Raw genomic sequence first — 55,124 nt, forward strand, 5'->3', positions numbered from 1 at the left:
CGGGACGGCCGGTGGCTGCGGGACGGTGTGGCGTGGCCCGGCCCGGCTCGGTGCCGGCGGCGGGCCCGTGCGGCGCGGCGTGGTGCTCGGTGCCGGCGGGCCGGCCGGCGGCCGAGGCTCCGGCTGACGTGGCTCGGGCCGGGTCGGCGGACGGACCGCGGCCGGGCCCGGATGGCGCGGACCGGGCGGGCGGGGTCGACGGGGGGAACCAGGTCTGGTTGGTCGGGCGTCCGGCGGGCTGTGGTGAACCGGCGGGGCGGCCCCCTCCGGCACCGGAGGGGGCGGGCGGGGTGGCCGCCGGAGCCGGGCGCCAGGGGCCGGGTTCGACGGTGCGTGCCGGCGGGGGCGTGCCGGGGCGATCGGGCGCCGGTGCGGCGGCCCGGGGCGGCAGGACCGGGTCCGGCCACCTCCCGGCCGGCGCCGGTCGGGCGGGCGTGGACTCTCGGGTGGGCGCGGACCCCGGGCGTCGGTTCGCGGAATCGGGCCGGTCGACCTTGGGCAGGAAGGCGGTCGGGCCGTCGGCCCGGTCGCGTTGGTGGCTCTCGTGCCACTCGTCCGGTGGGCCGCTCACTTGGGTACCGTCGCCGACCGCAGGGTCGTCGAGTCCTCGAACGCGGGCACGGAGACCGTGGAGACGTACTCCTTGTAGCCCAGCTTGTAGTCGTCGACCAAGTCCCTGAACTCCCGGACTCCCTTGGAGTCGGCGAGCGCCTGCTGGAGGGCAGCGGGATCGCCGATTGCCACGATCTTGAACGGTGGGGAATACACCCGGCCGTGCAGCAGCAAGGTGTTACCCACGCAGCGTACCGCGCTGGTGGCGAGCACGCGGACGTTCATGATTGACATGGCCTCCGCCCCACCGGCCCACAGGGCGTTCACCACCGCCTGCACGTCACCCTGGTGGACCACCAGGTCGTCGTTCGTGGCGCCCTCGGGGAGCTGCCCGTCGCCGAGCCGCGCGTCGTCGAGTTCCACCGTCACGCCGGATCCGGCCAGCTCGGTGAAACCGGCGGCGGTGCGGCTCGCCGCCGCCCGGTTCTGCTGTTCTCCGATGGGCGCGTCCGACTTGGCCAGCGCGGTGGTCCGGCCCTCGACGTCGCGGCGCAGCTCGGCGGCCCGCTCCTCGTTCGCGGCCACCTCGGCGAGGCGGTCCTCGATGAGCTGGTTGAGCTGCGGCCGGCGGTCCTCCCGCAGGGCCGTCCCCCCGGCGGTGGTGGCCGTGGTGGTGAAGAGCAGGCCGGCCGCGGCGGCGATCAACGGCACCCCGATCGACCAGCCGGGCCGACGCCGCCGGGGTCGCCGCAGCAGCGCGGCGATCGCCCGTCGGAGCGCCTTCTGCCAGGAGGCCGCGCCGGATGTGTACTCCACGGGGCGTCCCCTCCCGTCGTCTGGTGCCCGCACGCCGGGACGCGGGCGGGTGCGGCGACCTGTCCGGACCGCCACTTTCGGTCACTCCGTGCACCGGCCTGACCCCATTCGTGGCCTGGACGGGTCTTCCGGACTACGCTAGCTGTCGAACATTATTGGCCATGGACCGTCGCCCTCGCGCCCGGTTGTCAGGCCGGACGAGGTCGTCACCCCTCTGGAGAGCGTCGTGCCCAAGTCACAGGTCCGCAAGAAGAAGGTGTACACCCCGCCGACGGATGTCCGTCCGACGGCGACGGCGTCGACGCGCAAGCCTAGCCCGGTGTGGTTGCCGATCTCGGCGGTCGCGCTGATCGTCTTCGGCATCGGCTGGCTGGTGGTCTACTACCTGTCCGAGCAGGAATACCCGGTGGCGTCCTGGCAGTACTGGAACCTCGCGGTCGGCTTCGGCGCCATGGTCGGCTCCCTGATCCTGCTCTCCCGCTGGCGGTGAGCGGGCGGGGCGTCGAGCGGCCCTCGACGCCCCGGCCCGACTGACCGGGCGGAAGGATCCTTCTCACTGCACCGTGCCCCAGCCCGGCGGCAACGGTCGATGCCCCCTAAGGTGTGCGCAGGGCGGCGCGGCCCCGGGTGCGAGAAGACTCACGTTACTGCTGGGTAACCTTGCGCGTAGGCTGCATCGCATGACCGAGCGGAGCGAGGTCATCGACCGGTCCGGTCGAGGGTGCGGGGGCGGCCAGGCGTCGAACCCGTCCTGATCCCGGCCCCGGTCGCCGAGCCGCTCGACGCAGCAGCAGACCGGGAGGGCCGACTCGATGGGTAGCGTCCAGATCGTCACCACGATCGTCGCGGCCGCCATCACCGCCGTGGCGGTGTGGCTCGCCGTACGCGCGGTCATGAAGATGGTGGCGGTGATCCGGCTGGGTCAGCCCGACCCGTCGCGATTCACCGACAAGGGCACGCGGACCACGACCATGCTGGCCGAGACGGCTGGCCACACCCGGATGCTGCGCTGGAGCGTGGTGGGTGCGGCGCACTGGTTCGTGATGGTCGGCTTCGTCGTGCTGTCCCTGCTGGTGCTGGAGGCGTACTTCGAGGTCGTCTCGCCCACCGGTGGGCTGCCCCTGATCGGCGGGTGGGCGATCTACGGCCTGGTCACCGAGTGGATCGGCATCCTCGGCATCGTCGCGATCCTGGTGCTGATCGCGATCCGGATCCGCAACCGGCCGACCCGGCCGGGTGGGAAGTCCCGGTTCACCGGCTCCACGATGTGGCAGGGCTACTTCGTCGAGGGCATCGTGCTCGCCGTGCTGATCATGGGCTTCGTCATCCGGGGCTTCAAGGTCGCCACCGACCACTTCGAGTACCCGACGTGGGCCACCCCGCTGAGCCACGCGGTCGGCGCCGCGCTGCCGAACTGGGAGGCCGGCGTCAGCATCGCCGCCCTCATCAAGATCATGATTTCGATGACCTGGCTCATCGTCATCGCGCTCAACGTGACCATGGGCGTGGCCTGGCACCGGTTCCTGGCCTTCTTCAACATCTTCTTCAAGCGCGACCCCGGCTTGGCTGGTTCCGGTCTGGGCGCGCTCAAGCCGATGACCAGCAACGGCAAGCCGCTGGACTTCGAGGAGGCCGACCCCGAGAAGGACCAGTTCGGTGTCGCCCAGGTCGAGCAGTTCACCTGGAAGGGACTGCTGGACTTCAGCACCTGCACCGAGTGCGGTCGCTGCCAGTCGCAGTGCCCCGCCTGGAACACCGGCAAGCCGCTGTCGCCGAAGCTGCTGATCCTGAGCCTCCGCGACCACGCGTACGCCAAGGCTCCCTATCTGCTGGCCGGCGGCGGTAAGGACCTGACCGGCGAGGAGAAGGCCACCGCGGCCCAGCTCGCCCACCTGGACGTGCTGGCGCTCGCCGAGGCGGAGAAGCCGCTGATCGGTGACGCCGAGTCCGGCGGCGTCATCGACCCGGACGTGCTCTGGTCCTGCACCACCTGCGGCGCCTGCGTCGAGCAGTGCCCGGTGGACATCGAGCACGTCGACCACATCGTCGACATGCGTCGCTACCAGGTGCTTATCGAGTCGAGCTTCCCGTCCGAGGCCGGCGTGATGCTCCGCAACCTGGAGAACAAGGGCAACCCGTGGGGTGCCCCGCAGAACACCCGCGAGGACTGGACCAAGGGCCTCGACTTCGAGGTGCCGCGGGTCGGCGAGGTCGAGGACTTCGAGTACCTGTTCTGGGTCGGCTGCGCCGGCGCCTTCGAGGACCGGGCCAAGAAGACCACCCGGGCGGTCGCCACGCTGCTCAACGAGGCCGGCGTCTCCTTCGCCATCCTCGGCGAGGGGGAGACCTGCTCCGGTGACCCGGCCCGCCGGATCGGCAACGAGTTCGTCTTCCAGATGCTCGCCCAGCAGAACGTCGAGACCCTCAACGAGGCGTTCGACGGCCGGGAGAAGAGCAAGCGCAAGATCGTGGCGACCTGCCCGCACTGCTTCAACACTCTGGGCAACGAGTACGGCCAGCTCGGCGGCGAGTTCGAGGTCGTGCACCACACCCAGCTGCTGGCCCACCTGGTGAGCACCGGCAAGCTCACCCCGGTCCAGCCGGTCGACGGCGGCGTGACCTACCACGACCCCTGCTACCTGGGCCGGCACAACCGGGTGTTCGCCGCCCCACGCGAGGTGCTCGGCGACTCCATCGAGGGTGACCTGGTCGAGATGCCGCGCAACAGCGAGCGCTCCTTCTGCTGCGGCGCCGGCGGCGCCCGGATGTGGATGGAGGAGAAGATCGGCAAGCGGATCAACGTCGACCGCGTCGAGGAGGCGATGTCCACCGGAGCGCGTACGGTCGCCGTCGGCTGCCCGTTCTGCTCGACGATGCTCAACGACGGCGTGAACGGCAAGGGCGCCGGCGAGCAGGTAGAGGTGGTCGACGTGGCCAGCGTGCTGCTTCGCTCGGTCAAGCCGGAGCAGGCAGCCGGCGACCAGGAGACGGCGCCGGTCGCCGGCTGAGGCGTACACCTGGAGACACCGACGGCGGCGGCACCCTCGCGGGGTGCCGCCGCCGTCGTCCTGCTCAGGAGATGGTCGTGATGATCACCGCGGTGGTCGCGGTGGTCGCCGCCAGGAGCGCGACCTGGGTGTCCTCGATCGCCTTCCGGGTGGCCGCGACCGCCCACCCACCGGCGGCCAGCTCCTCGGTCCGCCGCTTGACGACGTCCTTCGGCAGCCCGCGGAACACCTCCCGGTCCAGGCCCACCGCCCGGACCAGGCCGACCAGCGCGACCGTGCGCGGATCCACCGGGCCGTCGCCGGTCACCGCGTCGGTCATCCGGCGCCGGACCTCCGACTCCACCGCCGGCTCCGCGCCGGTGGACGACGGATAGCGGGTACGCGGGAAGACCCACAGCACACGGTCGGACTCCCGGCGCAGCACACCGGCGGTGACCAGCCCGTCCAGCACCTGCTCGGGCAGGTCTCCGGCCAGCCGGGTGATCCAGTCCCTGGGCCGGCGACGCTTCGGCTCGGCGGCGATCCGGGCCAGTGCGGCGTCGAGTTGCGCCTGCCCGACCGGCGTCGGGTCGACCACCGCCAGACGGTCGTCCTCGACGGCGATCCGGCCGGCGAGCGCCAACTCCACCAGCAGCGCCCCCGCCAGACCGTGGTCGAGGGCGGGTCGGCCGAGCCGGTCCGTCCCGGCGTCGTCGTAACTGAGCAGGACGAGGTCGTGGGCGAGGGTGAAGGGAGCCATGGCCCGACGGTAACCGGGCCCGACCACCGCCGACCGGCCGTGATCTGGTGCGATCGGTTCCGGACATTTATGAACGTGCCCGTGCGTGCGAGAATCGCGCCGAGGTGAGGCACCATCGACGGCCTTCTCCTGACCGCCGTGCTCCCCCTGGCCGGCTTCGTGTTGCTGACCGGCGGCAACGCGTTCTTCGTCGCGGCCGAGTTCGCTCTGGTGACCGTGGATCGCGCGGAGATCGACCGGCGGTCCGACGCGGGTGACGGCCGCGCGGCCACCGTCCGTCGGGCCCTGCGCGAACTGTCCTTCCAGCTCTCCGGGGCGCAGCTCGGCATCACCCTCACCGCCCTGCTCACCGGCTACCTCGCCGAGCCGGCGCTGGCCCGGCTCTTCACGCCGCTGCTGCACCCGGTCGCCGGGGACCAGGCGGACCGGTTCACCCCGTTCCTCGCCCTGGCGCTGGCCACCCTGCTGTCGATGCTCTTCGGCGAGCTGGTGCCGAAGAACGCCGCGCTGGCCCGGCCGATGCCCACCGCGCTGGCCACCGCCGGCCCGATGCGGGTCTTCTCCCGCAGCTTCGGCTGGCTGATCCGAGGACTGAACGGCTCGGCGAACCGGCTGGTCCGTGCCCTGGGCGTGGAACCGCAGGAGGAACTGGCCAGCGCGCGGTCACCGGAGGAACTGGGCCTGCTGGCGGCGATCTCGGCGCGGGCCGGCGCGCTGCCGCCGGACACCGCGATGCTGCTGCGCCGGACCATCCGCTTCGGGGAGAAGCGCGCTGCCGAGGCGATGACGCCCCGGGTCGACGTGATCGCGTTGCCGGCCACCGCCAGCGTCACCGACCTGCTCGAACAATCCCGGCGGACCGGCCGGACCCGGTTCCCGGTCTACGAGGAGACGCTCGACCTGGTGACCGGGGTCGCCGGGGTGCCGGACGCCCTGGGCGTGCCGCTGGCTCGGCGGGACACCACCGAGGTCGGCTCGGTGGCCCGTGACCCGGTGTACGTGCCGGAGAGCCTGGACCTGGACGGGGTGCTCGCCGCGCTCCGGGCCGAGGGCGCCGACCTCGCCATCGTCGTCGACGAGTACGGCGGCACCGACGGTGTGGTCACCATCGAGGACCTGGTCGAGGAACTGGTCGGGGAGATCGCCGACGAGTTCGATCCGGCCGCCGCGCCGGACGTCCGGGCCGTCGGGTCGACCGCTTCCGGCCGGGACCGGGCCGTCCTGGTGGACGGGGTGCTGCGCTCCGACGAGCTGGCCGAGCAGACCGGGTTCCGACTGCCCGAGGGGCCGTACGAGACGCTGGCCGGGTTCCTGATGGCGCGTCGGGGGCACATCCCGGTGGTCGGGGAGACGGTCGAGGAGGCCGGCTACGAGTTCACCGTGGTCGAGGTGGAGCGGCACCGCATCGAGCGGGTCCGGGTGCGGCGACCGGCGGAGCCCGAGCACGATGACTGAGTTGCTGGTAACCAGCGTGCTGCTGCTGGGCAACGCCTTCTTCGTGGGCAGCGAGTTCGCGCTCATCGCGAGCCGCCGTACGGTGGTGGAGCCGCTGGCCGCCACCTCGAAGCGGGCCCGGTGGGCGTTGTCGGCGATGAACCAGATCCCGCTGATGATCGCCGGGGCGCAACTGGGCATCACCGTCTGCTCGCTGGGCCTGGGCGCGATCGCCGAGCCGGCGCTGGCCCACCTGATGGAGCCGGTGTTCCACGCGGTACGCCTGCCGGAGCCGGCCGTGCACCCGGTCGCGTTCGTGCTCGCCCTCGGCGTGGTGGTGTTCCTGCACACCGTCGTCGGCGAGATGGTGCCGAAGAACATCACCCTGGCCGGCCCGGAGCTGTCCGCGCTCTGGCTGGGACCGGCGATGCTGGCGTTCTGCCTGGCCACCAAGCCGCTGCTGCTGGCGATGAAGTGGGCGGCCCGGCACGTGCTGCGACTCTGGCGGATCGAGGCCACCGAGGCGGTGAAGACGGTCTTCACCGCCCAGGAACTGGCCGGGCTGGTCGCGCAGGCCCGGACCGAGGGGATGCTCGACGCCGAGGAACACGCCCGGATCACCGGCGCGCTCGCCCTGCACAGCCGTACCGCCGCCGACGCCCTGCAACCCTGGTCCACCGTGACGACCGTCGGGGAGGACGTGTCGCCGGCCTCGCTGGAGGTGCTCGCCACGCGTACCGGCCGGTCCCGGTTCCCGGTGGTGCACCGCTCCACCCGTCGGGTGCTCGGGTTCGTGCACGTCAAGGACGTGCTCGGGTACGCCGGCGGAAGCCGGCGGACGCCGGTGCCGGCGGAGGTCTACCGGCCGCTGGCCGTGGTGCCGCCGGAGCGTACGCTCGCCGACCTGCTGCTGGCGATGCGCCGGGAGCGACGGCACATGGTCCTGGTGAGCGACGGCCGCCGGCCCCTCGGCGTGGTGACACTCGACGACGTATTGACCGCCATCGTCGGATAAGGGAAAGGCGACGCATGGTGTTCGGGTCGTCGCGCAGACGTGAAGTGGCTGTTGGTCGCCTTGCTTCCGATGCCCCGCTTCCCTAATGTGGGGCACCGGCCGCTGTGGATTGTCTGCCTCGCACTCCTTCCCCGACGCGAGGCGCCCGGCGGCGGGTTGCAAAAGGAGCCGACGCCGGTGGCAACCATGCCCCCTCATCGTCACGCCCTGGGCCGGTCGACCCGTCCGGGCGGCCTGCGCCGGACCGTTCAACGCCTGCTCGTCCTGGTCGCCGCCGTCGCGGTGGGTGCCGGCGCGCTGGCCGCGCCCGCGTACGCGGAGCCCTCGGTCGAAGAGATCGAGGCCGCGATGGACAAGCAGTGGGAGAAGTTGGAACCCACCATCGAGCAGTACAACAAGGTGCGGGCGCAGCGGAAGGCCAACGTGGCGAAGGCCGACGCACTGCAGAAGAAGATCACTCCGCTCGCTCTGGAGAGCGAACTGGCGATGAACCGGGTCGGCGACATGGCCTCCCGGTACTACATCACCGGCCCGTCGCAGGAGCTCAGCGCCCTGCTGGTCAACGGCAACCCCAATGAGCTGGGCGAGCAGTTGCTCATGCTGGACCGGCTCGCCTCCGAGGAACGTCGCGAGATCGCGGGCGTGCTGGCGGTCCGCCAGAAGTACGACGACCAGAAGCAGAAGCTCGACCTGCTGATCGCCGCCCAGAACAAGCAGGAGCGGGATCTGGCGGCGACCAAGAAGCAGATCGACGCGGAGATCAAGCGGCTCCAGGCCTCGATGCCGAAGACCACCGTCAAGGTGACCGGCTGCCCGACCATCAACGGCGTGGTCAACGAGGCCGCACGGATCGCGATCAGGACCGCCTGCGCGCAGGTCGGCGACCCGTACGTCTGGGGCGCCACCGGGCCGAACTCGTTCGACTGCTCGGGCCTGACCCAGTACGCGTACAAGGCGGCGGGCATCAACCTGACGCACTACACCGGCGCGCAGTGGAACGAGGGCCGGGCCGTCAGCCGGTCCGAGGCCCGCCCCGGTGACCTGGTCTTCTGGCCGAGTCATGTGGGTCTCTATCTCGGCAACGGCCTGATGGTGCACGCGTCGCGGGCCGGCATTCCGGTGAAGGTGGCGAGCATCGATCGGTTTGGTCAGACGATCAAGGGCTTCCGTCGCCCGGGCTGACCCGACCGTACGGACGACGCGGCCCCGGTCATGACGACCGGGGCCGCGTCGCGTTCCGGGACGGTCAGCGGGTCGGCCAGGTGCGCCAGTGCTGCCAGGAGCGGCTCGGGGTGGGGCCACGCTGTCCCTGGTAGCGCGAGCCGTAGACGGCCGAGCCGTAGGGGTGCTCGGCCGGCGACGACAGCCGGAAGATGCAGAGCTGACCGATCTTCATGCCGGGCCAGAGGGTGATCGGCAGGTTGGCCACGTTGGAGAGCTCCAACGTGACGTGGCCGGAGAAGCCGGGGTCGATGAACCCGGCGGTGGAGTGGGTGAGCAGGCCGAGCCGGCCCAGCGAACTCTTGCCCTCCAGCCGGCCGGCGAGCTGCTCGCCGAGGGAGATCACCTCAAGCGTGGAGGCGAGCACGAACTCACCCGGGTGCAGCACGAACGGCTCACCGTCGGGCACCTCGACCATCGATGTCAGGTCGTCCTGCTGCATCGCCGGGTCGATGTGGGTGTAGAGGTGGTTGTTGAAGACCCGGAACAGCTTGTCCAGGCGTACGTCGATGCTGGACGGTTGCACCAGCGTCGGCTCGAACGGCTCCAGCGCGAGCGCGCCCGCCTTGATCTCGGTGACCAGGTCGCGGTCGGAGAGCAGCATCGGAACACCATAGCGAGCGGCCCCGCCGACCTGCGTGTCGGAGTGCGTGTTCGAACGCTTGTTCGATAGACTGGCGACATGACTTCCTGGTCCGAGTTCGCCACCGACGAGCCCCGCCTCGCCGACGCGATCAGTCATCTTCTCCAGCAGTACGGGCCGGGCTTCGGCTACCTCGCCACGGTCCGCGCCGACGGCGGCCCCCGGGTGCACCCGGTCTCGCCGGTCGTCACCGACGAGGGGCTGTTCTGCTTCGTCATCGACTCCCCCAAGCGCCGCGACCTGGAACGCGACGGCCGTTACGCGCTGCACTCCTTCCCGGCGGAGGAGAGCGACGACGAGGCCTACGTGGCGGGTCGCGCCCGGCCGGTGACCGACGTCGCCCGGGTCGCCCGGCTGGCCCGCGGGTTCCGGGCGGCGCCGCACGTCGACTGGCGGCTCTTCGAGTTCACTGTCGAGGTGGCGATGGTGACCCGGCGGGAGCCGGGTGGCTTCACCGGGCACAGCCGCCCCGCCGTCCAGGTCTGGGTCGACCCGCTCGGCGGCGATCCGACCGCCGTCACCGGGTTACGCCCCCGTGACCGCGCGGCCGCCTGAGGGCGAAAGACCGGTGCCGGCTCCGTGGGACGGAGCCGGCACCGGCCTGCGTACGTGGGACGAGCGAGCGTCAGGTCACGCCGCGCGGTAGGCGTTCCAGGCGCTCAGCATGCGGCTGGCCTGGCCCGGGGTGAACTGGTACATGCAGGAGTCGTACGTGTAGTCCATGAAGTTGGTGATCGGGTCCTTGCCGGTGCTCGTGCAGGTGTCCCGCCCGGTCGGGCACTGGTATGCCGGCGAGGCCTCGGCGGGGGTGTCCGAGACGCTGTCGCCCGAGCCGGAGCAGCCGCCCTGGAAGGTGTGGTAGAGGTTCAGCCAGTGGCCGACCTCGTGGGTGCCGGTGTCGCCCAGGTTGTAGTTGGTGGCGGTGCCACCGGGCAGCGACTCGTTGAGCACGACCACGCCGTCCATCTTGTCCAGCGACCGCTTGGGGAAGGTCGCCCAGCCGAGCAGGTCGTTGCTCAGCTCACCGAAATAGATGTTCAGGGTGTTCTTGCCGCCGGTGCGCAGCGAGGTCTTCATCGACCGCTCCGCCGAGGAGCCCTGCACGATCGGGTACCAGGAGGGGTTCGTGGTCCGCTTGATCGTCTGGAGCTGGAAGGCGAAGGCCGTGGAGGCACCGCCGGTGGCTCCGCTGAACGACTGGTTCAGCACGTTGATCTGCGAGGTGATCATCGAGTCCGGGATGTTGCCGCCGGCCCGGGTGCTGTTCTCCTGGATCACGTGCGCGACGACCGGGATGGTGACGGTGGCCGCGGCCGCGACGCTGGCCCGGAGACCCTTGCGCTTCACCTGCTCCTGGATCAGGTCGGCCATCTCGGCCTCACGCTGGTGCACCTGGGCCAGGGTCAGGTGGTTCGGGTCGTGCTTGGCGACGCCGTCGGGTCGCGCCTTCGCCTTGGCCAGGGCGCCGGCCGGCTCGTAGCACTCCTCGGCGGCGACCGGCGCGGCGAGCGGGACGCTGGCCGGCGACGCGGCGGTCGGCAGGACGCCGACCGTGGCCACACCGAGCAGTAGGGCGAAGGACGTCGATGCGATGCCGGCGTTGCGCCGGGTCAGCAGGTTGGGACGGAGTCCCATGGGCCCACCTCTTTCTGGCGGCGCGACCGGGGGTGTGTCGCACCGAGGCTGAAAACGTGGGGCAGACGTTACAACGCATCGACGCATTTGAGAACGACCATATGTTGCCGGCAGGAAACTTTTCCCGGCCGGCGGTCCGGCCGGCCGAGGCCGCCGTCTCCGACGGACGCGCCGGGGTGCCTGGGTGCGGTGCGGGGGCGGCTCGGGTACAGTGGTGCCCGCCTGCGGGTGTAGTTCAATGGCAGAACATCAGCTTCCCAAGCTGACAGTGCGGGTTCGATTCCCGTCACCCGCTCCAGCGTGAAGGCCCCGACCGGACGACAGTCCGAGTCGGGGCCTTCGATGTTCCGAGGTCAACACTGGCGGCGACGCCGCCTACCCTGTCACCGTGGACGCGGGCAGGGTGTGGCGGCTGTACCACCGGGGCGAGTTGGTCGGCGAGATCGACGAGCAGCGTCACGACTTCCCTTGGACGTACGGCCGGTTCCGCCCGCTGCCCGGGTTCGAGCCGCTTCGCCCACTCTTCATCGACCGGAACGCCGCCCTCGACGCGGACGACGACGAGGCCATGATCCGGATCGACGACGACATCCGGGCCGCCCTCACCATGACCCGCCCGGACGGTCTTCAGGTGGCTGACTTTCTCCTCAGCATCGAGGACGATGAGGCCGGTTTCCGGTGGCATGACGAGCCGTTCGAGGACGGGTAAGTCCAGCTCCGATCACCGGACCCGGGAGGGGATGGAGATGTGGCGGATCCTGGCCGGTGTCGGCATGTGCCTGACCCTGACCCTCGTCGGTGTCGCGCTGGCGACGAACTTTCGTGGCGTGACGGAATGGCACGTGCGAAGGTCGATGTCCGCCGTGAGCGCGGCGCGCGGCGTCACGCCGTGGCGTGGGCCACCGGATGCCCGCGACGGCAGCCGGACCGGCCCTTGACCTTGACCTTCGGGCAGGCCGCAGCCTGGTCCGTGCCGGTCACCCTGGCCGGCACGGGGAGGATGTTCGACGTGGGACTGCTGACCATCGGCGCGTTCGCCAGGGCGGCGGGTCTGACCCCGAAGGCCCTGCGCCTGTACGACGGGACGGGGCTGCTGCCACCGGCGGCGGTCGACCCGGAGTCCGGTTACCGGCTCTACACGCCGGAGCAACTGGAACGCGCCCGGTTGATCGCCGCGCTGCGGCGCATCGGGATGCCGCTGGCGGAGATCGGCCGGGTGTGCGGGCTGGACCCCGACGCGGCAGCGGTCGCGGTCGGGGCGTACTGGCGCCGGGTCACCGCCGACACCGAGGCACGCGGTCGCCACGCCACCCTCCTCGTGGAAATCCTCTCCGGAAGGGGTACCACGATGTCCGAGAAGAACCACACCCTGAGTTTCCGCGTCGCCGCCCGCTGCGAGACCGGCGCCGTCCGGGACAGCAACGAGGACGCGGTGTACGCGGGCGAGCGGCTGCTCGCCGTCGCGGACGGCATGCGGGGCCCCGGGGGCGCCGCCGCCAGTGCCGCCGCGATCGACGTACTCAAGTCGCTGGAGACCGCCGACGTGCCGGCGGCGGAGCTGCTGAGCCTGCTGGCCGACGCGGTCGCCGAGGCGGACCGGACGGTACGGGCGTCGGCGGTGGACGACCACCAGCCGGTCACCACCCTGACGGCGCTGCTCCGGTCCGGCTCCCAACTGGTGCTGGTGCACGTCGGTGACACCCGGGTCTACCTGCTGCGCGACGGTGAGCTGTCCCAACTGACCCGGGACCACACCTACGTGCAGTCCCTCGTCGACCAGGGCCGGCTCGGTCCCGACGAGGCGGCCACCCATCCGCGGCGGGCCCTGCTGGCACGTGCCGTCGGTGCCGGTGGGGCCGACGTGGAGGCGGACCTGGCGGTGCGTACCGCGCTGGCCGGCGACCGCTACCTGCTCTGCTCGGACGGGCTCTCGGCGGTCGTCGACCGGCCCACGCTGCACGAGACCCTCCGCACGGTGACCGGATCCGACCAGGCCGCGCAACGGTTGGTGGACCTGGCGTACGCCGCGGGCGCGCCGGACAACGTCGCCTGCGTCGTCGCCGACGTGGTGGCCGGCTAGGCCCGGCGTACGCTGGCCGCCATGCGAATTGGCATCGTGATCCTGCCCGACCAGCGCTGGTCGGAGTCGCGGCGGCGGTGGCGGCAGGCGGACGAGTGGGGTTTCGACCACGCCTGGACCTACGACCACCTGGGTTGGCGGGATCTGGTCGACGGTCCGTGGTTCGACTCGATGGCCACCCTCACGGCTGCCGCCACGGTGACCGACCGGATCCGGCTGGGCACGTTGGTCGCGTCGCCGAACTTCCGGCACCCGGCCGCGTTCGCGCGGCAGGTGACCGCCCTGGACGACATCTCGCAGGGACGGGTACTGCTCGGCCTGGGTGCGGGCGGCATCGGTTTCGACTCGGCGGTGCTGGGCGGTGAGACGCTGCCCCCGCGTGAGCGGGTCGACCGGTTCGCCGAGTTCACCGAGTTGCTCGACCTGGTGTTGCGCAAGGACGGGACGACCTGGCGGGGTGACTGGTTCACGGCGGTGGACGCCCGTAACAACCCTGGTTGCGTACAGACGCCCCGGGTGCCGTTCGCGGTGGCCGCCAACGGGCCTCGCTCGATGCGGCTGGTGGCCCGGTTCGGCCAGGGCTGGGTCACCACCGGCGTCGACGGCGAAGAACTGGAGAAGTGGTGGGACGGCCTCGCGGCGCTGTGCGGGCGGATGGACGAGACGCTCGACGCGGCCGGACGGGATCGGACCTCGCTGGACCGCTACCTGCTGCTGGACTCCGCGCCGGTCTTCTCGCTGAGCAGCGCGGAGTTCTTCGCCGACCAGGTGCGGCGGGCCGCCGCCCTGGGCTTCACCGACGTGGTGACCCACTGGCCCCGGGACAGCAGCTGGTACGCCGGTGACGAGGCCGTCCTGGTGGACGTCGCCACCAATCTGTTGCCCGAGCTGCGCCGCTGACGGTTCAGGTGCCGAGGATGCCGTCGTCCCCGGCGCCGGCCAGCCGGAAGCGTACGCAGACGATCTCGGTGTCGTCGGTGACCGGCGTGCCCACCCGCGCCCAGTAGCCGGAGTGCCCGGCGCGCCACTCCTCGATCGACCGGTCGCCCTCCCCCTCGGAGCGGGCGAAGTCCCAGGGCACGTCCGCGAAGCGGACCACGTCGACGCCGGTGACCTCGACGACCGTGACCAGCGCGCCGTCGTCGTCGACCACGACCAGCCGTTCGCCGACGCGCTCCAGGTCCTCGTTCTCCTCGGCGTACTCGGTGAGGAGCCCGGCGGTCGCGGTCTTGACGCCGGCAAGGACCAGTGTGTTGAGGTTGTTCCGCAGCTCACCCGGCGTGCCCAGGGCGAGCGTGCGGAGTCCACCGATTCGGGGCCACATCCCGCCGAGGCTACCGTCCGGTTGGTCGGGCGTCGTCTCGATTGTCGCCCCCACCAGGGGCGGGCTCGGGGTTACCGTGAGTCGGACGACGACGAGGAGACGACATGGCGGACCGCCGGGCGGTGCTCATTCCGGGTCGCGGCTACGACACCCGCTATCCGCTCTTCGTCTACGCGGGCGAGGCGTTGCGCCGGGCGGGCTTCGCCCTGCACGGGATCTCCTGGCAGGTGCCCGACGACCTGGAGGTGACGCAGGCCCGGGCGTGGGTGGCCGGGCAGGTCGCGGCGGCCGTGACCGATCGCACCGACCTGCTGGTCGGCAAGTCCCTCGGCAGCTTCGCCACGCCGTTCGCCGCCGAGCACCGACTCCCGGCGATCTGGTTCACGCCGCTGCTGCGGGTGCCCGAGGTGGTCGACGGCCTGCGCCGGGCCACCGCGCCGTACCTGTTGATCGGCGGCACCGCCGACCCGTCCTGGGACGGCGCGGCGGCGCGCCGCCTCACCTCGAACGTGGTGGAGATCCCGGAGGCCGACCACGCGCTCATGGTGCCCGGCCCGCTGGCCCGGTCCGCCGACGCGCTGGGCCGGGTGTGCGGCGCGGTCGAGGAATTCGTTCAGATCAGTTGAGCGGCGTAGCCGGCGGCGGCCAGCACCCGCGGGTCGCCGGTGGCGGCGTGCGCGTCGAGCACCGCGTCGGCCAGCTTCACCACGTGCGCGTCCCCGTGCCGGGCCGCCCGGGCGAACACCTCCGCCGGGTCCGCCTCGGTCACCACGGGTGGAGCGGCGCCACGCGTCGGGGCGTACACCGAGGTCACCGCCGCCGTCGCGGCCCAGGCCGCGGCGACGCTCGGCGCCCACATCTCGCGCGGCAGAGCCGGCAGCGTACGGCGGACCGCGGTCGGCGCGGTCACCGCGTGCACCAGCATCACCGGTTCGGCGTGCCCGTGGCGCAGGTAGTCCAGGCCGGCCCGGTGGGTGAGCGACACGAGGGTCCGCGCGGCGTCGGCCGCCGTCGGCGCCGGCGGCAGCGCGCCGAGCGCGGTCTCCCACTCCGGTACGCCCACCAGCCGGCCCAGCCGCTCCCGGATGCCGCCGGTCCGGTCGGCGATCCGGGGCAGGCCGGCCAGCGCGGCCACGACCCGCTCGTCGCCGTTCGGGTCGTCGTCGGGTTCCTGGTCCTCGGTGGGTGCGCGGGTCTGGTCCGGCCCGGCGGCGTGCAGGTGGTCGGCCCCGGGGACCGGCTGCCACCGGGCGGCCCAGTAGCCGAGGGCCTGACCCAACTCGGTGACCCGGTCCGGGGTCGGTGGCCCCTCGCGCAGCGCGCGGACCGCGTGGCCGACCCGGATCACCCCGTGGGTCGCGCCGGCGGCGATGCCGGGCAGCAGCCGGGGCCACCACGTCCGCAGCACCTCCGGCCACGGGTGCTCGCGCAGCTCCCGGTCGAAGTGGGCCAGCCAGTCGCCGGCCCGCTTCGGGTCGCCCAGCGCCTCCCGCCAGTCGTCGACCGGCCGCAGCCCCCGGGGCAGCTCGTCCAACCGACCCAGGTACGCGTCGAGCCACCGGTGCACGCCCCGGCCGTGGCCGTGCCGGATCAGCGCCTCGACGGCCATCGGGCCGTGGTTGGAGAGCCATCCCTCGTACTCCGGGCCGGTGCCGTGCAGTCGTCGGTACGCCTCGTCCAGGATCTCCGCATCCATGGATCGATGGTCGGCCCTGAAGTGGGCTTCAGGTCAACCGGTCAGGGCGGTGCCGGCGACCAGTCCGTGCAGGCGCAGCTCGGCGGCGGTCTCCGCCGGACAGTCCACCACGACGGCGGCGGTGCCGACCGGTTCGGCGCCGCGTAGCGCGCAGATCCGGTAGAGCGCCCGCACCTGCGCGCCGGTGGCCACCCAGTCGTCCACCACCAGCACCCGGTCGTCCGGGCCGAGGCTCCGCTCCCGGACCGCGAGGTCCACCCGGCGACCACGGAAGTCCGGTGGGCTCTGCGCCCAGGTCAGCGGTCCGGCGGGCAGGCGGCCGTCGCCCGTCTTGTGCGCCGGCACGAAGCCGACGCCGAGGGCGGTCGCGGCGAGCGGGCCGACGAGGAACCCGGTGACCGCCGGGGCGACCACCACGGTCGGCCGGGCCGGACGGAAGCGCTCGACCAGGGCGGGGCCGAGGGCGGCGAGCACCTGGGCGTCCCGCCACCAGCCCGAGACGTCGCTGACCAGGTGGGTCGCGTCGGGGCCGGGGTCGATCCACCGGACCAGCTCGACCAGACGTTCGCTCAGCTCGGCGGCCATGGGTCCATCCTGCGTCAGGTGCCGGGACCGCCCCGATGCCGGGGCCGGCCGGCCCAGCACGGGTCGGATGATCGGCTACACGTATCACCGCAATTGCCGTCATACCACCATGATCACGTTGACTTCGGAAGTGCTTCTCTCGTTACGGTCCGACCCGGTTTGTTCAGTTGACGAAAGGACCGGGCCGGTGGTTGGCAGGCACTCCCGCACCCGCATGATCTCCTCCCCGACCGGCATCGCGGCCACCGCCGCGATCGGGGTCGCGCTCGCCGTCGGTGGCACCGTCGGCGCCGTGCAGCTGACCTCGGCCTCCGGCCAGCAGCGCCCCGCCGCCGTCGACCTGACGCCGGCCACCCCGTCGGCCACCCCGTCGGCCGCGCCCACCTCGGCGTCCCCGTCGCCGACCCTGAGCCCCAGCGCCGCGCCGACCGCCACCGCGAGCCCGAAGGTGACCCGTACCCAGGCGCCGTCGCGGAGCAAGCAGCGCACCGCCGCGGCGAAGCCCTCGCCGTCCGCGGTGAAGAAGACCAGCACCGCCCGCCCGGTGGTGGACACCGGCTCCTGCGGCGCGTCCTTCTACTCCGAGGGGCAGCTGACCGCCAACGGGGAGAACTTCGACCCGTCGGCGATGACCGCCGCGCACAAGACCCTGCCGTTCGACACCAAGGTCCGGGTGGCCAACCCGGCCACCGGCAAGTCGGTGACGGTCCGGATCAACGACCGGGGCCCGTTCATCGAGGGTCGGTGCCTGGACCTGTCCCGGGCCGCGTTCGCCGCGATCGCGCCGCTCGGTGCCGGGCACGTGGAGGTCCGGTACGAGGTGCTCGGCTGAGCCGGTGCCGGGCAGCGATCGGCCCCACCACGGGGACCGCCCGGCCAGAACATGCTCGGACGACGGGTCAGGTTCATTCACCAGTTCACGTCCATCGGGCATGCTGTGCGGTGTACGTACGAAAGCCTTCCAGTCGGGCCGCGGCCCACTGAGTCCCGGATCCCGCGCCGGTCTCGGCGCGGCCGTCGGCCTGCTCGCGCTCGTGTCCGCCGTGGAGGTGGCCGACGGCCGCGCGGCGAACTACATCGCGCTGATGGTGGCCGGGCCGTTCCTCGCCGCCGCGCTGGCGTCCTGGCGGGTGGTGCTGGGCGTGGGCGCCGCCGCCACCGTGCTCGGGGCGGCCTTCGCGCTCGGCGAGCGCACGGTCTCGCTCTCCACCGCCGTCGCGGTCGCCGGCATCGCCCTCGGCACCGCGATGGCTGCCGCGACCGCGGCGGTACGCGAGCGGCAGGCCGAGCAGATCGCCGAACTGTCCAAGTTGGCGGCGGTCGCCCAGCAGGCGGTGCTCCGGCCGCTCGGCCCCCAGGTCGGCATGCTCTCGGTGGCCGCCCGGTACATCTCCTCCACCGCCACCGCGGAGATCGGCGGTGACCTGTACGAGGCGGTCGACACCCCGTACGGCGTCCGCATGATCATTGGTGACGTACGTGGCAAGGGGCTGGACGCGGTCCGGCTGGCGAGCATCGTGCTCGGCTCCTACCGGCACGTGGCGTACGAGCGGGCCGACCTGCGCGCCGTGGTGGCCGACCTGGACCGGGCGGTGGCCCGGAGCGTGGGAGACGAGGACTTCGTCACCGCCGCGCTGGTCGAGGAGCGGGGCGGCACCCTGACCATCGTCAACTGCGGGCACCCGGCGCCGCTGCTGCTGCGCCGGGGTGCGGTGATCCCGCTGGAACCGCCGGCACCGGCCCCGCCGCTGGGGTTCATGCCGGTGGTCCGCCCCCGGGTGGAGCGGCTGGAGCCCGGTGACCGGCTGCTGCTGTTCACCGACGGGTTGGGTGAGGCGCGGCGGGACGGCGAGTTCTTCCCGACCGCGGACCGGGCCTGGCGGCTGCTCGGGCACGGCACCGTCGGCGACGGGCTGGCCTCGCTGGAGGCCGCGCTGGTGGAGTGGGTGCACGGCCGCCTGGACGACGACATCGCGCTGGTCCTGATGGAGTACCGGGGCTCGCGTACCGGTTTGACCGCCGCCGTCCCGAGCTGGGAGGTCGGCGCCGCCGAGAGCTGAACGCCAGGTGTGTAATGGCTGTCACTTCCGCGATCGGCTTGTCGTTGGCTACCCGCGAGTAATACAGTCTGGAGTTACTGATCGGTAACTGCTGTCCGGAAGCGGGGCCAGTGAGCATGACCCACTACAAGAGCAACCTTCGGGACCTCGAATTCAACCTGTTCGAGGTCTTCGGGGCGGACCGGACGTTCGGCCAGGCGCCCTACACGGAGCTGGACGTCGACACCGCCCGCAGCTTCCTCTTCGAGGCCGACCGCCTGGCCCGCGAGGACCTCGCGGCCAGCTACACGGACAGCGACCGCAACCCGCCGGTGTTCGACCCGGCGACGCACACCGCGCCGCTGCCGGAGTCGTTCAAGAAGTCCTACCAGGCGTTCATGGACTCCGAGTTCTGGCGGCTGGACCTCCCGGAGGTGCTGGAGGGCAGCAACGCCCCGCGGGCCCTGTGGTGGTCGATCGCCGAGCTGGTGCTCGGCGCCAACGCACCGATCTGGATGTACTCCTCCGGCCCCTCCTTCGCGCACGTGCTCCACGTCGAGGGCACCGAGGAGCAGAAGAAGTGGGCCAAGCTCTTCGTCGAGAAGCAGTGGGGCTCGACCATGGTGCTCACCGAGCCGGACGCCGGCTCGGACGTGGGTGCCGGCCGCGCCCGCGCCGTGCAGCAGCCGGACGGCTCCTGGCACATCGAGGGTGTGAAGCGTTTCATCACCTCCGGTGAGCACGACCTCAGCGACAACATCGTCCACTATGTGCTGGCCCGCCCGGTCGGCGTCGAGGGCGTCGGTGGTCCCGGCACCAAGGGCCTGTCGCTCTTCGTGGTGCCGAAGTACCACTTCGACGCCGAGACCGGTGAGTTGGGCGAGCGCAACGGCGTCTACGCCACCAACGTCGAACACAAGATGGGCCTGAAGGTCTCCAACACCTGCGAGGTGACCTTCGGCGAGCACGGCGTGCCGGCCAAGGGTTGGCTGCTGGGCGAGAAGCACGACGGCATCCGGCAGATGTTCATGATCATCGAGTACGCCCGGATGATGGTCGGCACCAAGGCCATCGCCACGCTCTCCACCGGTTACCTGAACGCGCTGGAGTACGCCAAGAACCGGGTGCAGGGCGCCGACCTCACCCAGATGGCCGACAAGACCGCGCCGCGGGTCACCATCACCAACCACCCGGACGTCCGCCGGTCGCTGCTGCTGCAGAAGTCGTACGCCGAGGGCCTGCGCGCGCTGGTCTGCTACACCGCCACCTGGCAGGACCGGGTGGCCATCGCCGAGGCGGCCGGCGACGAGAAGGCCACCAAGCTGGCCAAGCGGGTCAACGACCTGCTTCTCCCGCTGGTCAAGGGCGTCGGTTCGGAGCGGGCGTACGAGCTGCTCGGTCACGAGTCGTTGCAGACCTTCGGTGGTTCCGGCTTCCTCCAGGACTACCCGCTGGAGCAGTACGTCCGGGACGCCAAGATCGACACCCTGTACGAGGGCACCACCGCGATCCAGAGCCTCGACCTGATCTTCCGGAAGATCGTCCGGGACAACGGCAAGGCCCTGATGGCGGTCGCCGGGGAGATCCAGGAGCACATCACCTCCGAGGCGGGCAACGGTCAGCTCAAGGAGGAGCGGCAGGCGCTCGGCAAGGCGCTCGCCGAGATCCAGGCCATGCTCGGGGTGCTGACCGGGTGGCTGGGCGAGGCGCAGGGCGGCGACACCCGGTCCCTCTACAAGGTCGGTCTGAGCAGCCGCCGGTTCCTGTTGGCGATCGGTGACCTGATCGTCGGCTGGCTGCTCCAGAAGCAGGCCGACGTGGCGCTGAAGGCGCTCGCCGGCGAGGTGTCCGCCAAGGACAAGGCGTTCTACACCGGCAAGGTGGCCGCCGCCCGGTTCTTCGCCCGCGAGGTGCTGCCGCGCATCGGTGCCGACCGGCGGATCCTCGAGGGTGCCGACCTCGACATCATGGACCTCCCGGAGGACGCCTTCTGAGTCCCCCCGTACCGCCGAGGCGGTGCGGTTCCCGGGTGACCGACCCGGACTGAGTTGGTCACGATGGCCGGCGGGCAGCAGCCCGCCGGCCATCGTGCTGCGGGTCGGCTCGGGTTCGTTGATCCAAGCATTTTCGAGCACTCAGGGGCATAGGAGGCCGTTCGTCCCCGGTGTCCGGGCCACCGTCGGGCCGGGGTGGATGGTCGCCCGCCCGGCGGGGAGGTTCCGGCCGGCGCGGGCGCGCTGCGCACAGCTGCGGGCTGCGGCGGGGATGGGCGAGGGAGACGGGACCGGCCACGATTCGGTGCCACCCGTCGGGTAACCGGAGGTCCTGGCGGGTAACCGTCGGGGGTCACGTCCGAGAACGCCCAGAGCCACCGCACGGGGGAGTGCAGCGCACATGGGCATTGGTAGTGGGATCTTCCTGATCGCGATCGGCGCGATCCTCACCTTCGCCGTCCGGGCGAACGTCTGGTGGGTGGACCTGCGCGCGGTCGGCTGGGTGTTCATCCTGGCCGGGCTGGGCGTACTGCTCACCACGCTCTGGTTCTGGCAGGACCGGCGCAAGCGGGCACGAACCCTCATCGTGGAGGAGAACCGGCTCTCGCACCCGACCGCGATGATGCCGCCGCCGCCCGACCCGCCGCCGCCGACCGCGCCTCCCTCCTGAGTGGGGACGCGCCGCCACCACCGATCACCAGCCGAGCCACCCGCCGGATCCCCGACGGGTGGCTCAGCCGCGTGCCGTGTGCCGGGCCGTGATCGTGGTACCGCCGCGACCCAGGTCCGCCCAGTCGACCCCGGTCCGGTGCACCACCACGTCGCTGGTCCGCAGGCCGTCCGGATCCGCGCGTCCCGGGTCGAGGTACGCCGACAGCAGCGAGATGCCCGGGTTGTGGGCGATCAGCAGGACGGTACGGGCGTCCGGTTCCAACCGGTGCAGCAGGGCGAGGAGGTCCTCCGGCTGCGCCTCGTACGCGTCCGGCTCGTAGCGGACCGCCGGTGCCGGGCCGGCGGAACCGCCCTCCGGAGGCGAGCCGGTCATCCCCATCGCCACTCCGTGCCACGTCTCCCGGGTGCGTCGTGCCGTCGAGCAGAGGACCACGTCGGGCAGCAGTCCGTGTCGGGCGAGCCAGGCTCCCGCGGCTTCCGCGTCCGCGCGTCCCCGGACGGCGAGAGCCCGTTGGGCGTCCGGTCCGTCGTCGGGCGGTTCGGCCTTCGCGTGCCGGAGCAGCACCAACGTGCGCCCCTCGGCGTAGCTGTCCGTCATGCTCCCAGCTTGCCCGATTGGCGATCTCACCGGCGGGGTAAATCGATGGTGCCGCACCCTCATCGATGGCCGCGGCGGACCGAACGCCTGGAACAGCCGAGGAGGCGACGACATGGGCATTGGTGCCAGTATCTTTCTGATCGCGCTGGGGGCGATCTTCGCGTTCGCCGTGGAGGCGGACCTGGGATGGCTCAACCTGGCCGTGGTGGGCTGGGTGCTGATGCTCGCCGGCGTGGCCGGGCTGCTCACCACCCTCTACTTCTGGAACTCCCGTCGCCGTCCCGGTGCCACGGTCCGCGAGGAGCGGGTCGTCGCCGACCCGGTCGTCGCGGACCGGGTCGTACCGGTGCAGGACGACCGGGTGGTCCAGGAGTACCGCGAGGTGCGCCGGCCGGGTCACCGCCCGGTCTGACCGCGACGCACGGCCACCGGGGGCTCCGCAACGGCGCGGGGCCCCCGTTGGCGTGCCGGTGCTCAGGCGAACAGGGCGAAGTAGATCGCGATGTGGTGGCAGACCGCCGCGACCAGCGTGCACGCGTGGAAGAACTCGTGGTGGCCGAACACCGTGGGCCACGGATTGGGACGGCGCAGCGCGTAGAAGATCGCGCCCACGCTGTAGATGAGACCCCCGACGGCCAGCAGCACCAGGGCGGTCACCCCACCCTCGCGCAGGATGTCCGGCAGCATCGCGACCGACACCCAGCCGAGCGCGAGGTAGAGCGGCGCGGAGACCCAGCGCGGGGCGTGCGGCCAGACCAGCTTCACCGCCACCCCGCCCAGCGCGCCGCCCCACACCAGAGACAGCATGATCGCCGCCGCCCGCGGTGGGAGCAGCAGCACGCAGAAGGGCGTGTAGGTGCCGGCGATGAACATGAAGATCATCGAGTGGTCCATCCGGCGCATGATCTGGTAGCCGCGTTCGGTCCAGACCCGCCGATGGTAGAGCGCGCTCGTGCCGAACAGGCCGCAGACGGTCACGCTGTAGATCAGGCAGCTGACCAGCGGGGCCCAGCCGGGCCGGGCGGCGGCGATCGCGCAGAGCACGATGCCGCAGACCAGTGCGACGAAGAACGCGTAGGTGTGCAGCCAGCCGCGCATCCGGGGTTTGCCGATGTCGACCGGCTTCAGGCGAAGCGGTGCCGAGGTGCTCACCCCAACAGGTTACGACACCGTAGGTTACTTTCTGGTAGTGCCACCCGTCACGTGATCTGTCGGCTGGACGAATCCCCGGCCTGGGGATCGATGGTGAAGTATGGCGGAATGCGGATCCGACCCGTCGGTGCCCACGCTCTCCTGCTCGACTGCGCCGCGTCGAGCCCTCCCGACACGCTGGATGTCGCGGCCCGGGTCGAGGGATGGCGGGCCGAACTCTGGCGACGCCGCGAACGGGGCGAACTGATCGCCGTGGAGATCGTCCCGGCGGCGACGACCGTCCTGCTCGACGGCGTACCCGACCCGACGGCCACCGCCGCCCTGCTGGCCGGCTGGACCCCCACGCCCGCCACCACCACGGCCGCCGCACCCACCGTCGAGGTTCCGGTGACGTACGACGGGGAGGATCTGCCCACGGTCGCCGATCACTGGGACGTCGACGTGCCCACCGTCGTCGAGCGCCTCGCCGGCACGTCGTTCCGGGTGGCCTTCTGCGGTTTCGCACCCGGCTTCGCGTACCTGACCGGGTTGCCGGCCGAGTTGGCCGTGCCCCGACTGCCCTCGCCGCGTCCCCGGGTGCCGGCCGGCTCGGTCGCTCTGGCCGGCCCGTACGCGGGCATCTACCCGTCCGCCTCACCGGGCGGCTGGCTGCTCGTCGGACGGACCACGGTCACCCTGTTCGACGTGACCGCCGACCCGCCGGCCCGGCTCGGTCCCGGCACCCGCGTCCGGCTGGCACCGGCGTGACCGGTGAGATCGAGGTGGTCCGCGCCGGGGCGCTGACCATGGTGCAGGACCTCGGCCGGCCCGGCTGGGCGCACCTCGGCGTACCCCGCTCGGGCGCCCTGGACCCGGGGGCGTTGCGGCTGGCCAACCGGCTCGTCGGCAACCCCGAGTCCGCCGCCGGCCTGGAGATCACCCTGACCGGCTGCGTACTGCGGTTCCACCGGGCCAGCGCGGTCGCGCTCACCGGCGCCGACGCCGCGGTACGCGTCGACGAGCGCCCCGGCGACGTCGGCCGGCCGCTGTCCGTGCCGGCCGGGGCGGTGCTGCGCGTCGGCGCGCCCCGGACCGGGCTGCGGACCTGGCTCGCGGTCGGCGGCGGCATCACCGTCGAACCGGTCCTCGGCAGCCGCTCCACCGACACCCTCTCCGGCCTCGGGCCACCCCCGCTGCGCGACGGCGACCGGCTGCCCGTCGGCCCTCCGGCCGGCCCGCCCGCCCCGGTGGACGCGACCGCCACACCTCAGGCGCCGGGCGAGGTGCGGCTGACCGTACGCCTCGGGCCACGCGCCGACTGGTTCACCGAGAGCGCGCGGGACCTGCTGCTGCGCGGCGCGTACACGGTGAGTCCGTTGAGCAACCGGGTCGGCGCGCGACTGACCGGCGCACCGCTGCCCCGCGCGGTGGCCGGGGAACTGCCCAGCGAGGGCATCGTCCTCGGCGCGGTGCAGGTGCCGGCGGACGGCCAGCCGCTGGTGTTCCTGGCCGACCATCCGACCACCGGCGGGTACCCGGTCATCGGGGTGGTGGACGACGTGACCCCGCTCGCGCAGGCACGCCCAGGCACTACGGTGAGGTTCCATGGACCTCAACGCTGACCTCGGCGAGGGATTCGGCATCTGGCGGCTCGACGACGACGTCGCGCTGCTGGGCCTGGTCACCTCCGCGAACGTCGCCTGCGGCTTCCACGCCGGGGACGCGTCCACCATGCGTCGCGTCTGCGTCGGGGCGGCCGAACGCGGGGTGGCCGTCGGCGCCCAGGTCGGCTACCGGGACCTGGCCGGCTTCGGCCGGCGACACATCGCGTACGCCTTCGCGGAGCTGCGCGACGAGGTCACCTACCAGCTCGGCGCGCTGGAGGCGTTCTGCCGGCCGCTGCGCACCCGGGTCCGCTACCTGAAGCCGCACGGCGCGCTCTACCACGCCGCGGCCACCGACGAGTCCCAGGCGGCGGCCCTGGTCGCCGCCCTCACCCAGTACGACGACCAGCTCCCGCTGCTCTGCTCACCCGGCTCGGTGGTCGCCCAGCTCGCCATGGGCGCCGGGCTGCGGGTGGTGCCCGAGGGCTTCGCCGACCGGGGTTACCTGCCCAATGGCCAGCTGGTGCCCCGGAGCGCGCCGAACGCGCTGGTCACCGACCCGGAGGAGGTGGCCGAGCGGGCGGTACGGATGGCCACCGAACGGACCGTGGTGGCCGTCGACGGCACCGTCATCCCCTGCCCGGTGGAGTCGATCTGCCTGCACGGCGACACCCCCGGCGCGGTGCGCTCGGCCGAACTGGTCCGCGCCGCCCTCATCGAACACGGAGTAGCACTCGCCCCGTTCGCGTGAGAGCCGACTCAGGCGTCCAGGCCGCGCAGCACCAGCGGCAGGCGGGTCGCGGCGTCCGCGACGACCCGCACCGGTACGCCCCAGTCCTGCCGGGTCAGGTGACAGGCCGCGTGCTCGACGTCGGCGTCGCAGGTGGCCGCCTGGGCGGTCACCTGGAGCACGCCACCGGCCACCGCACCGTCGAGCACCAGGCGGCGGGACAGTTCGGTGCCGGTGCCCGCTCCCTCGACCAACAGTTCGGGCGGGGACGCGGAGACGACCAGCCGGGTCGACGGCCCGTACGTCTCGTCGAGCTTCTGGCCCGGCGCGGGCGTGAAGATCACGTCGAGGGTGACCTCGCCGGCCGCCACCTCGGTCGGCTTCCGCTCGGTGCGGTGCCGGGGACCGTCCACGGTGCTCGCGCCGGCCGCGGAGAGCGCACCGGGCGCCAGCCGGGTCAGCCGGTGTGCGGCGGACTCCACGACCAGCACCTCACCGGCCGGGGTGAGCACCAGGTCGCTGGGCTCGGCGAGCCCGTCGGCGACGGTGGACACCTGGTTGGTCTCCGGGTCGAAGCGCCGGACCGCGCCGTTGTAGGTGTCGGCGATCAGCACCGAGGAGTCCGGCAGCGCGCACACGCCCAGCGGGTGCTGGAGCAACGCCTGGCCCGCCGGACCGTCGACGTGCCCGAAGTCGAACAGCCCCTGCCCGACGGCCGTGCCCAGCAGGTCGTTCTCCACGAACCGGATCGCGCTGGTCTCGCTGTCGGCCACCCAGAGCCGGCGCCCGTCGGTGGAGACCGACAGGCCGGACGGTTGCGCCATCCACGCCTCAGCGAGCAGGCCGTCGCGCAGCGCCTCCACGGTGGTGCCCGCGTACATGCCGGCGGTGCGCTTGACCGGGTCGAACCACCACAGCTGGTGGATGCCGGCCATCGCGATGATCAGCTTGTCGTCGTACCAGGCCAGGTCCCACGGGGACGAGAGATCCACCGACCGGGCGTCGTGCGAGTGGTCGTCGACCGTCGAGCGCCACTGCCGGCCGGTGCCGGCGACCGTGACCACCTCGCCGGTGGCCAGGCGTACGCCGCGCAGCAGGTGGTTGACCGTGTCCGCGACGACCAGGTCGTAGCCGGCCACCTCGGCGGTGTGCGCGGGCAGCAGGCAGACGCCCTGCGGCTCGGAGAACGTGGCCGCGCCGGCAGGGCCGTCGGCCCGTCCCCGCTCCCCGGTGCCGATCCGGCGGACCAGCGTCTCGCCGTCCGGGGCCAGCTCCGCCAGCGAGTGCCGGGCCGAGTCCGACACCAGCAGATTGCCGTTGTCGAGCACCACCGCCTTGCCGGGGAAGCGCAGCGTCGTCTCCGGCTCGGCGGGCGGCACGTAGGGGCCCTCCCCCCGGTGCAGGGTGCCCTTGGCCTCGTGTGTCGCGACCAGGTCGTCGATCAGCCGGGCCAGCCCGTCGGCGTGTCCCTCGCCGGCCATGGTGGCGACCACGTACCCCTCGGGATCGATCACCGACAGGGTCGGCCAGGCGCGGGCCGCGTACTGCTGCCACATGCCCAGCTCCGGGTCGTCCAGCACGGGGTGGTGCACGCCGTAACGCTCGACGGCGGCGGCCAGGGCGTCCGCGTCCTTCTCGTGCTCGAACTTCGGCGAGTGCACGCCGATCACGACGAGCACGTCTCCGTACTTGTCCTCCAGGGGGCGCAGCTCGTCGATCACATGCAGGCAGTTCACACAGCAGAAGGTCCAGAAGTCGGCAATCACGATCTTGCCGCGCAGGTCGGACAGCTTGAGCTCTCGCCCACCGGTGTTCAGCCAGCCTCGGCCCCGGAGTTCGGGCGCGCGTACGCGGGGTGTGGTTGCCATGCCACCAGCCTGCCATGCCGCATCCGGCCGACCCCCGCGACCCGGATGCCCGGTTGTCGGTGGATGCCTCCGTCGGTCTGCGGCTTGTCGTGGCGAGTTGATCTCCACGACAAGCCGCAGACCGACGAGGTTACGACGCTCAGCCGGCCGCCGGCTTGAGGCACAGCACCCGGTCGGCGCCCTCGCCCTGGAGCACCACGTGCGGCTGGGCCGGGTCGGCGCACTTCTCCTTGGAGTCCGCCTTGGACACCACGGTGAACGCGCCGGCCGCACCGCAGTCCACCGCGGTGGCGCTGGTGCCGGACTGCTTGACGCACGAGCCGACCGCCGGGTCGAACCCGGTTTCCTTCTCGGGGTCGCCGACCATGCCCAGCAGGGTGAGCAGGCCCAACGGAACCGCGAGGATCAGCACCGCGGCCACCAGCACGGCGGCTAGGACCCGGCCGTTGCGCACCTTGGGCGCGGGCGTCTCGGCCACCGGTTCGGCGATCGGCTTGAACGAGTCGAACCGGCCCTGGTCCGGGTCCGACCCGCCCTGGTCCCAGGGCGACTCGGCCGACTGCGGGGGCGGCGGGAACGCCGGCGGGTAGGTGGTGCCGCGCTCCGCCGGTGCGCCCGGACCGAAGCCGCCGCCGACGCTCGCCGCGCCGGTGGCCGGTGCGCCGAAGCGGTCCTCGGGTCGTTCGTTGCCGCTCTGCGGCCGTACCCCGTTGACCGGTCGGTCGCTGGCCGGGGGGTTGGCGAAGGTCGGCATGCCGGGGGGGAACGCCGGGGGTGCGGCCGGTGAGGCGGGCGCGACCGGGGCGGCCGCGAAGGCGGCCGTCGGCGGCGGGCGGTCCCGGTCGTCGAAGCGGTTCTCCGGTGCCTGGTCCGTCCGGTTCTCCGGCCCGTGCCCGAACCGCGCCTCCGCGCCCTGGTCGAACCGGTCGTCGTGGCCCTGGTCGAAGCGACCGCCGGGCCCCTGGTCGAAGCGACCTGAGGATCCCTGGTCGAGACGGTTGTCCGGCGTCTGGTCGAAGTGGCCCTCGTCGAACCGGGTCTCCGGCGCCGCGCCGAAGCGGGGCGGCGGCGGGGCGCCCTCGTCGTGCGCCGGGTCGTCGGCCGGTTCCGGACGGGACGGCCGGCCGTAGACCCGGGGTTGTGGCGTGGCCGCGGCACCCGGCCGCAGGGCCTGGTCCGTCGGCGGCATGACGCGGCTGGCCAGCGGCACCGACGCGCTCGCCGACACTCCGCCGGGCGGCCCGTCGCCGGCCGGCGTGGGCACCGACGCCCGTCCGGCCGACTCCGGCGAGGTACGCGGGGCGGGCACCGCCGGGCCGGCCGGGGACTGCGGCTCGTCGTCGCGGGAGGGGGCCTGCCCCCAGTGCTGCTCCGGTTCGTACGCGGAGGCGCCGCCCTCACGACCGGACGGCTCGACGTGGGCGGGCTGACCGGAGACCGGGGCGTACTGCGCGGGTGCGACGTAGTCGGCCGGCGGGGAGGCGGCCAGGCTGGCACCCGGCACCCGGCGCCGCTCCTGCGGGGGCAGCGGCACCGCGTTGGCAGGGGAGATGCCCGGCGCGGGGCCGGGCTGGTAGACGGGCTGCTCCTCGCCGCGGCCCTGCTCCCAGCCGTCACCGGCACGGGAGGGCGCGGCGGGGTCGGCGGGCTCCGCGCGTCCCCAGGCCTCCTGCGCCGACCACGGCTGCACATCCGGCACGGAGGGGCGGTCCGCGCCGCTCCACTGCGCCGGGCTGCCCGGGGTCCAGGCGGGCGGACCACTGTCGGCGGCGGGGACCGACGCGGTCGCCCGGGCCGGCGGGGCGGCCGGCTCGGCGGGCGGCCAGGCCGGTGCGTCGCGGTCGTCGGACGGCGCCGGTACCGAGGCGGAACCCGAGGCGGCCCGCGCCGGCCGTTCGCCGTGCGGCTGCTCCGCCGGGGCGGGCTGCTGGTCCGCGCCGCCGTTCCAGCCGGACGTGTCGCTCGCGGGGGCCCACTCCGGCTGCTGGCGGTCGTCGCGCCCCGCGGGCGGCCAGCCGCCGGAACGCGCCCTGTCGTCCTGCGGCGCCCAGTCCGGCTGCTGCTGCCGGTCACGCGGCTCGGCCACGTCGTTGTCCCAGCCGCCGGACTGGCGCTGCTCCTGATCCTGCCGGCCGGTGGCCCAGCCGCCGGACCGGGCCGGCTCCTGCGCGGATTCCGGCGTCCAACCGCCGGACTGGCGCTGCTCGTGCGGGTCGGCGGGCCAGCCGCCGGACTGCGCGGGATCCTGGGTGGACCCGGGCGTCCACCCTCCGGAGTGGCCGGCGTCGTCCTGACCCGGCCAGGCCGGGGTCGGCGCGGCTGGCACCTGTGCCGCACCACGGGCGGCGGCCGGCTCGGCCTGCGCCCAGGCCGGCGCGGCCTGCTCGGCCGGCCACGCGTTCTGCTCGTTCTGCGGCCACCCTCCGGCGCGGCTCGCCTCGTCCGGTGCGGACCAGTCGGGCTGCTGCGGCCGGTCACCCTGACCGGCGTCGTTGGCCCAGCCGCCGGGGCGGTCGGCCTCGGGGGCGGGGGTGGCCTCGCCGGCCCAACCGGCGGACGGCTGCGCGGCGTCGTGCTGCTCGGTGGCCCAGCCGCCGGACCGTTCCGGGGACTCCTGGGCCGGCCACGCGGGCGCGGCCTGCGGCACCTGCGCGGCACCACGGACCGGTGGTCCGGCCTGTGCCCAGGCGGGCTGGTCGGTCTCGCCGGCCGGCGACGCCGGGGCGGGCCAGGACTGGCCGCCGTTGGCCGGCGACCAGGTGCCCTGGGCGGCCTCGGGCTGTTGCGGCGCCGGGGCGGCTCCCCACGCGGGGGCGGTGGGCGGGTTCTCCTGCGCCCAGCCGGGTCCGGCGTTGGTCGGCCGTGCCGGCGGTGGGGGCGCCCAGCCCAGGTCCGGTGCGCCGACGCCGTATCCGTTGTCCTGCTGCGCCGGCCGGTCGCCGTACGGCGCCGGTCCGCCGGCGCCCGGCGACACCTCGTCCGGCTCCGGGCCGGGGTGGTGCGTGCCCTCGGACGTCATGCGTGCGCCTCCTCCATCACCTGTCGGCCGCCGGTCGCCTGTTCGGCGCCGCGGCCGGCGTCGCCGGTGGGCACCGGCCGTGCCGGCTACCCGCACGGTATCCGGTGTGCCCCAGGGTGGCTCCGGGGGAGCACCGGTGGTCACTCCCCGTTGCCGAGTGGTGTCGAACAGCATCGATCGACGTGCCCGCTCCGGCGGGCGGGCGATGACCGAGCCCCACCGTACCGGGCGCTGGGGCAGCGTGGAATCCCGGTGTCAACCGGTGTGAAACGCCGATGGCCCGCCCGGGCGGACCGGGCGGGCCATCGATCGTGAGGAGGCGGGGAAAGTCGAGGAGCGTCAGTGCATGTGACGCTGGGCGATGGCGAGGATCTCGTCGCGGACCGCGGGGGAGTTCGCGGAGCGCAGCGCGCGCTCGATGGCGCGGTTGCGGCGGCCGGCGTCGCGGCGGTTCCGGATTCGCTCGATCATGCTCATGGTGTCTCTCCTCCTGGCTATTCGGTTGTCAGCCCCTGGTGACTCCATTTAAGCGCACTCTGCCGCCAACTTCCATCGATTAGTAGGTGAGCTGAGACACCAGCCGAAGGATCGAAGGTGAACGGAGGCAGAGACAGACGTTTCCGTGGCTCGACGGTAACGGCCGGTGTGCCGGGGGTTAACCCGTGACACACCGGCCGTCAACCGGTCCCGCCGTGGCGGCGGGGAGCGCGGTCAGGTCCAGGCGAGCAGCGCCGCCTCCGGATCGGCCAGGAAGTCACCGATGTCGCGGAGGAACTTCGAGCCCAACTCCCCGTCGACGATCCGGTGGTCGAACGACAGGCCCAACGTGGTGACCAGACGCGGCTTCACCTTGCCCTTGTGCACCCAGGGCATCTCGCGAACCGCGCCGAAGGCGAGGATCGCCGACTCACCCGGCGGCAGGATCGGAGTACCGGTGTCGACCCCGAACACCCCGACGTTGGTGATCGTCAGGGTGCCGCCGGTCATGTCCGCCGGCGAGGTCTTCCCCGCCTTCGCCGTCTGCACCAGGCCGGCCATCGCGTCCGCCAGCTCGCGCAGCGAGAGCCGACCGGCGTCCTTGATGTTCGGCACGATCAGGCCCCGCTCGGTGGCCGCCGCGATGCCCAGGTTCACGTAGTCCTTGACCACGATCTCGTCGCCGGCCCAGGTCGAGTTGACCATCGGGTGGCGCTTGACCGCGAGCAGCACCGCCTTCGCGACCAGCAGCAGCGGCGAGACCCGGACGTCCCGCCACTCCCGCCGGTCCCGGAGCCGGTCGAGGGCCTTCATCGCCCGGGTGACGTCGACGGTCAGGAACTCCGTCACGTGCGGCGCGGTGAACGCCGAACGGGACATGTTCTCGGCGGTGAGCTTGCGTACCCCCTTGACCGGGATGCGCTGCTCGCGGTCCGCGCCGAAACTCGCGACGGCCGTGGCCGGCGCGGTGACCGTCAGCGGCTCGGCCGCCGCCGGGGTCCCGTTCGCCGCCCGCTGTACGTCCTCGCGGGTGATCGAGCCCAGCGGACCCGACCCGGCCAGCGTGGCCAGGTCGACCCCGAGGTCCTTGGCGAGCTTGCGCACCGGCGGCTTGGCCAGTACCAGACCGCCGGCCCGCCCGTTGCCGTTGCCCGCCGGAGCGGGCGCGACCGGCGCCGGGGCCACCGGCGCTGGCGCGGCCTGGACCGGCGCGGCCTGGACCGGCACCGCGCCCTTGCGCGGCCGGCGCTTCGCCGCCGTGGTGCGCGGGCCGTAGCCGACCAGCACGGCGGTACGTCCACCCGGGGCGGGCCCGCCGATCAGGCCGGGCTCGACCGCACCCTCGGCCGGTGCCACCTCGACCGCCGCCAGCGAGGCCGCCGACGGGGTGGGCAGGTCGGCCGAGGGCGTGCCGGTCGTCGACTCCTCGACCGGGCCGGCGCCCGGATCGGTGTCGATCGAGATGATCGGCGTGCCGACCTCGACCGTGGTGCCCTCCGGATGGAAGATCGCCCGCACCTGACCGGCCCACTTCGCCGGGATCTCGACGGCCGCCTTCGCCGTCTCCACCTCGACGATCGGCTGGTTCAACTCGATCGTGTCGCCCACCTTGACCAGCCAGGCGAGGATTTCGCCCTCGGCCAGGCCCTCGCCCAGGTCGGGAAGGTTGAACTCCTTGATCCGCGACATGCCGCTCACCAGCCGAAGGTGCGGTCGACGGCGTCGAGCACCCGGTCGAGGTCGGGCAGATATTCCTCCTCCACCCGGCTGGCCGGGTAGGGGGTGTCGAAACCGGTCACCCGCAGTACCGGGGACTCCAGCGAGTAGAAGCACTCCTCGGTGATCCGGGCCGCGATCTCCGACCCGAGACCCAGGTTGCCCGGCGCCTCGTGCACCACCACGCAGCGGCCGGTGCGCTTCACCGACTCGTACGCGGCGGTCAGGTCCAGCGGGGACAACGTACGCAGGTCGACGACCTCCAGCTCCCGGCCGTCCTCGGCCGCCGCGGTCGCCGCGTCCAGCGCGGTCCGCACCATCGGCCCGTACGCCAGCACGGTCGCGTCGGTGCCGGCCCGCGCCACCCGGGCCGAGTGCAGCGGGTACGCCTCGGCGAGCGGGGCCTCGGTGTCGACCGGACCCTTCTCCCAGTAGCGCCGCTTCGGCTCCAGGAAGACGATCGGGTCGTCCGAGGCGATGGCCTGCTGGATCATCACGTACGCGTCCTGCGGGTTGGCGCAGGTCACGACCTTCAGGCCGGCGGTGTGCGCGAAGTACGCCTCGGGCGACTCCGAGTGGTGCTCGACCGCGCCGATGCCGCCGCCGTACGGGATCCGGATGACCATCGGGATCCGTACCTTGCCCTGCGAGCGGTAGTGCATCTTCGCCACCTGCGACACGATCTGGTCGTACGCGGGGTAGACGAAGCCGTCGAACTGGATCTCGCAGACCGGGCGGTAGCCGCGGATCGCGAGGCCGACGGCGGTGCCGATGATGCCGGACTCGGCGAGCGGGGTGTCGATCACCCGCTGGTCGCCGAAGTCCTTCTGGAGCCCGTCGGTGATCCGGAACACGCCGCCGAGCTTGCCGACGTCCTCGCCCATGATGACGACCTTCGGGTCGTTCTCCAGGGCGCGCCGCAGACCGGTGTTGAGTGCCTTGCCGAGGGTGAGCGTCTCCGTGGCCATCAGTGGGCGCTCCCCTCGAACGACTCCATGTACTTCGTGAACTGCGCCCGCTGAACGTCGAGTTCGGGTGACCCGGTGGGGTAGACGTTGTCGAACATCGTCACCGGCTCCGGGTCGGGCATGGCGAGCACCCGCTCGCGCAGGTGCACCGACTCGGTGCGGGCCTGCTCGTCGACCTCGGCGAAGAACGCGTCGTCGGCGATCTTCTGCTTGGTCAGGAACGCCTTCATCCGGGCGATCGGGTCCTTGGCCTGCCAGGCCTCGACCTCACTGGCGATCCGGTAGCGGGTCGGGTCGTCGGAGGTGGTGTGCGCCCCCATCCGGTAGGTGTACGCCTCGATCAGGCTCGGTCCCTGGCCGAGCCGCGCGTTGTCCAGCGCGTGCCGGGTCACCGCGTACGAGGCGAGCACGTCGTTGCCGTCCACCCGTACGCCGGGGAAGCCGAAGCCGCCGGCCCGCTGGTAGAGCGGTACCCGGGTCTGTCGCTCCAGCGGCTCGGAGATGGCGTACTGGTTGTTCTGGCAGAAGAACACCAGCGGGGTGTTGAAGACGCTGGCCCAGACGAACGCCTCGTTGACGTCGCCCTGGCTGGTGGCGCCGTCGCCGAAGTAGGCGATGACCGCCTCGCCGTCCTCGGTGCCGGTCCGGCCGTCCATGTGGACGCCCATCGCGTATCCGGTCGCGTGCAGGGTCTGCGCCCCGATCACGATCGTGTACATGTTGAACTTGAATTCGTTGGGGTCCCAGCCGCCCTGGTCGACGCCGCGGAACAGGCCGAGCGGCATGATCGGGTCGATGCCCCGGCAGTAGAGGACGCCGTGCTCCCGGTAGGTCGGGAAGGCCATGTCCTGGGTACGCAGGGCGCGCCCGGAACCGACCTGGGCGGCCTCCTGGCCGAGCAGGCTGGCCCACAGGCCCAGCTCGCCCTGGCGCTGGAGGGCGGTGGCCTCCGCGTCCAGCTTGCGGACCAGTACGAGGTCACGGTAGAGCCCGCGGTATTCCTCGTCGGTGAAGTCGACGCGGTACTCGGTCCCGTCCGGGCCGGTCGCGCTCTCTATCCGCTCACCGTCGGCGGTGAGCAGTTGCACCAGCTGCGGGTCGCCGGTCGCGCCCTTCCTCGAACGGGGTGCGGCCCGTCGTCCGCGGCCGGTGACCCCGGGGTCGCCCTTTGCCATGCGTCTCTCCCTGTCATGTCTGCGTCGGCGCCGGGGGGTCACCCGGCAACGCGCAACTCGTGCGCCTGTCCGGCTCGTGCCGGACGGGTTCCTGGCGACCGCGCCTAGCCCCGGTGGGGGTTGCCGCGCGGCGTGAGCCGGGTCGTCGTGCCGAACCCGGTTCGGGAGCGCCGGCGCCCAGTCGGGCCGCCCGCAAGGGTGTGCGGAGGCCGCGGCTGCGTTGCCGTCGTGGTCCATATTCGCATCAACCGTGAGCCCGCCCACAGTGCGCCCGGCCCGCACCGTGCGGCCCGACCGGTTCGTTACACGAAACGCCGGCTGTCCGCTCCATCGACGCCCGGCCGATCCGGTGATGGTTCGTCACCGTTCGGACGGATACGCGTGTCGACACGCTGTGAAGGGTTGGCTTACTCAGCGTCACTGGGAAAGGCTGCTCGTGCGGGATCGCCCGCCGATCGAGTGGTGCCTCTTCCGGGGGTCGCCGATCGGACCAGTGGAGGAGGGGTGCCGTGGTCGAGCCACAGGACGCTCCCGGTACGCCGTTCCTCGGCCGGCACCGGGCGCCGTCCGGCTACCGCCGGATCGTCGGCGCCCACCGGGCGGCGGGCGTGGGCGGCCCGTCCCGGGGCTACCTCTTCACCGTCGCGCTGCTCGCCGGCACCGCCTCGATGCCGATCCTGGCCGCGATCAGCACCGGTTCCGCGACGGTGGGCAGCAGTGCCCTCCCGGACGGCGGCATCCCGTTCATCCCCACCCCCTCCGTCGGGCCGGTGGTGATCCCGTTGCCGGTGGCCAGCCAGCCGGCGCTGCCGCCGTCCACCCCGGCCCGGGTCGAAACGGGGGCCGGGCCCACCGTCGTACCCCCACTTGTTGTCCCGGCGCCGGCCCCCCGGGTCCCGGAGCCGGCGCGCGGCGCGGGGCGGTCGGACATGCCTGCCGTCCCGCCGCACCGGCCGCGACCGCTGCCGCCTCCCCCGGTGCCGATCCGGCCGCCGATCCCGACGCCGCCGCCGGCGCCGACGCCCAGCGCCGAACCGCCCAGCGCCGAACCGACGCCCAGCGCCGAACCGACGCCGACGCCCGCACCCACCGCGTCGGCGGAGCCGACCAGCACGTCCACCCGGCCGCCGGCCGAACCCGAACCGACCGCCGGCCCCACCGCGACCGTTCCGCCGTCCGAGCCGACCCCGAGCGCCCCGCCGTCCGAACCCAGCCCGACCCCCGGCCGCACCGACGCCCCGACGACCGCCCCGGCGATCTCGCCGACCGCCGCCCCGACGGGTGCCACGGCGGTGCGGGGCGGGGCGGGGGCGCGGCGCTGAGCGGAGCGGACGGTGCCGGGGCGGACGACCTCGCCGGGACGACCGCCACGCCGCCGCCCGGGCCGACGCTGCGGCTGGCCCGGCTGGTGACCGAGCTGACCGCCCCCGCGGTCGTGGTCTCCGCGCTGACCGTGGCCGTCGGCTGGCACAGCGCCCGGGGCGGCATGCGCGGGCTCGCCTGGGGCCTGCTCGCCACCGTCTTCGTCAGCGGGATCCCGTTCGCGTACATCGTCGGTGGCGTGCGTCGCGGTCGGCTGACCGACCGCCACGTACGCCGGCGCGACCAACGGCGGGTGCCGCTGCTGTTCGGCCTCGGCTCGGTCGCCGCCGGCGCCGCCCTGCTCGCGGCGCTCGGCGCGCCCCGTCCGGTGCTCGCCCTGGCGGCTGCCGGCACGGTGGGCCTGGTGGTGGCGGTGGTGCTGAGCCACCGGTGGAAGCCGTCGATCCACTCGGCGGTCGCCGCCGGCGCGGTGGTGGTGCTGACCGTGACGTTCGGCGCCCGGCTGCTGGTGGCCGCGCCGCTGCTCGCCCTGGTCGGATGGTCCCGGGTCCGGCTGCGCGACCACACCCTGCCGCAGGTGCTGGCCGGCGCGACGTTCGGCGCGCTGGTCGCCGGCGTGGTCTTCACGACCCTGCGCTGAGCGTCCGGGCGGTGGGCGGGTCAGCGGTCGGGGCGGAGCATCGGGGGGTGCAGCAGCGGTGCGGGACCGCGCCGGAACAGCTGCGCCGGTCGCCCCCGGTCGCCCTCGGTGGCCCGACCGACCGGCTCGACGAAGCCGGGCGTGCCGGTCACCTTGCGGTGGAAGTTGCGGGGGTCGAGCCGGGTGCCCCACACCGTCTCGTAGACGGCGCGCAGTTGGGCCACGGTGAACTCCGGTGGGCAGAAGGCCGCCGCCAGCGGTGTGTACTCCAGCTTGGCCCGGGCGCGTTCCACCCCGTCGGCGAGGATCCGATCGTGGTCGAAGGCGAGCTGACCGGGGGTGAGCCGGGAGACCGGCAGCCAGTCCGCGGAGGCGGCGTCGGTGCCGGCGACCGGGGCGCTCAGGTCGGGTAGCAGCGCCAGCCAGGCCACCGTGACCACCCGGCCGCGTGGGTCCCGGCCGGGCCGGCCGTACGTGCCGAGCTGTTCCAGGTGCCCGGCCGGCTCGGCGAGCCCGGTCTCCTCGGCCAACTCGCGTACGGCGGCGTCGGGCAGGTCCTCGTCGATGCCCACGAAGCCGCCGGGCAGCGCCCAGCGTCCCTGGTACGGCGGCACCCCGCGCCGGACCAGCAGGACGCTCAGCTCCGTGGCGCGGACGGTGAGCACGACCAGGTCGGCGGTCACCGCGAAGGGCGGGTACTCGGTCATCTCTTTATCACCACCTTGACGAGAATCTAGCAGACGGTTTATCGTCATCACGACGACAAAGGAAGGAACGACATGGCCGACGTGACGAAACGGCTCTTCCTGCGCCACCTGCGCGGCACCCCGACCAGCTGGGTACGGCTGCACGTGGGCGGGCGGGTCCGCCGGGAGGGCATCGGGCAGTCCTTCTGGTACCGGCCGCTGTACGCGGTGCTCAGCGAGGTGCCGGTGGACGACCGGGAGCTGCCGCTGCTGTTCCACGCCCGCACCGGCGACTTCGCCGACATCACCGTGCAGGCCACGGTCACCTACCGGGTGGCCGACCCGGCGCTGGCCGCCGCCCGCCTCGACTTCTCCCTCGACCCGCGTACCGGCCGGGCCCGGTCCCGTCCGCTCGACCAGGTCGCCACCCTGCTCGCCGAGCTGGCCCAGCAGCCCGCGCTGGACCTGCTCGCCCGGGTGCCGCTGGCCGAGGCGCTGACCACCGTCGCGCCGGTCCGGGAGGCGGTCTCCACCGCCCTGGCCGACGAACCACGGCTCGCCGACATCGGGGTCGCCGTGGTCAGCGCCCGGGTGGTCGCCATCCGCCCCGAACCGGAGCTGGAACGCGCCCTCCAGACGCCGACCCGGGAGGCGGTGCAGGTCCAGGCCGACCGGGCCACCTACGCCCGCCGGGCCCAGGCGGTGGAGCAGGAACGCTCGATCGCCGAGAACGAACTCCAGAACAAGATCGAGCTGGCCCGGCGGGAACAGCAACTCGTCGAACAGCACGGCGCGAACTCCCGCCGCAAGGCGGAACTGGACGCCGCCGCCGAACTCGCCACCGCCCAGGGCAAGGCCGAACGGGAGAAGGTGGTCAACGCCGCCGCCGCGGAACGGGCCCGGGTGCTGGCCGGCGCCGAGGCGGAGAAGGAGCGCGTCCTGGCCGCCGCGAGGGCCGACCAGGTGCGTACGGTCGGGCTCGCCGAGGCCGACGCGGAGGCGGCGAAGCTGGCCGCGTACGCCGAGCTGCCGCCGGAGGTGCTGCGTGCCCTCACCGTCCGGGACCTGGCCGGGCAGCTGCCGCAGATCGGGCAGCTCACCGTCACCCCGGACCTGGTGAGCGACCTGCTCGCCCGGCTGGCCCCGGCCCGATGAGCACCCTGCCGCCCCGGGTCGTCGTGGTGAGCCGGCACAGCGAGCTGGAGGAGCTGCTGGCCCGGCACGGCACCCGGGCGGCGGCCGCCTGGTACCTGCGGGAGCGGGGACGGGACCTGGCCGAGGTGGAGTCCCGGCACGAGGCGCTGCACACCGCGCTGACCACGGTCGCCGCCGCCGTACCGCCGGACTGGCGGCGCGGCGCGGTCGACCGGGCCGACCTGCCCCGCTTCCTCTTCGGGCCGGAGGACGTGGTGGTCGCGGTCGGTCCGGACGGGTTGGTCGCGAACGTCGCGAAGTACCTGGCCGGGCAGCCGGTCGTCGGCGTCGACCCGGAGCCCGGCCGCAACGCCGGGGTGCTGGTCCGGCACCGGGCCGGGACGCTGGCCGAGCTGCTCCCGGCGGTCGTCGCCGGCCGGGCGCCGACCCGGGCCCGGACGATGGTCCGGGCCGCGCTCGACGACGGCCAGGAACTGGTCGGCCTCAACGAGGTGTACGTGGGGCACTCGTCCCACCAGTCCGCCCGCTACCAGCTCACCGCGCCCGTCGGGGGGCGGGCGCGGCGGGAACGGCACTCCTCCTCCGGGGTGGTCGTCGGCAGCGGTACGGGGGCGACCGGCTGGTGCGCGTCCATCGCGCGGGACCGTCCGGGTGCGCCACCGCCGCCGGCACCGCAGGAGGAGGCACTGTGCTGGTTCGTCCGGGAGGCGTGGCCCTCCCCGGTCACCGGGGTGACGCTGACCGCCGGTCGCCTCGACCGGGGTGAGCACCTGGAACTGACCGCCGAGTCCGACGGTCTGGTGGTCTTCGCCGACGGCCTGGAGAACGACCGGGTGAGCCTGGACTGGGGACAGCGCCTCACCGTCGCCGTCGCCCCCCGCCACCTCACCCTCGTCGAGGTGTAAGGAAGGGCCCCTGCTTAACGCCTGGTGTAGAGGAAGGGCCCCTTTTTAACGCCAGGCGTTAGGAAGGGGCCCTTCCTTGTCGCGAGCAGCGGGGGGTCAGGCGCCGTCGTCGGCGAGCCGGTGCCGGTTGGCCTCGATCCACGCGTCCAGGGCCGCCGGGTCGTCCGGGTCGACGCCGTCCGCCATCAGCTGCGCCACCGCGGCGGTGGCCGGGCTGCGCCGCTCGCCGGTGGTGTAGAGCCGGGCGAACTCCGGCACCATCTCCTCGATCGCCTCGTCGGTCTGCGCCGCGGCCTGCTCCGACAGCCCCCGCTTGCGGGAGGCGTACGCGGCCCAGGCCCGCAGCACCCGGGGCAGCAGCGCGGCGTCGTCCATGTCCAGCACGGCCCGCCGGTGCACCCAGTCGAGCAGGAACAGGCCGGCGACGGTGGGGCTCCACCGCATCGGGTCCGGGTCGGTGAAGCTCGCCGCGTGGTCCAGCAGCAGGCTGATGCAGAAGTGCAGCGACGCCAGCTCGCCGCCGTCGATGGTGTCCAGGCCGAAGCGGGCCGCCTCCGGCGCGGCGAGGAAACGGCGGACCAGCTCCGTACGCTCGGCGCTGGTCAGTGGCTCGGCCGGTCCGGCGCTGCCGGCGCGGCCGGCGGGCAGCAGGGCCAACCTGGCTCCGACCAGGGCCCGGTCGGTGGCGAGCGAGCCCTCGCCGGGCAACTCGCTGAGGTCGTCGGTGACGGCCAGGTGCCGGCCCACCTCGGTGTGCATCCGGGCCGGCTGCTCCTCCCGGAACCAGGTCAGGTCGTCGCCCTCGCACATCTGCCGCACCTGGTCGATCACCCGGGCGGCGGGCCCGCCCACGAAGACGTCCTTGGTGATGCCGATGTTGTGGTCGACCAGGGCGACCAGCGCGTGCTCCGGCCCGCCGGAGGCGTCGTCGTAGGCGAAGGTCGCCAGGTAGGAGGTCTGGTCCCCGTACACGTCGCCGTAGGACCAGCAGCCGGTCAGGTGGACCCGCCCGAGCTGGCCGGACCACACGGGCGCGGCGGCGCCGGGGCGGACCCGGTCGGCGCCCGCCGCGTCCGGGACCAGGGTGGCGAAGACGGAACGGATCGTGGTCGCGGCCGCGGTGCGGCGGCGGGAGGTGGCGGCGAGGAAGCCCGCCACGAACTCGCGGACAGCGGCCTCCCGCCCGGTCTCGGCGACGGCGTAGACGCTGCCCAGCAGGGCCGCGCCGAGCATCTCGGCGTCCAGCGCGGAGTCGAGCTTGGCGACGTCCCGGGCGGCGTGCAGCACCGCGTCGTAGGGGGTCTGAGGCGTTCCCATCCACCGACCCTACGTCGCCGACGCTCCCGGGACAGCGGAGCCGCACGGTAGGAATCAGCGGTGCGCGGCGTCCCGCAGGGCGGTTCGGGCCTCGGCGTAGGTGCCGAGCACCGCGCGCACCGGGCGCAGGACGTACTCCTCGCCGACGTCGGCGACGGCCGCGGTGAGCCGCCGTTCGGCCCGGCGGCGGGCCCGCCGGGCCGCCCAGCGGACGACCGGCCGGGTGACCGCCGCGACCAGCAGACCGGCGAGCAGGCCGCCGAGCAGCAGCAGGGTCGGCAGCGGCACGTCGCCCACGGTGGGGTTGTCCAGCGCGGGCAGGCCGAGGGCGCGCAGCGCGTACCCGAGGACCAGCCAGCCCAGCCCGACCACCGCGGCGAGGGTGACCAGCCACTGCAGGCCGCCGACCAGCCGCCACCAGACCGGCCGGTGGTCCATCCCCAGGTCGGTGCCGGCGATCGTGCGGTCCAATGCGTCCGGCAGGTCACCGAGGCGGGACCGGGCGGCGTTGGTGACCGCGCCCGGCCAGACACCGGGCAGCGGCGCTCCGGCGCGGTCGGCGACCGCCCGGATGGCCAGGCCGACGGCGGCGCGCTGGGCGGAGGTGGGTTCGGGCACCGAGGTCGCGGCGACCAGGCTCTCCGCCGCCGGGTCGGCGGCGGAGGAGGCGGCGGCGGAGGAGGTGGCGGTGCCGGGCAGGTGCAGCCGGCGCAGCGGGTCCGGCCGCAGCCGCCGCCAGCCCCGGACCAGCGGCCACCCGGTGGTCGCCGCGCCCCGGTGCCGGTACGCGCGCTCGACCGCGTCGCCGACCGCCGGCACCCCGGCCGCGCCGGCCAGCGCCCGATGCAGTCCGGCGACCGTGGCGTCGTCCGGCCGGGTGGGCGGCTCGGCCTCGCCGACCAGGTCGCCGAGGCCGGCGACCACGCTGTCCACATCGCCGGCCAGCCGGCGCAGGGCGGCCTGGCGTTCCGCGACGGTACGCTCCAGCGCCTCGCGTAGCCCGGTCAGGCCGTCCGGGTCGACGGCGGTGGTGGACAGCAGCGGCACCCCCTCCAGCCCGTCGGCGTCGAGCAGCCGGCGCAGGTCGGCCAGCACCCGGGGCAGCTCGGGCGCGGCCAGCCGGTCGGCCTGGTTGAGCACGACCACGGTGACGTCCCGGTGCCGGTGGAACTCGCGCAGGTAGCTGTCGTGGATCACCCGGTCGGCGTACTTCTGCGGGTCGACCACCCAGATCACCAGGTCGACCAGGCCGAGCAGCCGGTCCACCTCCAGCCGGTGGGACCGCTGCACCGAGTCGAAGTCGGGCAGGTCGAGCAGGATCAGACCGTGCATCGCGCACTCGTCGTCGCCGTCCAGCACGCTCTCCCGGACGAACCGGTGCCGGGGCAGCACGCCGATCCAGTCGAGCAGCCGGTTGCCGCCGTCCAGCGGCCCCCACACGCAGGCGTGGGTGACGCCGGTGGTCGGGCGGCGTACCCCGACCGGGGACAGCTCCATCCGGGCCAGGGCGTTGAACAGGCTGGACTTGCCGCTGCCGGTGGCGCCGGCGAGGGCCACCACGGTGTGGTCGCGGGAGAGCGCCAACCGGGTGCCGGCCCGCTCGACGAGGGTGTGCGCCGGCACCAGCGGGGTGTCCGGCAGGTGCCCGTCGACCAGGGTCAGGAACCGGCGTACCGCCTCCAGGCGGGCGACCAGCCGGTCCGCGTCCACCCGCTGGTCGGCGCGGAACGTCTGGCGCATGCGTCCGACGATGTTGCTCACCGGAGCCCTTCCTCGTCGGCCGACGATGTCCGGGCCGCCGCGGCGGCCTCCGCGAAACCACTGCGGTGCCGGGCCACTTCGACCTGGTCGGCGGCGTGCCGCAGCGCCTCGGCGGCGTCCGCCGTGGGCCGCGCGGCCTCCGTCCGGGTCAGGTAGCGGGCGGCCTCGTCGTCCAGCAGCGTCCGCACCCGCTCCAGCAGGTCGGCCCGGGCCTTGTCGGCGAGCGTACGCACCGCCTGGTCGCCGAAGATCGCCTGGAGCACGGCCTGCGCGGCGACTGTGGTGCTGGCCCCGGCGGCGACCTCCAGCCCGGTCGGAATGAAGGCGGTCGAGGCGAACACGGCGACCATCACGGCCAGGCCGGTGGCGTTCACCGCGTACGCGGCGGTGCGGGCCACGAAGCGCTTGTCGCCCCCCTCGACCCGGACCAGTTCGAGGACCCCGCGCTGCCAGTCGCGGACCAGCCGCTCGGCCCGGTCGGGCAGGTCGGGCGAGGGGTGGGCAAGCTCGGGACCGGCCAGCGCGGCACCGGCGGGATGGGCCTTCCACCCGGTGTAGGCGTTCTCCGCCGCCTCCGAGGTGACCCCGCGCAGCAGGGTCACCAGCTGCGACTCGATCGCGGTACGCAGCTCGACGGCGGGGGCGGGACGGCCGGTCACCGCGGCGAACACCCGGTCCCGCAGCCGGCCGATGCGGGCCTCCAGGGTCCGGAAGAACTCGCCGGTGCCGACGAACTCCTGCCAGCGGGCGAGTACCTCGCCGCGGAGCAACCGGCCGTCGGAGAGCCCCTGCTCCACGGTCCGGTGTGCCCCCCGGTACGCGGCCCGCACCCGCTCGTCCAGCGCGTCGGCGGCGCGCACCTGCTCGTCGGCGGCCTCGGCCAGCCCGGCGACGGCCGGGTGCAGGGCGGCCAGGGCGCCGTCGAGGGTCTGCCGGACCACCGCCCCACGGGCGTCGGCGTCGGCGGCGAGCCGGGCGAACCAGTCGGCCAGCGGCGCGGTGGCCTGGCCGGGGAGCAGGCCCTGGCCGTCGACCCAGGTCTCCGGGAGCACGAAGAGCGGTGCGGCGCCGAGGTCCTGGGCGGCGAGCATCTCGGACAGGTGGGCGGTGATCTCGTCGGCGGCCTCGGGCGGCACCCGGTCGAGGACCATGGCGATCACCGCGCCCCGGGCGCGGGCGCTGCGCAGCAGTTCCCAGGGGACGGCGTCGGCGTAACGGGCGGCGGTGGTGACGAAGAGCCAGAGATCGGCGGCGGCGAGGAGCTGGCCGGCGAGGACACGGTTGGCGTCGACCACCGAGTCGATGTCGGGCGCGTCGAGGAAGGCCAGGCCGGCGGGGAGCGCGGGGGCGGTGACCAGTTGCAGGGTGCGGGGGTCCTCGCTGGGCCCGGTGGTCCGGGTCAGGCCGGGCAGCAGTTCGCCGCGGCGGAACCAGGTGGAGTCGGCGGGGTTGCAGACCAGTACCGGGGAGCGGGTGGTCGGCCGGAGCACCCCGGCGGCACTCACCCGGGCCTGGACGAGGCTGTTGACCAGCGTCGACTTGCCCGCGCCGGTGGATCCGCCGACGACCACGAGCAGCGGTGCGTCCAGCCGGCGCAACCGGGGCAGCAGGTAGTCGTCGAGCTGGTCGGTGAGGCTCCCGGCGGCGAGACGGGCCGGCTCGGCGGAGGGCAGGGCGAGGGGGAACCGCACCGCCGAGACCGCGGCCCGCAGGCCGGTCAGCGCGGCGGGCAGGGTGTCGTCCCCGGTGGTGGCGGGCGGGTCCTCCCCGGCGTCCGTGGAGCCGGTGCGGGCGGCGACGGCGGGCGCGGCGGACTGGGTGGCGGGATCGCCGTGCGTCGTCACCGCTAAAGCGTGCCCGACCGATGCAAGGGAAGACAACCGGACGGTAATAACGAGTGACTTGCGTCTGGTTGACTCAACCCCGACTTGACGATCGCCAGCGGCGTGGCACTATTGAGTCAAGTTCACTCAACTTGTGGTGGGGCCGCTGCGGGCGGGTCCGCCGAGCGGGGCGCCGGCCAGGCCGGTCACCTGCTCAACGTTACGAAGCGAGGAAGCGAAGATGGCACGTGCGGTCGGTATCGACCTCGGCACGACGAACTCCTGCGTCAGCGTCCTGGAGGGCGGTGAGCCCACCGTCATCGCCAACGCTGAGGGATCGCGGACGACGCCGTCGATCGTCGCGTTCGCCCGCAACGGGGAGGTGCTCGTCGGTGAGGTCGCCAAGCGCCAGGCGGTGACCAACCCGGACCGGACCATCCGTTCGGTCAAGCGGGAGATCGGCACCAACTGGTCCGTCGACATCGACGGCAAGAAGTACACGCCGCAGGAGATCTCGGCCCGCACGCTGATGAAGCTCAAGCGGGACGCCGAGGCCTACCTGGGCGAGCAGATCACCGACGCGGTGATCACCGTCCCGGCCTACTTCAACGACGGCCAGCGCCAGGCCACCAAGGAGGCCGGTGAGATCGCCGGCTTCAACGTGCTGCGGATCGTCAACGAGCCGACCGCGGCCGCCCTGGCGTACGGGCTGGACAAGGGCTCCAAGGAGCAGACCGTCCTGGTCTTCGACCTCGGCGGCGGCACCTTCGACGTGTCGCTGCTGGAACTGGCCGAGGGGGTCATCGAGGTCAAGTCGACCAGCGGTGACAACCACCTCGGTGGCGACGACTGGGACCAGCGGATCATCGATCACCTGGTGAAGACGTTCCGCGGCGAGCACGGCATCGACCTGGCGCAGGACAAGATGGCCCTGCAGCGGCTCCGCGAGGCGGCCGAGAAGGCCAAGATCGAGCTGTCCGCCGCGACCACCACCAACATCAACCTGCCGTACATCACCGCCGGTTCGGCCGGCCCGCTGCACCTGGACGTGACGCTCAGCCGCGCCGAGTTCCAGCGGATGACGCAGGACCTGCTGGACCGCTGCAAGGGCCCGTTCGAGCAGGCCGTGAAGGACGCCGGGATCAAGATCTCCGACGTCGAGCACGTGATCCTGGTCGGTGGCTCCACCCGGATGCCGGCCGTCACCGACCTGGTCAAGCAGCTCACCGGTCGCGACCCCAACAAGGGCGTCAACCCGGACGAGGTCGTCGCCGTCGGCGCCGCCCTCCAGGCCGGCGTGCTCAAGGGCGAGGTCAAGGACGTCCTGCTGCTCGACGTGACCCCGCTGAGCCTGGGCATCGAGACCAAGGGCGGCATCTTCACCAAGCTGATCGAGCGCAACACCACCATCCCGACCAAGCGCTCCGAGGTCTTCACCACGGCGGACGACAACCAGCCGTCGGTGCTGATCCAGGTCTTCCAGGGCGAGCGGGAGATCGCGGCCTACAACAAGAAGCTCGGCACCTTCGAGCTGACCGGCCTGCCGCCGGCCCCGCGTGGCGTACCGCAGATCGAGGTCGCCTTCGACATCGACGCCAACGGCATCGTCAACGTGCACGCCAAGGACCTGGGCACCGGCAAGGAACAGAAGATGACGATCACCGGCGGCTCCTCGCTGCCGAAGGACGACATCGAGCGCATGCGACGCGACGCCGAGGAGCACGCCGACGAGGACAAGCGTCGCCGCGACGAGGCCGAGACCCGCAACCTGGCCGAGGCGCTCCAGTGGCAGACCGAGAAGTTCCTCGCCGAGAGCGGCGACAAGCTGCCCGCGGAGTCCCGCGAGCAGATCAACGAGGCCCTCGGCGAGCTGCGCGGCGCGCTCGGCGGCCAGGACATCGAGAAGATCAAGTCGGCGCACGAGCGGCTGGCCCAGGTGTCCCAGCAGGCCGGTTCCCTGCTCTACAACCAGCCGGGCGAGCAGCCGGGTGAGGCCGGTCCGGGTGCCGGTGCCGGCGCGGCCGGCGGCGCTCCGGGCGGCACGCAGGCCGGCGGTGCCGACGACGTGGTCGACGCCGAGATCGTGGACGAGGACAAGGACAAGAAGTGACGTTCCACCTCGGACACGCACTCGACGCAGAGGGATTGAGGTAGCCGCATGACGGAGAAGCCACGAGCCGCCGACCCGGGTTCCACCGGGTCGGCGCCGGGTGGCTCCGCGTCCGCCGGACAGTCGTCCGACGAGCCGCGGGTCGTCATCCGCAACAACCGCAAGATCGGTGAGACCGAGGGTACGGACACCGCCGCCGCCGACGCCGGATCGGACGTACCGGCCGAGGGGCTGGTCTCCGACGCCGAGGTCGTGGTGGACGAGATCGAGGTCGAGTCCACCGCCGTGGCCGGCGCGACGCCGGCCGGTCCACCCGTGGTGGACGCACCGGCGGAACCGGTCGGCGCGGCCGGTGGCGGGCTCGGCGCCGAGCTGGAGGCGCTCCGGGTCGAGCTGGACGAGCGCACCCGGGACCTGCAACGGGTGTCGGCGGAGTACGCCAACTACCGCAAGCGGGTGGACCGGGACCGGGGTCTGGTGACCGAGCAGGCGACCGGCGCGGTGCTCGCCGCGTTGCTGCCGATCCTCGACGACCTGGACCGGGCCCGCGAGCACGGCGACCTGGTCGGCCCGTTCGGCACGGTGGCCGAGCAGCTCACCACCGCGCTGGGCAAGTTCGGGCTGACCCCGTTCGGCGAGCAGGGCGACCCGTTCGACCCCACCCTGCACGAGGCGGTGGCGCACCAGACGTCGGCCGAGGTCACCGAGCCCACCTGTGTGCAGGTGATGCGGCGCGGTTACCAGGTCGGCGAACGGCTGCTGCGACCCGCGATGGTCGCGGTCGCCGACCCCGAGTAGTGCGCAGCGACCTGATCGTCCCGCCCGCCCCCACCGGGCGGGCGGGACGTCCGGCCATCGGTGGGAAGGGGGTGGACCGGTGAGTTCCAAGGACTGGATCGAAAAGGACTACTACGCCGCGCTGGGCGTACCGAAGACCGCTGGCGCGGACGACATCAAGAAGGCCTACCGGAAGCTCGCCCGGGAGTCGCACCCGGACCACAACCCCGGCGACCCGAAGGCGGAGGAGCGCTTCAAGACGGTCTCCGAGGCGTACGCGGTGCTCGGCGACGAGGCCAAGCGCCGCGAGTACGACGAGATGCGGTCGCTCTTCGGTTCCGGGGCGTTCCGGCGCAACGCCCGTGCCGGCGGCCAGCCGGGCGGCGTGCCGTTCGACGTGTCCGACCTGTTCGGCGGAGCCCCCGGCGGCGGTGACCGTCGGTTCGGCGGGGCCGGCTTCCAGGACCTGTTCAGCTCGATCTTCTCCGGCGGCGGCGGGGGCGGTGGCGCGCCTCGTGGCCCCGCCCGGGGTCGGGACGTCGAGACCGAGGTGTCGCTGGACTTCGACGACGCGGTACGCGGAGTCACTCTTCCGCTGACCCTGCGCGCGCCAGGCGTCTGCGACACCTGCCACGGCAACGGGGCGAAGCCCGGCACCCAGCCGCGTACCTGCCCGGTCTGTCACGGTGCCGGGGTGAACACCCGCAACCAGGGGTCGTTCAGCTTCTCCGAGCCGTGCCGCAACTGCCAGGGCGTCGGCACGGTGGTGGAGGAGAAGTGCCCGGAGTGCCAGGGCACCGGTGGGGTCACCAAGACCCGCACGATGAACGTACGCTTCCCGGCCGGGGTGGCCGACGGCCAGCGGATCCGGCTGGCCGGGCGCGGTGAGCCCGGCGAGCGCGGCGGCCCGGCCGGCGACCTCTTCGTACAGGTCAAGGTGCGCCCCGACGAGCTGTTCGGGCGGTCCGGTGACGACCTCACGCTGACCGTGCCGATCACCTTCGCCGAGGCGGTGCTCGGCATCGACCTGCGGGTGCCCACCCTCGACGGCGCGGTGACCCTCCGGGTGCCGCCGGGCACGCCGAGCGGCCGGATCCTGCGGGCGCGCGGCAAGGGCGTGGTGCGCCGCGACGGTCAGGCGGGTGACCTGCTGGTCACCCTCGACGTGGTGGTGCCGGCGACGGTGTCGGAGCAGGCACGGGCGGCGCTGGAGACGTTCGCCGGCCAGACGCCGCCGGCGGCACGGGAACATCTCGACGCGCGGGTGCGTCGAGTCGGTTGACGAGGTGTGCGGTGGTCCGGTGCGAGGCGCGGAGGTGAGCGGGGATGTCGGACGGGTTCGTCGGTGCGGGTGAACCGGCCTACGAGGCCAAGGTACTGATGATCTCAGTGGCGGCGCGGATGGCGGGGATGCACCCCCAGACGTTGCGCCAGTACGACCGGCTGGGCCTGGTGCAGGCCGGCCGGGCGGCCGGTGGTGGACGCCGGTACAGCGTCCGGGACGTGGTGCTGCTGCGCGAGGTGCAGCGGCTCAGTCAGGACGACGGCATCAATCTCGCCGGGGTCAAGCGGATCATCGGCCTGGAGCAGCTGGTGGAGCAGGCGCAGCAGCGGGTGGCCCGGCTGGAGGCGGAGCTGGACGCCGCGTACCGGCGGATCGCCGAGTTGGAAGCGGTGGTCCGCTTCCCGGGCAGCGACCTGGTGCCCACCAGTCGGGCCTCCACCGCGCTGGTGGTCTGGCGTCCACGGCGGGGGCCGGAGCGCTGACACCGATGTCGCCGAGCCGTCGCGGCCCGGTCCGATCGCCGGTTTTCCCGGCGCGGGCCGGGCCGGCTTCGTTACGCTTCGAATGAGGCCGTAACCGCTTAATTCGGACCTACCGGCATGGCGAGGGGGAGCCCGTGACGGAACCGGCGAAGAAGGTGGCCGAACAGACCGAGGAACGCCTGGAAAAGGTGGCCGAGAACGTCCGGAAACGGTTCGACAAGATCACCGACGGGCGATTCCGCGACAAGATCAACGATGGCCGCTTCGGCGACCAGGTCGACCACGGCGTCGACCAGGGGCGCGACGAGAGCCGCCGCAAGAGCTGACCGGTACACCGGTCGATCGGCGAACGGGCCGGGACCCACGGGGGGTCCCGGCCCGTTTCCGGGGTGGGGGGGGTCAGGCGAGGCGGCGGTTCTCGCGGACCAGGCCGCCCTCGCACCAGTCCCGGTAGACGAAGAGGTCGGGTCGGGCGAGCAGCACCCGGCTGTTGTGCGCCCAGGTGCGCATCAGGTCGTCGCCGTCCCGTTCGGCCTGCTCGACCAGCTTGCGGAAGCGCCGCTTGGGGTGGGCGCGGAAGTTCGTCCGGATGCCGTCCGCGGCGTAGATGTAGAGGCAGTGCAGCGCGAACCGGCGGGCCGGGCACGCCGGGTCGATGGCCAGGTCGAACAGGGTCGACACCAGGCGGTCCCCGGAGACGAGCAGGTCCCAGTCCGGCGGCATGGACGACAGCGGCACCGAATCGGGTTGGTAGGCCCAGGCCCGCAGCTCCGCCGGGGACGGGTCGACGGGGTTGGCGAAGCCGTGGAACGTTGACTCCTGCACGCTCACCGGCCAACCTTCCGCTCTCGCCCGCCGGGGCCCCGGCACCCCGCGAACCGTGGCTGCTGGGGCGACACGGTAACGCGGCGGACCTCGGCAGCGGTAGACCCGCAGGGAAGCAATTCGGTAAACCCTTGGCGGGGCCGGGCCCACCGTGCGGTCGGCCCGGCCGGCGAGGGTCCGTCAGTCGGTGACGGGCAGGGACTGCCGGGCCCGCTCGGCGGCCGCCCGTCGCCGCAACCACGCCTTGAACCAGGCCAGGTCGGGGACCCGTGCCAGCATCGGCCCGGTCACCACCGTGATCAGGACGTACGCGGTGGCGAGCGCGGCCAGTCGCGGCTCCACGCTGCCGGCGGCGACCGCGAGTCCGGCGATGACGATGGAGAACTCCCCACGCGGCACCAGGGTGAGGCCGGTTCGCCAGCGGCCGGGCTCGGCGATGCCGACCCGCTTGGCGGCCAGGTAGCCGGTCAGCGTCTTGGTGCCCATCGTGATCACGGCCAGCGCCAGCGCCGGAAGCAGCACCGGCGGAATGTCCCGCGGGTCGGTGACCAGCCCGAAGAACAGGAAGAAGACCGCGGCGAAGAGGTCCCGCAGCGGGGTGAGCAACTCGGTGGCGTGGTGCGCCACCGGCCCGGACAGCGCGATGCCGACCAGGAACGCGCCGACGGCCGCCGACACCTGGAGCTTCGCGGCCACGCCGGCGACCAGCAACGTCAACCCGAGGACTCCGAGCAGCAGGGCCTCCGGGTCACGGGCGGACATCACCGAGGAGATGACGCTGCCGTACCGGATCGCGACGACCAGCACGACCAGGACGGTGACGACCGCGACGACGAGCGTGATCCCACCGCCGACCAGGGTGGCACCGGCCAGCACCGCGGTGAGCAGCGGCAGGTAGAAGGCCATCGCCAGGTCCTCGATGACCAGCACCGACAGCACCACCGGGGTCTCCCGGTTGCCGAGCCGTCCCAGGTCGGCCAGCACCTTGGCGACGACCCCGGAGGAGGAGACCCAGGTGATGCCGCCGAGTACCAGCGCGGCCACCCAGTCCCAACCGAGCAGCAGGGCGAACGCGGCACCGGGCAGCGCGTTGAACACCCCGTCGATGAGGCCGGCCGGTGCGGCCGCCCGCAGGTTGCCGACGAGTTCACCGGCCGAGTACTCCAGGCCGAGCATCACCAGCAGCAGGATCACGCCGATCTCGGCGCCGATCGCGAAGAACTCCTCGCTGGCCTTGAACTCCAGCAGGCCGCCGTGACCGAAGATCAGGCCGGCCAGGAGATAGAGCGGGATCGGGGAGAGACCGACCCGGCGGCTGAGCCGGCTCAGCAGGCCGAGCAGGAACAGCAGCGCACCGACCTCGATGAGCAGAGAGGTGGTCTCGTGCATCCGCCTCAGCCGTCCGGGTCGCTGTTGGCGAGGATGGCGGTCACTCCGTCGAGACCCTGACGGGTCCCGACGACGACCACCACGTCACCGGCCGCGAAGCGGAAGGAGGGCTCGGGGGAGACGTTGACGTCTCCGTGACGCAGCACCGCCACGATCGAGGCGCCGGTGCGGGTACGCGCCCTGGTGTCACCCAGCTTCCGGCCGACGTACTTCGAGCCGGCGGGGATGGCGACCTGTTCGGTGAGCAGACCGGCGGCCTGCTCCCGCAGCCCGGAGAGCTGACCCAGCATCAGCGACGCGCCGAGGATGTCGGCCAGCGCCTCCGCCTCGTCGTCGGTCAGCGGGATGTCGTACTGGCCCGCGTCCGGGTCGTCCGGGTCGTACAAAACGAGGTCACGACGGCCGTTGCGGTGGGACACCACGCCGAGCCGACGTCCGGATTCCGTCATCAGGTCGTGACGTACGCCGATTCCCGGTAGGGCAGTCTGTTCGACACGTACTCGCACCGGGCAAGGCTACCCCCTGGGGGAGGGGCCCATGATCCAGCCGATGACCAGGCGGTTGCCGGCGCTGCTGTTGGCGCCCGTGCTGGCCGGTTGTTCGGTCGGCGACGTCCGCCGGGACCCGCCGGTCCGCACCGCCGCGCCGCCCGCGACAAGCGCGGGTGCGCGACCCGGCCCGGCCGAGGTCACCGAGACCCGCGCCGCCCAGGTGGCCGTCGGCAAGGGGTACGACCCTCCGTTCGTCGAGTTCGTCGACGTCGCGCTCGGGTACGCGCTGTTCGCCTCCTGCGGTGAGCGGCCAGCGGGCCGGGACTGCCCGGCCCTGCTCTACGCCACGACCGACGGCGGGCGCACCTGGCGGAAGCTGCGGCACCCGCGCCCGGTGGCGAAGGGCCAGCAGATGTACACGGCCTCCGGGCTGCTGACGCTGTGGAGCGAGCCGCACGGCTGGTGGACCTCGATCGACGGTGGCGGCACCTTCCGGCACACCCCGGGTGAGAAGGAGCCGGCCGAGTGGCGGGCCACCCTGGGCCGGTTCCAGATCGACCAGGAGACCGATCGGGTGGGCCGGTGGGAGGGTCACGGGCTGCGCCCGCTGCCGGTCCAGCCGGAGCTGCCCGCGCTCAACACCGTCACCGAGCGGCACGGGGTGCTGGTGGCGGCGGGCGCGCGCGACGGCAGGGCGTACGCGGCGATCTCGACGGACCAGGGTCGGAGCTGGCGGACGACTGACGTGCCGGCGCCCGACGGCGCGGTGGAGCTGGTGTGGGCGCGGAACGCGCCGGACGGCGACCTGTGGCTGGTGGGCGACCGGGGTGATCGGAGGTCGTTCCCGGCGTTGTGGCGGTGGGCCGACGGATGGCAGGCGGTACGGGCGGAGGGGCACCCGGAGCGGGCCCACTCGGTCGTGCCGCTCGGCGGCGGGCTGCTCGCCACGAACGGTCCGGGCGGCGCCGGGGTGGTGGTGGAGGGGCGGTACGAGTACCTGCCGTGGCCGGTGGCCGACGTCCACAACCTGGTGATGCTCGCTGACGGCGGGCTGGCCGCGGTCGCCCCGGACGAGGTGCTGCTCGGGGTCGGGCGGCATGCCGAACGCCGGTGGGTGAAGGTGGTCCTCGTCGCCGGGTGACTCAGCTCACACCGCTAAGGTTGAGCGGAATAGGCTCAACTCTGGGAACGTCCGTACCAGTGGACACGCCGATTCCGGGGGAGCCCATGAACACCGAACGTCTCACCACCAAGAGCCGCGAGACCATCACCGGCGCCGTCGCGCAGGCCAACCAGCGCGGCCACGCCACCGTGGAGCCCTGGCACCTGCTGCTGGCCCTGCTGGACACCGACGGCTCGACCGCCGCCCTGCTGCGCGCCGTCGGGGCCGACCCGGCCGAGCTGCGCCGGGTCGCCCAGCGCTCGGTCGACGCCCTGCCCGCCGCGCGCGGCTCCAGCATCGCCGAGCCCACCCTGGCCCGCGAGTTCGTCAACGCGATCGGCGCCGCCGAGCAGATCGCCCGGCCGCTCGGCGACGAGTACACCTCCACCGAGCACCTGCTCGCCGGCCTGGCCCGGGTGGGCGGCGCGGTGTCCGGCGCGCTGAAGTCGGCCGGGGCGACCGAGGAGACCCTGGTCGCCGCGTTCCCCACGGTGCGCGGCGGCGACCGGCGGGTGACCACCGCCGACCCGGAGCAGACGTACCAGGCCCTGACCAAGTACGGCGTCGACCTGACCGCCAGCGCCCGGGACGGCAAGATCGACCCGGTGATCGGCCGGGACTCGGAGATCCGCCGGGTGATCCAGGTGCTGTCCCGGCGGACCAAGAACAACCCGGTGCTGATCGGTGAGCCGGGCGTCGGCAAGACCGCCATCGTCGAGGGCCTGGCCCAGCGGATCGTCGCCGGCGACGTGCCCGAGTCGCTGCGGGACAAGAAGCTGGTCTCGCTGGACCTCGGCGCGATGGTCGCCGGCGCGCAGTACCGGGGTCAGTTCGAGGAGCGGCTCAAGTCCGTCCTGGAGGAGATCAAGAACTCCGACGGGCAGGTCATCACGTTCCTCGACGAGCTGCACACCGTGGTCGGCGCGGGCAAGGGCGAGGGCTCGATGGACGCCGGCAACATGCTCAAGCCGATGCTGGCCCGCGGCGAGCTGCGGATGGTCGGCGCGACCACGCTGGACGAGTACCGCGAGCACATCGAGAAGGATCCGGCCCTGGAGCGCCGCTTCCAGCCGGTGCTGGTCGGCGAGCCGACCATCGAGGACACCATCGGCATCCTGCGCGGCCTCAAGGAGCGCTACGAGGTGCACCACGGCGTACGGATCACCGACGCCGCCCTGGTCGCCGCCGCCACCCTCTCCGACCGCTACATCACCGACCGGTTCCTGCCGGACAAGGCGATCGACCTGGTCGACGAGTCCGCGTCCCGGCTCCGGATGGAGATCGACTCCCGTCCGGTCGAGGTCGACGAGATCGAGCGGGCGGTACGCCGGCTGGAGATCGAGGAGATGGCGCTGGCCAAGGAGCCGGACGCCGCCTCCGCCGAGCGGCTGGAACGGCTGCGCAAGGAGCTGGCCGACAAGCGCGAGCAGCTCACCGTGCTCTCCGAGCGCTGGCAGTTGGAGAAGAGCCACATCACCCGGCTGTCCACCGCCAAGGAGGAGCTGGAGCGCCTCGGCGGCGAGGCCGAGCGGGCCGAGCGGGACGGCGAGCTGGAGCGCGCCGCCGAGCTGCGCTACGGCCGCATCCCGGCCCTCAACGCCGACCTGGCCCGGGCGGAGGAGGAGCTGGCCCGGCTCCAGGCCGACGGCGCCATGCTCAAGGAGGAGGTCGGCGCGGACGACATCGCCTCGGTGGTCGCCTCGTGGACCGGCATCCCGGCCGGTCGCCTGCTGGAGGGTGAGACGGCGAAGCTGCTCCGGATGGAGGAGTCGCTGCGCGGCCGCGTGGTCGGCCAGCCCGAGGCGGTGGGCGCGGTCTCCGACGCGGTCCGCCGGGCCCGGGCGGGTGTCGCCGACCCGGACCGCCCCACGGGCAGCTTCCTCTTCCTCGGCCCGACCGGCGTCGGCAAGACCGAGCTGGCCAAGGCGCTCGCCGAGTTCCTGTTCGACGACGAGCGGGCGATGGTCCGCATCGACATGAGCGAGTACGGCGAGAAGCACTCGGTGGCCCGGCTGGTCGGCGCCCCGCCCGGCTACGTCGGCTACGAGGAGGGCGGCCAGCTCACCGAGGCGGTGCGCCGCCGGCCGTACTCGGTGATCCTGCTGGACGAGGTGGAGAAGGCCCACCCGGACGTCTTCGACATCCTGCTCCAGGTGCTCGACGACGGGCGGCTCACCGACGGCCAGGGCCGTACGGTGGACTTCCGCAACGCGATCCTGATCCTCACCTCCAACCTGGGGTCGTCGGTGATCGG

53 protein-coding genes and 1 tRNA gene (2 of these 54 only partly in view) are annotated in these 55,124 nt (G+C 73.1%); 31 read left to right on the plus strand and 23 right to left on the minus strand.

The genetic code is table 11. From position 1 onward, the window contains the following. Both D7223_RS34410 and D7223_RS16030 read right to left on the minus strand, forming a co-directional pair. Positions 1-571: the 5' end (the start) of a class E sortase gene (locus D7223_RS34410; protein ID WP_238162033.1), read on the minus strand. It extends 1,667 nt beyond the left edge of the window; 571 of the gene's 2,238 nt are visible here — the first part of the coding sequence; the start codon lies at positions 569-571; the stop codon falls past the left edge of the window. Further along, complete coding sequence (locus D7223_RS16030) at positions 568-1,368, minus strand: DUF881 domain-containing protein (protein ID WP_120729190.1); 801 nt, start codon at positions 1,366-1,368, stop codon at positions 568-570. Before D7223_RS16030 ends, D7223_RS34410 begins: the two co-directional genes overlap by 4 nt. 226 nt (positions 1,369-1,594) lie before the next feature. On the opposite strand from D7223_RS16030, the gene D7223_RS16035 reads away from it, so the two are divergent. Further along, positions 1,595-1,858, plus strand: a complete 264-nt coding sequence (locus D7223_RS16035; RefSeq protein WP_120729191.1) for a cell division protein CrgA — start codon at positions 1,595-1,597, stop codon at positions 1,856-1,858. 322 nt (positions 1,859-2,180) lie between these two features. Further along, complete coding sequence (locus tag D7223_RS16040; RefSeq protein WP_120729192.1) at positions 2,181-4,376, plus strand: (Fe-S)-binding protein; 2,196 nt, start codon at positions 2,181-2,183, stop codon at positions 4,374-4,376. A gap of 64 nt (positions 4,377-4,440) precedes the next feature. On the opposite strand, the gene D7223_RS16045 is transcribed toward D7223_RS16040, so the two are convergent. Beyond that, a complete protein-coding gene (locus D7223_RS16045) occupies positions 4,441-5,115 on the minus strand; it encodes a GOLPH3/VPS74 family protein (RefSeq protein ID WP_120729283.1) in 675 nt (224 codons plus the stop codon). 129 nt (positions 5,116-5,244) lie between these two features. Between D7223_RS16045 and D7223_RS16050 the strand changes: the two genes are divergently transcribed. From D7223_RS16050 to D7223_RS16060, 3 genes are all read left to right on the plus strand, one after another. After that, a complete protein-coding gene (locus D7223_RS16050) occupies positions 5,245-6,570 on the plus strand; it encodes a hemolysin family protein (RefSeq protein WP_120729193.1) in 1,326 nt (441 codons plus the stop codon). Beyond that, positions 6,563-7,564: a hemolysin family protein gene (locus D7223_RS16055; protein ID WP_120729194.1), complete on the plus strand. Its 1,002-nt coding sequence runs from the start codon at positions 6,563-6,565 to the stop codon at positions 7,562-7,564. The genes D7223_RS16050 and D7223_RS16055 overlap by 8 nt, the downstream gene beginning before the upstream one ends. A gap of 186 nt (positions 7,565-7,750) precedes the next feature. Beyond that, on the plus strand, positions 7,751-8,746 hold the full coding sequence (locus tag D7223_RS16060) for a C40 family peptidase (RefSeq protein WP_120729195.1): 996 nt from the start codon (positions 7,751-7,753) through the stop codon (positions 8,744-8,746). Positions 8,747-8,810: 64 nt separating this feature from the next. Here the strand turns inward: D7223_RS16060 and dcd are convergent, their stop codons facing one another. Further along, entirely contained in the window at positions 8,811-9,389 is a 579-nt protein-coding gene (dcd, locus tag D7223_RS16065; protein ID WP_120729196.1) for a dCTP deaminase, read from the minus strand. A gap of 78 nt (positions 9,390-9,467) precedes the next feature. On the opposite strand from dcd, the gene D7223_RS16070 reads away from it, so the two are divergent. Continuing rightward, positions 9,468-9,983 (plus strand): pyridoxamine 5'-phosphate oxidase family protein, encoded by a 516-nt coding sequence (locus D7223_RS16070; RefSeq protein WP_120729197.1) that lies wholly within the window; start codon positions 9,468-9,470, stop codon positions 9,981-9,983. A 75-nt stretch (positions 9,984-10,058) separates the two neighbouring features. On the opposite strand, the gene D7223_RS16075 is transcribed toward D7223_RS16070, so the two are convergent. Beyond that, complete coding sequence (locus D7223_RS16075; protein WP_120729198.1) at positions 10,059-11,063, minus strand: zinc metalloprotease; 1,005 nt, start codon at positions 11,061-11,063, stop codon at positions 10,059-10,061. Between the two features lie 224 nt (positions 11,064-11,287). Between D7223_RS16075 and D7223_RS16080 the strand changes: the two genes are divergently transcribed. The 5 genes from D7223_RS16080 to D7223_RS16100 all read left to right on the plus strand — a co-directional run bounded on the left by D7223_RS16080 (position 11,288) and on the right by D7223_RS16100 (position 14,043). Next, positions 11,288-11,361, plus strand: a tRNA-Gly gene (locus D7223_RS16080). 90 nt (positions 11,362-11,451) lie between these two features. Beyond that, positions 11,452-11,772: a hypothetical protein gene (locus D7223_RS16085; protein WP_120729199.1), complete on the plus strand. Its 321-nt coding sequence runs from the start codon at positions 11,452-11,454 to the stop codon at positions 11,770-11,772. Positions 11,773-11,809: 37 nt separating this feature from the next. Further along, positions 11,810-12,001, plus strand: coding sequence for a hypothetical protein (locus D7223_RS16090; protein ID WP_147252636.1), 192 nt, complete (start codon positions 11,810-11,812; stop codon positions 11,999-12,001). 71 nt (positions 12,002-12,072) lie between these two features. Then, a complete protein-coding gene (locus D7223_RS16095) occupies positions 12,073-13,143 on the plus strand; it encodes a MerR family transcriptional regulator (RefSeq protein ID WP_120729284.1) in 1,071 nt (356 codons plus the stop codon). 21 nt (positions 13,144-13,164) lie between these two features. Further along, a complete protein-coding gene (locus tag D7223_RS16100) occupies positions 13,165-14,043 on the plus strand; it encodes an LLM class flavin-dependent oxidoreductase (protein ID WP_120729201.1) in 879 nt (292 codons plus the stop codon). A 4-nt stretch (positions 14,044-14,047) separates the two neighbouring features. Here D7223_RS16100 and D7223_RS16105 read toward each other — a convergent pair whose 3' ends face one another. Next, positions 14,048-14,467 (minus strand): ASCH domain-containing protein, encoded by a 420-nt coding sequence (locus D7223_RS16105; protein ID WP_120729202.1) that lies wholly within the window; start codon positions 14,465-14,467, stop codon positions 14,048-14,050. 104 nt (positions 14,468-14,571) lie between these two features. Between D7223_RS16105 and D7223_RS16110 the strand changes: the two genes are divergently transcribed. Beyond that, a complete protein-coding gene (locus D7223_RS16110; RefSeq protein WP_120729203.1) occupies positions 14,572-15,093 on the plus strand; it encodes an alpha/beta fold hydrolase in 522 nt (173 codons plus the stop codon). Here the strand turns inward: D7223_RS16110 and D7223_RS16115 are convergent. Continuing rightward, positions 15,081-16,163, minus strand: coding sequence for a questin oxidase family protein (locus D7223_RS16115; RefSeq protein WP_120729204.1), 1,083 nt, complete (start codon positions 16,161-16,163; stop codon positions 15,081-15,083). The genes D7223_RS16110 and D7223_RS16115 overlap by 13 nt on opposite strands. Positions 16,164-16,196: 33 nt before the next feature. Then, complete coding sequence (locus D7223_RS16120) at positions 16,197-16,748, minus strand: phosphoribosyltransferase family protein (protein WP_120729205.1); 552 nt, start codon at positions 16,746-16,748, stop codon at positions 16,197-16,199. A 187-nt stretch (positions 16,749-16,935) separates the two neighbouring features. Here D7223_RS16120 and D7223_RS16125 point away from each other — a divergent pair, with 187 nt between their 5' ends. The 4 genes from D7223_RS16125 (at position 16,936) to D7223_RS16140 (ending at position 21,451) form a co-directional block, all read left to right on the plus strand. Next, positions 16,936-17,580, plus strand: coding sequence for a septal ring lytic transglycosylase RlpA family protein (locus D7223_RS16125; RefSeq protein ID WP_186832301.1), 645 nt, complete (start codon positions 16,936-16,938; stop codon positions 17,578-17,580). A 100-nt stretch (positions 17,581-17,680) separates the two neighbouring features. After that, on the plus strand, positions 17,681-18,808 hold the full coding sequence (locus D7223_RS16130; protein ID WP_120729207.1) for a PP2C family protein-serine/threonine phosphatase: 1,128 nt from the start codon (positions 17,681-17,683) through the stop codon (positions 18,806-18,808). A 116-nt stretch (positions 18,809-18,924) separates the two neighbouring features. Next, positions 18,925-20,781 (plus strand): acyl-CoA dehydrogenase, encoded by a 1,857-nt coding sequence (locus D7223_RS16135; RefSeq protein WP_120729208.1) that lies wholly within the window; start codon positions 18,925-18,927, stop codon positions 20,779-20,781. 400 nt (positions 20,782-21,181) lie between these two features. Further along, positions 21,182-21,451 carry a DUF6458 family protein gene (locus D7223_RS16140; protein ID WP_120729209.1) on the plus strand — a complete coding sequence of 90 codons (270 nt, stop codon included), beginning with the start codon at positions 21,182-21,184 and terminating at the stop codon, positions 21,449-21,451. 63 nt (positions 21,452-21,514) lie between these two features. On the opposite strand, the gene D7223_RS16145 is transcribed toward D7223_RS16140, so the two are convergent. After that, entirely contained in the window at positions 21,515-22,051 is a 537-nt protein-coding gene (locus D7223_RS16145; protein ID WP_120729210.1) for a SixA phosphatase family protein, read from the minus strand. A 112-nt stretch (positions 22,052-22,163) separates the two neighbouring features. On the opposite strand from D7223_RS16145, the gene D7223_RS16150 reads away from it, so the two are divergent. Further along, positions 22,164-22,463, plus strand: a complete 300-nt coding sequence (locus D7223_RS16150; RefSeq protein ID WP_120729211.1) for a DUF6458 family protein — start codon at positions 22,164-22,166, stop codon at positions 22,461-22,463. A gap of 62 nt (positions 22,464-22,525) precedes the next feature. On the opposite strand, the gene trhA is transcribed toward D7223_RS16150, so the two are convergent. After that, entirely contained in the window at positions 22,526-23,203 is a 678-nt protein-coding gene (gene trhA / locus D7223_RS16155) for a PAQR family membrane homeostasis protein TrhA (protein WP_120729212.1), read from the minus strand. Positions 23,204-23,311: 108 nt separating this feature from the next. Here trhA and D7223_RS16160 point away from each other — a divergent pair, with 108 nt between their 5' ends. The 3 genes from D7223_RS16160 to D7223_RS16170 are packed head-to-tail and all read left to right on the plus strand — an operon-like array spanning position 23,312 to position 25,537. Further along, on the plus strand, positions 23,312-23,950 hold the full coding sequence (locus D7223_RS16160; RefSeq protein ID WP_120729213.1) for a 5-oxoprolinase subunit B family protein: 639 nt from the start codon (positions 23,312-23,314) through the stop codon (positions 23,948-23,950). Further along, positions 23,947-24,804, plus strand: a complete 858-nt coding sequence (locus D7223_RS16165; RefSeq protein WP_238162034.1) for a 5-oxoprolinase subunit C family protein — start codon at positions 23,947-23,949, stop codon at positions 24,802-24,804. Before D7223_RS16160 ends, D7223_RS16165 begins: the two co-directional genes overlap by 4 nt. After that, on the plus strand, positions 24,788-25,537 hold the full coding sequence (locus D7223_RS16170) for a LamB/YcsF family protein (RefSeq protein WP_120729214.1): 750 nt from the start codon (positions 24,788-24,790) through the stop codon (positions 25,535-25,537). The genes D7223_RS16165 and D7223_RS16170 overlap by 17 nt, the downstream gene beginning before the upstream one ends. Before the next feature lie 8 nt (positions 25,538-25,545). Here the strand turns inward: D7223_RS16170 and D7223_RS16175 are convergent, their stop codons facing one another. The 6 genes from D7223_RS16175 to pdhA all read right to left on the minus strand — a co-directional run bounded on the left by D7223_RS16175 (position 25,546) and on the right by pdhA (position 34,739). Continuing rightward, positions 25,546-27,384: an NHL domain-containing thioredoxin family protein gene (locus D7223_RS16175; protein WP_120729215.1), complete on the minus strand. Its 1,839-nt coding sequence runs from the start codon at positions 27,382-27,384 to the stop codon at positions 25,546-25,548. Positions 27,385-27,523: 139 nt separating this feature from the next. Further along, positions 27,524-30,403: an LppU/SCO3897 family protein gene (locus tag D7223_RS16180; protein ID WP_120729216.1), complete on the minus strand. Its 2,880-nt coding sequence runs from the start codon at positions 30,401-30,403 to the stop codon at positions 27,524-27,526. A gap of 339 nt (positions 30,404-30,742) precedes the next feature. Continuing rightward, entirely contained in the window at positions 30,743-30,880 is a 138-nt protein-coding gene (locus tag D7223_RS33050; protein WP_186832300.1) for a hypothetical protein, read from the minus strand. A gap of 234 nt (positions 30,881-31,114) precedes the next feature. Then, positions 31,115-32,569, minus strand: a complete 1,455-nt coding sequence (locus D7223_RS16185; RefSeq protein WP_120729217.1) for a dihydrolipoamide acetyltransferase family protein — start codon at positions 32,567-32,569, stop codon at positions 31,115-31,117. Positions 32,570-32,574: 5 nt separating this feature from the next. Then, the gene (locus tag D7223_RS16190) at positions 32,575-33,564 is read right to left on the minus strand and encodes an alpha-ketoacid dehydrogenase subunit beta (RefSeq protein ID WP_120729218.1); all 990 of its coding nucleotides are present in this window, start codon (positions 33,562-33,564) and stop codon (positions 32,575-32,577) included. Then, the gene (gene pdhA, locus D7223_RS16195; RefSeq protein WP_120729219.1) at positions 33,564-34,739 is read right to left on the minus strand and encodes a pyruvate dehydrogenase (acetyl-transferring) E1 component subunit alpha; all 1,176 of its coding nucleotides are present in this window, start codon (positions 34,737-34,739) and stop codon (positions 33,564-33,566) included. Before pdhA ends, D7223_RS16190 begins: the two co-directional genes overlap by 1 nt. A 509-nt stretch (positions 34,740-35,248) precedes the next feature. On the opposite strand from pdhA, the gene D7223_RS33055 reads away from it, so the two are divergent. Together D7223_RS33055 and D7223_RS16200 are read left to right on the plus strand one after the other, a co-directional pair. Further along, positions 35,249-36,061, plus strand: coding sequence for a hypothetical protein (locus D7223_RS33055; RefSeq protein WP_186832453.1), 813 nt, complete (start codon positions 35,249-35,251; stop codon positions 36,059-36,061). Positions 36,062-36,147: 86 nt separating this feature from the next. Beyond that, positions 36,148-36,702: a phosphatase PAP2 family protein gene (locus D7223_RS16200; RefSeq protein WP_238162037.1), complete on the plus strand. Its 555-nt coding sequence runs from the start codon at positions 36,148-36,150 to the stop codon at positions 36,700-36,702. A gap of 20 nt (positions 36,703-36,722) precedes the next feature. Here D7223_RS16200 and D7223_RS16205 read toward each other — a convergent pair whose 3' ends face one another. After that, positions 36,723-37,409 (minus strand): NUDIX hydrolase, encoded by a 687-nt coding sequence (locus tag D7223_RS16205; protein ID WP_120729220.1) that lies wholly within the window; start codon positions 37,407-37,409, stop codon positions 36,723-36,725. Between the two features lie 72 nt (positions 37,410-37,481). Here D7223_RS16205 and D7223_RS16210 point away from each other — a divergent pair, with 72 nt between their 5' ends. Beyond that, positions 37,482-38,543, plus strand: coding sequence for an SPFH domain-containing protein (locus D7223_RS16210; RefSeq protein WP_120729221.1), 1,062 nt, complete (start codon positions 37,482-37,484; stop codon positions 38,541-38,543). Beyond that, on the plus strand, positions 38,540-39,448 hold the full coding sequence (locus D7223_RS16215; protein WP_120729222.1) for an NAD(+)/NADH kinase: 909 nt from the start codon (positions 38,540-38,542) through the stop codon (positions 39,446-39,448). Before D7223_RS16210 ends, D7223_RS16215 begins: the two co-directional genes overlap by 4 nt. A gap of 96 nt (positions 39,449-39,544) precedes the next feature. Here the strand turns inward: D7223_RS16215 and D7223_RS16220 are convergent, their stop codons facing one another. From D7223_RS16220 to D7223_RS16230, 3 genes are read right to left on the minus strand one after another with little or no spacing between them, the layout of a single operon-like run. Then, on the minus strand, positions 39,545-40,765 hold the full coding sequence (locus tag D7223_RS16220) for a hypothetical protein (protein ID WP_120729223.1): 1,221 nt from the start codon (positions 40,763-40,765) through the stop codon (positions 39,545-39,547). A gap of 54 nt (positions 40,766-40,819) precedes the next feature. Beyond that, entirely contained in the window at positions 40,820-42,505 is a 1,686-nt protein-coding gene (locus tag D7223_RS16225; RefSeq protein ID WP_120729287.1) for a GTPase, read from the minus strand. 17 nt (positions 42,506-42,522) lie between these two features. Beyond that, positions 42,523-44,370, minus strand: a complete 1,848-nt coding sequence (locus D7223_RS16230) for a GTPase domain-containing protein (RefSeq protein ID WP_120729224.1) — start codon at positions 44,368-44,370, stop codon at positions 42,523-42,525. 220 nt (positions 44,371-44,590) lie between these two features. Between D7223_RS16230 and dnaK the strand changes: the two genes are divergently transcribed. The 5 genes from dnaK to D7223_RS16255 all read left to right on the plus strand — a co-directional run bounded on the left by dnaK (position 44,591) and on the right by D7223_RS16255 (position 49,329). Beyond that, the gene (gene dnaK / locus D7223_RS16235) at positions 44,591-46,459 is read left to right on the plus strand and encodes a molecular chaperone DnaK (RefSeq protein ID WP_120729225.1); all 1,869 of its coding nucleotides are present in this window, start codon (positions 44,591-44,593) and stop codon (positions 46,457-46,459) included. Positions 46,460-46,507: 48 nt separating this feature from the next. Further along, on the plus strand, positions 46,508-47,257 hold the full coding sequence (gene grpE / locus D7223_RS16240; RefSeq protein WP_120729226.1) for a nucleotide exchange factor GrpE: 750 nt from the start codon (positions 46,508-46,510) through the stop codon (positions 47,255-47,257). Between the two features lie 79 nt (positions 47,258-47,336). Continuing rightward, a complete protein-coding gene (gene dnaJ / locus D7223_RS16245; protein ID WP_120729227.1) occupies positions 47,337-48,518 on the plus strand; it encodes a molecular chaperone DnaJ in 1,182 nt (393 codons plus the stop codon). A 44-nt stretch (positions 48,519-48,562) separates the two neighbouring features. Beyond that, complete coding sequence (locus D7223_RS16250) at positions 48,563-49,003, plus strand: heat shock protein transcriptional repressor HspR (protein WP_120729228.1); 441 nt, start codon at positions 48,563-48,565, stop codon at positions 49,001-49,003. 134 nt (positions 49,004-49,137) lie between these two features. Then, a complete protein-coding gene (locus D7223_RS16255; protein WP_120729229.1) occupies positions 49,138-49,329 on the plus strand; it encodes a hypothetical protein in 192 nt (63 codons plus the stop codon). A 73-nt stretch (positions 49,330-49,402) separates the two neighbouring features. Here D7223_RS16255 and D7223_RS16260 read toward each other — a convergent pair whose 3' ends face one another. The 3 genes from D7223_RS16260 to D7223_RS16270 form a co-directional block, all read right to left on the minus strand. Next, positions 49,403-49,834, minus strand: a complete 432-nt coding sequence (locus D7223_RS16260) for a hypothetical protein (protein WP_120729230.1) — start codon at positions 49,832-49,834, stop codon at positions 49,403-49,405. Positions 49,835-50,008: 174 nt separating this feature from the next. Then, entirely contained in the window at positions 50,009-51,217 is a 1,209-nt protein-coding gene (locus tag D7223_RS16265) for a cation:proton antiporter (protein WP_120729231.1), read from the minus strand. A 5-nt stretch (positions 51,218-51,222) separates the two neighbouring features. Next, a complete protein-coding gene (locus D7223_RS16270; protein WP_120729232.1) occupies positions 51,223-51,723 on the minus strand; it encodes a cation:proton antiporter regulatory subunit in 501 nt (166 codons plus the stop codon). Between the two features lie 43 nt (positions 51,724-51,766). Here D7223_RS16270 and D7223_RS16275 point away from each other — a divergent pair, with 43 nt between their 5' ends. Then, complete coding sequence (locus D7223_RS16275) at positions 51,767-52,849, plus strand: beta propeller repeat protein (protein ID WP_147252635.1); 1,083 nt, start codon at positions 51,767-51,769, stop codon at positions 52,847-52,849. Positions 52,850-52,935: 86 nt separating this feature from the next. Next, positions 52,936-55,124, plus strand: the 5' portion of a protein-coding gene (gene clpB / locus D7223_RS16280; protein ID WP_120729234.1) for an ATP-dependent chaperone ClpB. It continues 400 nt past the right edge of the window; the window shows 2,189 of its 2,589 coding nt (coding positions 1-2,189); its start codon is at positions 52,936-52,938; the stop codon falls past the right edge of the window.

This window comes from Micromonospora endolithica, assembly GCF_003626595.1.
In the GTDB taxonomy this organism is placed as follows: Bacteria; Actinomycetota; Actinomycetes; order Mycobacteriales; family Micromonosporaceae; genus Micromonospora; species Micromonospora endolithica.

What these genes read in the sequence shown, in the direction of transcription:
- D7223_RS16090 (WP_147252636.1), top strand. Translation starts at nt 11,810, where the DNA reads ATGTGGCGGATCCTGGCCGGTGTCGGCATGTGCCTGACCCTGACCCTC.
- D7223_RS33050 (WP_186832300.1), bottom strand. Translation starts at nt 30,880, where the DNA reads ATGAGCATGATCGAGCGAATCCGGAACCGCCGCGACGCCGGCCGCCGC.
- D7223_RS16210 (WP_120729221.1), top strand. Translation starts at nt 37,482, where the DNA reads ATGGCCGACGTGACGAAACGGCTCTTCCTGCGCCACCTGCGCGGCACC.
- D7223_RS16185 (WP_120729217.1), bottom strand. Translation starts at nt 32,569, where the DNA reads ATGTCGCGGATCAAGGAGTTCAACCTTCCCGACCTGGGCGAGGGCCTG.
- D7223_RS16040 (WP_120729192.1), top strand. Translation starts at nt 2,181, where the DNA reads ATGGGTAGCGTCCAGATCGTCACCACGATCGTCGCGGCCGCCATCACC.
- D7223_RS16175 (WP_120729215.1), bottom strand. Translation starts at nt 27,384, where the DNA reads ATGGCAACCACACCCCGCGTACGCGCGCCCGAACTCCGGGGCCGAGGC.
- D7223_RS16135 (WP_120729208.1), top strand. Translation starts at nt 18,925, where the DNA reads ATGACCCACTACAAGAGCAACCTTCGGGACCTCGAATTCAACCTGTTC.
- D7223_RS16180 (WP_120729216.1), bottom strand. Translation starts at nt 30,403, where the DNA reads ATGACGTCCGAGGGCACGCACCACCCCGGCCCGGAGCCGGACGAGGTG.
- D7223_RS16110 (WP_120729203.1), top strand. Translation starts at nt 14,572, where the DNA reads ATGGCGGACCGCCGGGCGGTGCTCATTCCGGGTCGCGGCTACGACACC.
- D7223_RS16070 (WP_120729197.1), top strand. Translation starts at nt 9,468, where the DNA reads ATGACTTCCTGGTCCGAGTTCGCCACCGACGAGCCCCGCCTCGCCGAC.
- D7223_RS16225 (WP_120729287.1), bottom strand. Translation starts at nt 42,505, where the DNA reads ATGCGCCAGACGTTCCGCGCCGACCAGCGGGTGGACGCGGACCGGCTG.
- dnaK (WP_120729225.1), top strand. Translation starts at nt 44,591, where the DNA reads ATGGCACGTGCGGTCGGTATCGACCTCGGCACGACGAACTCCTGCGTC.
- D7223_RS16100 (WP_120729201.1), top strand. Translation starts at nt 13,165, where the DNA reads ATGCGAATTGGCATCGTGATCCTGCCCGACCAGCGCTGGTCGGAGTCG.
- D7223_RS16115 (WP_120729204.1), bottom strand. Translation starts at nt 16,163, where the DNA reads ATGGATGCGGAGATCCTGGACGAGGCGTACCGACGACTGCACGGCACC.
- D7223_RS16150 (WP_120729211.1), top strand. Translation starts at nt 22,164, where the DNA reads ATGGGCATTGGTGCCAGTATCTTTCTGATCGCGCTGGGGGCGATCTTC.
- dcd (WP_120729196.1), bottom strand. Translation starts at nt 9,389, where the DNA reads ATGCTGCTCTCCGACCGCGACCTGGTCACCGAGATCAAGGCGGGCGCG.
- D7223_RS16045 (WP_120729283.1), bottom strand. Translation starts at nt 5,115, where the DNA reads ATGGCTCCCTTCACCCTCGCCCACGACCTCGTCCTGCTCAGTTACGAC.
- D7223_RS16220 (WP_120729223.1), bottom strand. Translation starts at nt 40,765, where the DNA reads ATGGGAACGCCTCAGACCCCCTACGACGCGGTGCTGCACGCCGCCCGG.
- D7223_RS16275 (WP_147252635.1), top strand. Translation starts at nt 51,767, where the DNA reads ATGACCAGGCGGTTGCCGGCGCTGCTGTTGGCGCCCGTGCTGGCCGGT.
- pdhA (WP_120729219.1), bottom strand. Translation starts at nt 34,739, where the DNA reads ATGGCAAAGGGCGACCCCGGGGTCACCGGCCGCGGACGACGGGCCGCA.
- D7223_RS16140 (WP_120729209.1), top strand. Translation starts at nt 21,182, where the DNA reads ATGGGCATTGGTAGTGGGATCTTCCTGATCGCGATCGGCGCGATCCTC.
- D7223_RS16105 (WP_120729202.1), bottom strand. Translation starts at nt 14,467, where the DNA reads ATGTGGCCCCGAATCGGTGGACTCCGCACGCTCGCCCTGGGCACGCCG.
- D7223_RS16130 (WP_120729207.1), top strand. Translation starts at nt 17,681, where the DNA reads ATGCTGTGCGGTGTACGTACGAAAGCCTTCCAGTCGGGCCGCGGCCCA.
- D7223_RS16055 (WP_120729194.1), top strand. Translation starts at nt 6,563, where the DNA reads ATGACTGAGTTGCTGGTAACCAGCGTGCTGCTGCTGGGCAACGCCTTC.
- D7223_RS16265 (WP_120729231.1), bottom strand. Translation starts at nt 51,217, where the DNA reads ATGCACGAGACCACCTCTCTGCTCATCGAGGTCGGTGCGCTGCTGTTC.
- D7223_RS16250 (WP_120729228.1), top strand. Translation starts at nt 48,563, where the DNA reads ATGTCGGACGGGTTCGTCGGTGCGGGTGAACCGGCCTACGAGGCCAAG.
- D7223_RS16170 (WP_120729214.1), top strand. Translation starts at nt 24,788, where the DNA reads ATGGACCTCAACGCTGACCTCGGCGAGGGATTCGGCATCTGGCGGCTC.
- D7223_RS16075 (WP_120729198.1), bottom strand. Translation starts at nt 11,063, where the DNA reads ATGGGACTCCGTCCCAACCTGCTGACCCGGCGCAACGCCGGCATCGCA.
- D7223_RS16190 (WP_120729218.1), bottom strand. Translation starts at nt 33,564, where the DNA reads ATGGCCACGGAGACGCTCACCCTCGGCAAGGCACTCAACACCGGTCTG.
- D7223_RS16120 (WP_120729205.1), bottom strand. Translation starts at nt 16,748, where the DNA reads ATGGCCGCCGAGCTGAGCGAACGTCTGGTCGAGCTGGTCCGGTGGATC.
- D7223_RS16145 (WP_120729210.1), bottom strand. Translation starts at nt 22,051, where the DNA reads ATGACGGACAGCTACGCCGAGGGGCGCACGTTGGTGCTGCTCCGGCAC.
- D7223_RS16205 (WP_120729220.1), bottom strand. Translation starts at nt 37,409, where the DNA reads ATGACCGAGTACCCGCCCTTCGCGGTGACCGCCGACCTGGTCGTGCTC.
- D7223_RS16060 (WP_120729195.1), top strand. Translation starts at nt 7,751, where the DNA reads ATGCCCCCTCATCGTCACGCCCTGGGCCGGTCGACCCGTCCGGGCGGC.
- grpE (WP_120729226.1), top strand. Translation starts at nt 46,508, where the DNA reads ATGACGGAGAAGCCACGAGCCGCCGACCCGGGTTCCACCGGGTCGGCG.
- D7223_RS16215 (WP_120729222.1), top strand. Translation starts at nt 38,540, where the DNA reads ATGAGCACCCTGCCGCCCCGGGTCGTCGTGGTGAGCCGGCACAGCGAG.
- D7223_RS16160 (WP_120729213.1), top strand. Translation starts at nt 23,312, where the DNA reads ATGCGGATCCGACCCGTCGGTGCCCACGCTCTCCTGCTCGACTGCGCC.